General features: G+C 39.0%; 47 protein-coding genes, 2 tRNA genes and 1 pseudogene (1 of these 50 running past the window's edge). 4 read left to right on the top strand and 46 right to left on the bottom strand.

The window, feature by feature from the left end:
* The 3 genes from thrS to uvrB all read right to left on the bottom strand — a co-directional run.
* On the bottom strand, window positions 1–365 hold the beginning of the coding sequence (gene thrS / locus ABD744_RS01015; protein WP_344794534.1) for a threonine--tRNA ligase. The gene continues 1,555 nt to the left of window position 1, outside the view; 365 of the gene's 1,920 nt are visible here — the first part of the coding sequence; the start codon lies at window positions 363–365; its stop codon lies off the left edge, out of view.
* Between the two features lie 161 nt (window positions 366–526).
* A tRNA-Val gene (locus tag ABD744_RS01010) sits at window positions 527–603 on the bottom strand.
* 100 nt (window positions 604–703) lie between these two features.
* The gene (gene uvrB, locus ABD744_RS01005) at window positions 704–2,746 is read right to left on the bottom strand and encodes an excinuclease ABC subunit UvrB (protein WP_344794532.1); all 2,043 of its coding nucleotides are present in this window, start codon (window positions 2,744–2,746) and stop codon (window positions 704–706) included.
* A 132-nt stretch (window positions 2,747–2,878) separates the two neighbouring features.
* On the opposite strand from uvrB, the gene ABD744_RS01000 reads away from it, so the two are divergent.
* Together ABD744_RS01000 and ABD744_RS00995 are read left to right on the top strand one after the other, a co-directional pair.
* Window positions 2,879–4,069 (top strand): pyridoxal phosphate-dependent aminotransferase, encoded by a 1,191-nt coding sequence (locus ABD744_RS01000; RefSeq protein WP_344794530.1) that lies wholly within the window; start codon window positions 2,879–2,881, stop codon window positions 4,067–4,069.
* Between the two features lie 292 nt (window positions 4,070–4,361).
* On the top strand, window positions 4,362–4,682 hold the full coding sequence (locus ABD744_RS00995) for an H-NS histone family protein (protein ID WP_344794528.1): 321 nt from the start codon (window positions 4,362–4,364) through the stop codon (window positions 4,680–4,682).
* 74 nt (window positions 4,683–4,756) lie between these two features.
* Here the strand turns inward: ABD744_RS00995 and secF are convergent, their stop codons facing one another.
* The 7 genes from secF to ABD744_RS00960 form a co-directional block, all read right to left on the bottom strand.
* On the bottom strand, window positions 4,757–5,713 hold the full coding sequence (gene secF, locus ABD744_RS00990) for a protein translocase subunit SecF (RefSeq protein ID WP_344794526.1): 957 nt from the start codon (window positions 5,711–5,713) through the stop codon (window positions 4,757–4,759).
* A gap of 3 nt (window positions 5,714–5,716) precedes the next feature.
* Complete coding sequence (gene secD, locus ABD744_RS00985; RefSeq protein WP_344794524.1) at window positions 5,717–7,576, bottom strand: protein translocase subunit SecD; 1,860 nt, start codon at window positions 7,574–7,576, stop codon at window positions 5,717–5,719.
* A 133-nt stretch (window positions 7,577–7,709) separates the two neighbouring features.
* Window positions 7,710–8,051, bottom strand: coding sequence for a preprotein translocase subunit YajC (yajC, locus tag ABD744_RS00980; RefSeq protein WP_425562105.1), 342 nt, complete (start codon window positions 8,049–8,051; stop codon window positions 7,710–7,712).
* Window positions 8,052–8,095: 44 nt separating this feature from the next.
* The gene (gene tgt, locus ABD744_RS00975) at window positions 8,096–9,223 is read right to left on the bottom strand and encodes a tRNA guanosine(34) transglycosylase Tgt (protein ID WP_344794522.1); all 1,128 of its coding nucleotides are present in this window, start codon (window positions 9,221–9,223) and stop codon (window positions 8,096–8,098) included.
* 86 nt (window positions 9,224–9,309) lie between these two features.
* Window positions 9,310–10,356, bottom strand: coding sequence for a tRNA preQ1(34) S-adenosylmethionine ribosyltransferase-isomerase QueA (queA, locus tag ABD744_RS00970; RefSeq protein WP_344794520.1), 1,047 nt, complete (start codon window positions 10,354–10,356; stop codon window positions 9,310–9,312).
* A 110-nt stretch (window positions 10,357–10,466) separates the two neighbouring features.
* Window positions 10,467–10,553, bottom strand: a tRNA-Leu gene (locus ABD744_RS00965).
* Between the two features lie 144 nt (window positions 10,554–10,697).
* Window positions 10,698–11,864 (bottom strand): nucleotide sugar dehydrogenase, encoded by a 1,167-nt coding sequence (locus tag ABD744_RS00960; protein ID WP_344794518.1) that lies wholly within the window; start codon window positions 11,862–11,864, stop codon window positions 10,698–10,700.
* A 221-nt stretch (window positions 11,865–12,085) separates the two neighbouring features.
* Between ABD744_RS00960 and wecA the strand changes: the two genes are divergently transcribed.
* Window positions 12,086–13,123, top strand: a complete 1,038-nt coding sequence (gene wecA, locus ABD744_RS00955) for a UDP-N-acetylglucosamine--undecaprenyl-phosphate N-acetylglucosaminephosphotransferase (protein WP_344794516.1) — start codon at window positions 12,086–12,088, stop codon at window positions 13,121–13,123.
* Window positions 13,124–13,470: 347 nt separating this feature from the next.
* On the opposite strand, the gene ABD744_RS00950 is transcribed toward wecA, so the two are convergent.
* Window positions 13,471–13,620 carry a hypothetical protein gene (locus ABD744_RS00950; protein ID WP_344794514.1) on the bottom strand — a complete coding sequence of 50 codons (150 nt, stop codon included), beginning with the start codon at window positions 13,618–13,620 and terminating at the stop codon, window positions 13,471–13,473.
* A 361-nt stretch (window positions 13,621–13,981) separates the two neighbouring features.
* Between ABD744_RS00950 and ABD744_RS00945 the strand changes: the two are divergent.
* Window positions 13,982–15,016 (top strand): annotated as a pseudogene (locus tag ABD744_RS00945) (IS481 family transposase).
* A 90-nt stretch (window positions 15,017–15,106) separates the two neighbouring features.
* Here ABD744_RS00945 and rfbD read toward each other — a convergent pair.
* The 35 genes from rfbD to ABD744_RS00770 all read right to left on the bottom strand — a co-directional run.
* Complete coding sequence (rfbD, locus tag ABD744_RS00940; RefSeq protein ID WP_344794512.1) at window positions 15,107–15,985, bottom strand: dTDP-4-dehydrorhamnose reductase; 879 nt, start codon at window positions 15,983–15,985, stop codon at window positions 15,107–15,109.
* Between the two features lie 69 nt (window positions 15,986–16,054).
* Window positions 16,055–17,119 (bottom strand): dTDP-glucose 4,6-dehydratase, encoded by a 1,065-nt coding sequence (rfbB, locus tag ABD744_RS00935; RefSeq protein ID WP_344794510.1) that lies wholly within the window; start codon window positions 17,117–17,119, stop codon window positions 16,055–16,057.
* A gap of 19 nt (window positions 17,120–17,138) precedes the next feature.
* Window positions 17,139–17,687 (bottom strand): dTDP-4-dehydrorhamnose 3,5-epimerase, encoded by a 549-nt coding sequence (gene rfbC, locus ABD744_RS00930; protein ID WP_344794508.1) that lies wholly within the window; start codon window positions 17,685–17,687, stop codon window positions 17,139–17,141.
* Window positions 17,687–18,562, bottom strand: coding sequence for a glucose-1-phosphate thymidylyltransferase RfbA (gene rfbA, locus ABD744_RS00925; protein WP_344794505.1), 876 nt, complete (start codon window positions 18,560–18,562; stop codon window positions 17,687–17,689). The genes rfbC and rfbA overlap by 1 nt, the downstream gene beginning before the upstream one ends.
* A 53-nt stretch (window positions 18,563–18,615) precedes the next feature.
* Window positions 18,616–19,845, bottom strand: coding sequence for a glycosyltransferase (locus ABD744_RS00920; protein ID WP_344794503.1), 1,230 nt, complete (start codon window positions 19,843–19,845; stop codon window positions 18,616–18,618).
* On the bottom strand, window positions 19,832–20,575 hold the full coding sequence (locus ABD744_RS00915) for a hypothetical protein (protein WP_344794501.1): 744 nt from the start codon (window positions 20,573–20,575) through the stop codon (window positions 19,832–19,834). The genes ABD744_RS00920 and ABD744_RS00915 overlap by 14 nt, the downstream gene beginning before the upstream one ends.
* A 4-nt stretch (window positions 20,576–20,579) precedes the next feature.
* Entirely contained in the window at window positions 20,580–21,662 is a 1,083-nt protein-coding gene (locus tag ABD744_RS00910) for a hypothetical protein (RefSeq protein ID WP_344794499.1), read from the bottom strand.
* A 3-nt stretch (window positions 21,663–21,665) separates the two neighbouring features.
* Window positions 21,666–22,136, bottom strand: coding sequence for an acyltransferase (locus tag ABD744_RS00905; RefSeq protein WP_344794497.1), 471 nt, complete (start codon window positions 22,134–22,136; stop codon window positions 21,666–21,668).
* Between the two features lie 37 nt (window positions 22,137–22,173).
* Window positions 22,174–23,226 (bottom strand): NAD-dependent epimerase/dehydratase family protein, encoded by a 1,053-nt coding sequence (locus tag ABD744_RS00900; protein ID WP_344794495.1) that lies wholly within the window; start codon window positions 23,224–23,226, stop codon window positions 22,174–22,176.
* The gene (locus ABD744_RS00895; protein WP_344794493.1) at window positions 23,227–24,165 is read right to left on the bottom strand and encodes a glycosyltransferase family 2 protein; all 939 of its coding nucleotides are present in this window, start codon (window positions 24,163–24,165) and stop codon (window positions 23,227–23,229) included.
* A complete protein-coding gene (locus ABD744_RS00890; RefSeq protein WP_344794491.1) occupies window positions 24,158–25,807 on the bottom strand; it encodes an ATP-binding cassette domain-containing protein in 1,650 nt (549 codons plus the stop codon). The genes ABD744_RS00895 and ABD744_RS00890 overlap by 8 nt, the downstream gene beginning before the upstream one ends.
* Complete coding sequence (locus ABD744_RS00885; protein ID WP_344794489.1) at window positions 25,800–27,293, bottom strand: capsular polysaccharide export protein, LipB/KpsS family; 1,494 nt, start codon at window positions 27,291–27,293, stop codon at window positions 25,800–25,802. Before ABD744_RS00885 ends, ABD744_RS00890 begins: the two co-directional genes overlap by 8 nt.
* Window positions 27,290–28,987, bottom strand: a complete 1,698-nt coding sequence (locus ABD744_RS00880; protein ID WP_344794487.1) for a hypothetical protein — start codon at window positions 28,985–28,987, stop codon at window positions 27,290–27,292. Before ABD744_RS00880 ends, ABD744_RS00885 begins: the two co-directional genes overlap by 4 nt.
* Window positions 28,980–29,690 (bottom strand): acylneuraminate cytidylyltransferase family protein, encoded by a 711-nt coding sequence (locus ABD744_RS00875; RefSeq protein ID WP_344794485.1) that lies wholly within the window; start codon window positions 29,688–29,690, stop codon window positions 28,980–28,982. Before ABD744_RS00875 ends, ABD744_RS00880 begins: the two co-directional genes overlap by 8 nt.
* The gene (gene neuC / locus ABD744_RS00870) at window positions 29,687–30,829 is read right to left on the bottom strand and encodes a UDP-N-acetylglucosamine 2-epimerase (protein ID WP_344794483.1); all 1,143 of its coding nucleotides are present in this window, start codon (window positions 30,827–30,829) and stop codon (window positions 29,687–29,689) included. Before neuC (ABD744_RS00870) ends, ABD744_RS00875 begins: the two co-directional genes overlap by 4 nt.
* On the bottom strand, window positions 30,822–31,814 hold the full coding sequence (locus ABD744_RS00865; RefSeq protein ID WP_344794481.1) for an N-acetylneuraminate synthase family protein: 993 nt from the start codon (window positions 31,812–31,814) through the stop codon (window positions 30,822–30,824). The genes neuC (ABD744_RS00870) and ABD744_RS00865 overlap by 8 nt, the downstream gene beginning before the upstream one ends.
* Window positions 31,814–32,506 carry an acylneuraminate cytidylyltransferase family protein gene (locus tag ABD744_RS00860; RefSeq protein ID WP_344794479.1) on the bottom strand — a complete coding sequence of 231 codons (693 nt, stop codon included), beginning with the start codon at window positions 32,504–32,506 and terminating at the stop codon, window positions 31,814–31,816. Before ABD744_RS00860 ends, ABD744_RS00865 begins: the two co-directional genes overlap by 1 nt.
* Window positions 32,496–33,281 carry a hypothetical protein gene (locus ABD744_RS00855; RefSeq protein ID WP_344794477.1) on the bottom strand — a complete coding sequence of 262 codons (786 nt, stop codon included), beginning with the start codon at window positions 33,279–33,281 and terminating at the stop codon, window positions 32,496–32,498. The genes ABD744_RS00860 and ABD744_RS00855 overlap by 11 nt, the downstream gene beginning before the upstream one ends.
* Window positions 33,265–34,533 (bottom strand): nucleotide sugar dehydrogenase, encoded by a 1,269-nt coding sequence (locus ABD744_RS00850; RefSeq protein WP_344794475.1) that lies wholly within the window; start codon window positions 34,531–34,533, stop codon window positions 33,265–33,267. Before ABD744_RS00850 ends, ABD744_RS00855 begins: the two co-directional genes overlap by 17 nt.
* A 902-nt stretch (window positions 34,534–35,435) precedes the next feature.
* Complete coding sequence (locus ABD744_RS00845) at window positions 35,436–36,497, bottom strand: nucleotidyltransferase family protein (RefSeq protein ID WP_344794473.1); 1,062 nt, start codon at window positions 36,495–36,497, stop codon at window positions 35,436–35,438.
* A gap of 332 nt (window positions 36,498–36,829) precedes the next feature.
* Window positions 36,830–37,480, bottom strand: a complete 651-nt coding sequence (locus ABD744_RS00840) for an acetyltransferase (RefSeq protein WP_344794471.1) — start codon at window positions 37,478–37,480, stop codon at window positions 36,830–36,832.
* Complete coding sequence (gene neuB / locus ABD744_RS00835; RefSeq protein ID WP_344794469.1) at window positions 37,473–38,546, bottom strand: N-acetylneuraminate synthase; 1,074 nt, start codon at window positions 38,544–38,546, stop codon at window positions 37,473–37,475. The genes ABD744_RS00840 and neuB overlap by 8 nt, the downstream gene beginning before the upstream one ends.
* A 7-nt stretch (window positions 38,547–38,553) precedes the next feature.
* Window positions 38,554–39,720, bottom strand: coding sequence for a UDP-N-acetylglucosamine 2-epimerase (gene neuC, locus ABD744_RS00830; protein WP_344794466.1), 1,167 nt, complete (start codon window positions 39,718–39,720; stop codon window positions 38,554–38,556).
* Complete coding sequence (locus ABD744_RS00825) at window positions 39,717–40,868, bottom strand: LegC family aminotransferase (protein WP_344794464.1); 1,152 nt, start codon at window positions 40,866–40,868, stop codon at window positions 39,717–39,719. Before ABD744_RS00825 ends, neuC (ABD744_RS00830) begins: the two co-directional genes overlap by 4 nt.
* Before the next feature lie 26 nt (window positions 40,869–40,894).
* Complete coding sequence (locus ABD744_RS00820; RefSeq protein ID WP_344794462.1) at window positions 40,895–42,085, bottom strand: UDP-N-acetylglucosamine 4,6-dehydratase; 1,191 nt, start codon at window positions 42,083–42,085, stop codon at window positions 40,895–40,897.
* A 16-nt stretch (window positions 42,086–42,101) separates the two neighbouring features.
* Window positions 42,102–44,195, bottom strand: a complete 2,094-nt coding sequence (locus tag ABD744_RS00815; protein ID WP_344794460.1) for a YjbH domain-containing protein — start codon at window positions 44,193–44,195, stop codon at window positions 42,102–42,104.
* A gap of 24 nt (window positions 44,196–44,219) precedes the next feature.
* Window positions 44,220–45,215: a Wzz/FepE/Etk N-terminal domain-containing protein gene (locus ABD744_RS00810; protein WP_344794458.1), complete on the bottom strand. Its 996-nt coding sequence runs from the start codon at window positions 45,213–45,215 to the stop codon at window positions 44,220–44,222.
* Window positions 45,208–48,273 (bottom strand): SLBB domain-containing protein, encoded by a 3,066-nt coding sequence (locus tag ABD744_RS00805; RefSeq protein ID WP_344794456.1) that lies wholly within the window; start codon window positions 48,271–48,273, stop codon window positions 45,208–45,210. The genes ABD744_RS00810 and ABD744_RS00805 overlap by 8 nt, the downstream gene beginning before the upstream one ends.
* 386 nt (window positions 48,274–48,659) lie before the next feature.
* On the bottom strand, window positions 48,660–49,784 hold the full coding sequence (locus ABD744_RS00800) for a MalM family protein (protein WP_344794454.1): 1,125 nt from the start codon (window positions 49,782–49,784) through the stop codon (window positions 48,660–48,662).
* Between the two features lie 3 nt (window positions 49,785–49,787).
* The gene (locus ABD744_RS00795; RefSeq protein WP_344794452.1) at window positions 49,788–52,913 is read right to left on the bottom strand and encodes a choice-of-anchor U domain-containing protein; all 3,126 of its coding nucleotides are present in this window, start codon (window positions 52,911–52,913) and stop codon (window positions 49,788–49,790) included.
* Between the two features lie 9 nt (window positions 52,914–52,922).
* A complete protein-coding gene (locus tag ABD744_RS00790) occupies window positions 52,923–54,530 on the bottom strand; it encodes an OmpP1/FadL family transporter (protein WP_344794450.1) in 1,608 nt (535 codons plus the stop codon).
* Between the two features lie 40 nt (window positions 54,531–54,570).
* Window positions 54,571–55,665: a transporter gene (locus ABD744_RS00785; RefSeq protein ID WP_344794448.1), complete on the bottom strand. Its 1,095-nt coding sequence runs from the start codon at window positions 55,663–55,665 to the stop codon at window positions 54,571–54,573.
* Window positions 55,666–55,693: 28 nt separating this feature from the next.
* Complete coding sequence (locus tag ABD744_RS00780) at window positions 55,694–56,617, bottom strand: C39 family peptidase (protein ID WP_344794446.1); 924 nt, start codon at window positions 56,615–56,617, stop codon at window positions 55,694–55,696.
* 100 nt (window positions 56,618–56,717) lie between these two features.
* Window positions 56,718–57,230, bottom strand: a complete 513-nt coding sequence (locus ABD744_RS00775; protein WP_344794444.1) for a hypothetical protein — start codon at window positions 57,228–57,230, stop codon at window positions 56,718–56,720.
* A 136-nt stretch (window positions 57,231–57,366) separates the two neighbouring features.
* Window positions 57,367–57,671 (bottom strand): hypothetical protein (locus tag ABD744_RS00770; protein ID WP_344794442.1); only part of this gene is annotated, 305 nt, incomplete at its 5' end.

Here is a 57,671-nt window from a genome sequence, read left to right as displayed (position 1 = left end):
TTTTCAAGCGCAGCCATATCTTCTGGCGTAAAAGGCGCATCTGTTTCGATATCGTAATAAAAACCATCTTCAATAACAGGACCAATCGCCATCTTCACGTCCGGGCGAAGCTGCTTAATAGCATGACCAATCAAGTGAGCACAAGAATGACGAATAATTTCCACGCCCTCTTCATTCTTAGCTGTAATAATTGCAAGATCCGCATCATCAGAGATTAATTCACATGCGTCTTGTAGCTCACCATTAACACGACCAGCAATGGTTGCCTTGGCCAAACCAGGACCAATGTCCTCAGCCACTTGCATAATAGTTACAGCTTGATCAAAAGTACGCTGACTTCCGTCAGGAAGAGTAATAACAGGCATTATTTGTCCTCTCAGTGGTGGCCCCTACCAAAGGCCACATGATGTATGTAAAGAATTGATATATAAAAATAAGCAAGCAATGCTAAGAGTGCAGCAAACAGGTGTCAACCGAAAGATTAAAGTAAACGAAGATAAATAAGGACAACCGAGCATTGGGAAATTGGTAGTCCCGACCAGATTCGAACTGGTGACCTCTACCATGTCAAGGTAGCGCTCTAACCAACTGAGCTACGGGACTCCAAGCTCAACCACCAAAGAAAGTGATTGATAAGATGAGCACGGCATTATATGGAGATTTTTGATAAAAGCAACATCAAAACAACAAATTGCATTATTTTTTATTCCACAATCAATTCTTGTTTCAAGCGCACTATTTCATCACGCATTTTTGCTGCCTTTTCAAATTCGAGATTTTTGGCCGCTTTATACATTTCATCTTCTATTCGCACCAATTCCTTTTGTATTTCTGCAGGTGTCATGTGCTTAGGCTCAGAATCATACGCTGCTGCCTCTTCAGCAACTTTTCGTGATCGCTGCTTACCCTTTCCGCCAGGGACAGCGCCCTCCATAATGTCAGTAACAGATTTATTCAGCCCTTTCGGTGTAATTCCGTTTTCTTCATTAAAGGCTTCCTGCTTCGCTCTACGTCGCTGAGTCTCCCCAATCGCCCTTTCCATGGAGCCAGTAGTTCGATCCGCATACAAAATAGCTTTGCCATTTACATTTCGAGCCGCACGCCCAATGGTCTGGATCAGCGAGCGATCGGATCGTAAAAAACCCTCTTTATCTGCATCCAGGATTGCAACCAAGGACACCTCTGGCATATCAAGACCCTCTCTGAGCAAGTTGATTCCAACTAACACATCAAACTCACCCAGCCTTAAATCCCGAATAATCTCAACCCGCTCTACCGTATCAATATCCGAGTGCAGATAACGAACTCTAACCCCGTGATCCATCAAGTAGTCCGTCAAGTCTTCAGCCATTCGTTTGGTCAGCACCGTCGCCAAAACCCGCTCATCTTTTTGCACCGTCTTACGAATCTCCGACAACAAATCATCCACCTGCGTCGTTGCCGGACGTATTTCAATCTCGGGATCAAGCAAGCCGGTTGGTCTTACCACTTGCTCAACAATTTGAGAGGCGTGCTCCTCTTCATACTTGGAAGGCGTTGCAGAAACAAAAATCATTTGAGGCGCAATCTTTTCCCATTCATCAAAGCGCATCGGACGATTATCCAAAGCAGAAGGCAGTCGAAATCCATATTCAACCAGGGTTTCTTTTCGACTTCGATCCCCTTTATACATAGCGCCCAATTGCGGAACCGTCACATGAGACTCATCAATAAAAAGAACCGCTTCCGGCGGAATATAATCAAATAAAGTCGGAGGAGCATTCCCCGCCTCCCTTCCGGATAAATAGCGGGAGTAGTTTTCAATGCCAGTGCAATAACCCAACTCTTGCATCATTTCTAAATCATAACGCGTGCGTTGCTCAAGTCGCTGCGCCTCAACCAACTTATTATTATCCTTTAAATACTGAAGCCTTTCTTCCAACTCAACTTTAATATCTTCAATAGCGTCTAATATTTTTTCTCTTGGAGTAACGTAGTGGGTTTTCGGATAAACCGTAACTCGTGGAACCTTATTTAAAACCTCTCCCGTTAAAGGATCAAATATGCTCAGCTGTTCAATTTCATCATCAAATAATTCAATTCTTACGGCTTCTTTTTCTGATTCCGCTGGAAACACATCAATAACGTCCCCACGCACCCGATAAGTAGCTCTTCGAAAGTCAGCATCATTACGAGTATATTGAAGCTCTGCCAACCGTCGAATTATCTTCCGCTGATCTATTTGATCCCCTCGCACCAAATGCAACATCATCCCTAAATACGAATTAGGATCACCCAAACCATAAATCGAAGAAACAGTTGCAACAATAATGCAGTCTTTACGTTCCAATAACGCTTTCGTGGCAGATAACCGCATTTGCTCAATATGCTCATTTACCGAAGCATCTTTATCAATAAACGTATCCGAACTTGGAACATACGCCTCTGGTTGATAATAATCATAATAAGAAACAAAATATTCAACCGAGTTATTCGGGAAGAACTCTTTAAATTCGCCATACAACTGAGCTGCCAGTGTTTTATTGTGCGCCAAAACAATGGCCGGTCGCTGTAGCTCACCGATGACATTCGCCATTGTGAAGGTTTTACCAGAGCCAGTTACCCCCAGAAGCGTTTGATGCACCAGCCCGGACTGGACACCTTCAACCAGGGATTTTATCGCCTGCGGCTGATCACCTGCCGGCTGATACTTAGAAAAAACCTCTAAAGGCTTAACTTTTGGGGATAATTGGACGATTTCAGACATAGACTTCTATTCACGGTTAGGCAATTTTACTGTATTATTCTGCGGGTTTATCTGCGATGTGGCAATATTAAAACTGCCAAATGCCACTTCTGCATAGCATTCATACACTCGGCCTTTCAAGAGGATTTAAGATTGGACGTACAACTGTCTGACCGCGTACAACAAATCAAGCCTTCACCAACGCTTGCTGTCACTAACCGTGCTGCAGAATTACGAGCAGAAGGTAAAGACATTATCGGCCTTGGTGCCGGCGAGCCTGATTTCGACACACCGGATCACATTAAACAGGCTGCCATTACTGCACTACAAAATGGTTACACTAAATATACGGCGGTAGACGGCACCCCCTCTTTGAAACAAGCGATTATTAAAAAGTTCCAAAGAGACAACAATCTTTCGTATGAACCAAATCAGATTTTAGTTTCCTGTGGTGGCAAGCAAAGCTTTTTCAACCTGGCTTTAGCTCTACTTAACAAGGGCGACGAAGTCATTATTCCTGCGCCTTACTGGGTTTCCTACCCTGACATGGTCACTATGGCAGAAGGCACACCTGTTGCAATCGAAACAACCATTGAGTCTCGTTTCAAAATAACGCCGCAACAGCTAGAAGCAGCCATTACAGACAAAACCAGATTATTTGTTATTAACAGCCCATCAAATCCTTCGGGGGTGGCGTATACTAAAGCCGAATTTAAAGCTTTGGCAGATGTATTACTTAAACACCCTAATATCTTAATTGCCACCGATGACATGTATGAACACATCATGTGGAACGAAGAAGGGTTTAATAACATTCTGGATGTTTGCCCTGAATTATATGACCGCACGATCGTATTAAATGGCGTATCTAAAGCATACTCCATGACAGGCTGGCGCATTGGTTATGCCGGAGGCCCGGCAAAGCTCATCGGCGCAATGAAGAAGATTCAGTCTCAAAGCACATCTAATCCAACCTCAATCGCGCAATACGCTGCCGAAGCTGCAATTAATGGCGATCAGGAGTGCGTTGCACAAATGGTCACCGAGTTTAAGAAACGTCACGACTATATGGTCAGCGCCTTAAACGACATTAAAGGCATTCACTGCATTCCAGGCGACGGTACTTTCTACGTATTCCCAAGCGCCCAGGAAATCATAACTAAATCAGATAAGTTCAATAACGACCTCGACTTTGCTGAATACCTACTCAATGAAGCAGGCGTAGCAGTCGTTCCTGGCTCAGCATTTGGTAGCCCTGGCAACATGCGCTTGTCGTTTGCCACCAGCATGGAAGTACTTGAAGACGCCGTCAGCCGAATCAAAAAAGCAATTGAAGCACTTTAATTCGCACCTCACATCCTAAAAACGAGCCCTTGGGCTCGTTTTTTACCTAAACATACCTTTCTCTTTTCAATACTTAATATTTTCTAGCCCAGATCAATATCCAAGCTAAACTGAATTAGTTTCCATTCAAAGCATAATAAATTCCCGCCCTGACAATATAAAATGAAACTTCTAACAATTAATTTGTAAAGAAGTCTAAAGACAACCATATAAAAGCCACATATATTCGCATTATTTTTTTGATTAGCTATAATCACAAAACAAACTAAAACACCAAAGGTTATTAAAAAACATGTCCATTAACTTTAATGATTATAGTCTTGAAGATCTAAAAGCCTTACAAAACGATTTAGAAAAAACCATTAAAGATAAGGCAAAGGAAGCTAAGAAAACGGCGCTGCAACAAATTCACAACATTGCTAATGAGCACGGTTTGGATTTAGATGATGTCCTGGACGGACTCAAAAACCCATCAAAGAAAAAATCCAAAGTTGCGCCTAAATACCAGAATCCAGATAACTCAGCTGAGACATGGACAGGTCGCGGCAGAAAACCGAAGTGGGTAGAAAAGGCACTAAACTCAGGAAAGAGCTTAGACGATATCAGTATTTAATTTAGCGATATTTAAATACTAAAAAAGGGGCTTTAGAAAATCTAAAGCCCCTTTTTCATTCTTACAAAAACTTATTAACGAAAATCCTCAGGTCTAGGCTCTTCATAATCACCTTCGATTTCACCCTCTTCCGTTTCCGGTTTAGGCGGCGGAATCATATCCTCTCTGGTAATATTCTGAGCAAGCAACATAGTACCCGCAACATAAACAGAAGAGTAGGTACCAATAACCACACCCACCAGCAAAGCTAATGAGAACCCTTCCAGGCTTGTTCCACCAAAAATATACAGCGCCAACAGCACCAGCAAGGTAGTTAAAGAGGTCATCAATGTACGACCCAGAGTTTCATTCAAAGACTGGTTAATTATGTCGATCGACGAATCAATCCGGACAATTCTGAAATTCTCTCGAATACGATCCGAAACTACAATCGTATCGTTCAACGAATAACCAATAACCGCCAAAATCGCTCCTAGCACAGTTAAGTCAAAATCAAGTTGAAGCAGCGAGAAAAACCCAAGAACAATAATCACATCATGAGCCAACGCAAAGACAGCACCGACAGAGAACTTATATTGGAAACGAACAGCAACGTACGCCATCACAACCAACAGAGCAAACAGCATACCTAAGCCACCTCGCTCCCTAAGCTCCTCTCCTACCTGAGGCCCTACGTACTCAGTTCGCCGTAAAACGATATGAGAATCCGAGCCAGACTCAAGCGCCTCAAGAACCTCTTCTCCTAGCCCAGGCTTATCACTTTGCATACGAATCAAAACATCATTCGGCTTACCAAAGGTCTGAACTACAACGTTTTTATATTCGGCCGCATCCAACTGCTTACGAATATCCGACAACTCCGGTACGGTGTCATACTCAACCTCAATTAATGTCCCCCCAGTAAAATCAAGGCCAAACTTAAGACCATTAATTGATAGCGAGGCAATAGAGCCTATTAATAGAATAAGGGAAATAAGCGTCGCAAATTTGCGTCGCCCCATAAAGTCGATTTGGATATCAGATAATGCCATGGCTTATACGCCTCCTATCGACAAAGTTTTAATATTTCTTCCGCCATAAATTAAGTTAATGACGCCTCGAGTCAGCATAATCGCTGTAAACATAGAAGTGGTAATACCCACCATAAGAGTGACGGCAAACCCTTTAACAGGGCCGGTACCAACCGCAAACAAAATCACAGCAACAATCAAGGTCGTTAAGTTTGCATCAAAAATAGTGACAAATGCTCGCTCGTAACCCGCATGAATTGCAGATTGTGGAGGCGCGCCATTTTTTAATTCCTCTCGTATGCGAGAAAAAATCAACACATTAGCATCAACCGCCATACCGACAGTCAAAACAATACCGGCAATGCCCGGAAGTGTTAACGTAGCTGACATCAAAGACATGACCGCAACCAAGATGACCAGATTCAAGATCAACGCCATGTTAGCAACCACACCAAAGACTCGATAGAAAAGAATCATAAAGACAAGGACAAGCGCCAAACCAATCTGTACTGACGTCACACCAAGATCAATATTCTCTTGGCCCAAGCTCGGCCCTACAGTTCTTTCTTCTACAAAATAAATAGGCGCGGCTAGCGAACCAGCTCTTAATAGAAGTGATAAATTTGAAGCTTCCTGAGGGCTGTCCAAACCAGTAATACGGAAACTGTTACCTAACGGACTTTGAATCGTAGCAAGACTAATAATGCCCTGCTGAGAGTACTTATGACGCTCTTCAACGATTTCACCATCGACAATTTTATTAACCTTTCTTGTTTTGTGCTCAATAAAGATCACCGCCATCTTGCGACCCACAGCTTTACGAGTCACACGATGCATTAACTTACCACCACTCGCATCCAAAGAAATATTCACCTGCGGCAAACCATTTTCATCAAAGCCAAGAGAAGCCGTTGAAACACTTTGCCCAGTTAAAATAATATCTTTTTCAATATTAGCGCGACGGTTAGGGTTATCCCTAAAACTAAACGACTGGCGTTGAGTGATAGAAGCATCAGGTAAAGCCTCTAAACGAAATTGCAACTCCGCAGTAGAACCCAACACTTCTTTAGCAGCGGCCGTATCCTGCACACCCGGCAACTGAACAACAATTCGATCCTGACCCTGACGCTGAACCAATGGCTCAGCTACACCTAGTTCGTTCACTCGATTTCGCAACGTCGTTAAGTTTTGACTGATTGCATAATCTTTAATTTCTTTAACTTTCGCATCCGTCAAAGACAAATTGAGGTAGAAGTATTGATCATCTTCTTTTTCGGTAGCGACAAAGTCCTGATATTCTTTTCTTAAGAAGTCACGACCGGCTTCTCGATCAACGTCTTTACGAAAGGTCAGCTCGAGATCATTGCCTTTCAGTTCAACACGGCGATACCTAATATCTTCTGTGCGAAGTAAACGCTTGACCTCACCCGCATAAACCTCCATTCGCTGAGTAATGGCTTTCTCCATATCCACTTCCAGTAAGAAATGAACGCCACCACGCAAGTCCAACCCTAACTTCATTGGATTTGCACCCAGAGAAGACAACCACTCAGGTGTCGTAGGAGCCATGTTTAAGGCAACCGTAAAGTCCTGACCCAAAACACCTTCAATTAATGGCTTAGCCTTGATCTGATCCGAACCAGACTTGAATCGAAACAATGCCTTTTGGTCTTCGCTTTCCTCTTTAAGAACCTCAATATCTGCTTTCGCCAACACATCGCGAATTTCAGTTAATTTTGAAGCACTTAAAGCACCGCTACTTCTCGTTTCCGAGATTTGAACCGCTGGGTCTTCAGGGTACATATTAGGCGCGGCGTAAATACAGCCAACAACCACAACCGCTAATATGACCAGATATTTCCATAAGGGATATCGATTTAGCATTTTCGTGCCTTACTTTCATCCTGAATGAGAGCACGAACGCCCTCAATCTAAATACAACAACGACTGGATAAATCCAGCCGTGTCAGTTTATTGTTATTGAAGTTTGCTTAGTTAATAACAACCCACAACAAACCTACTTAACGGACTTAATGGTGCCTTTTGGAAGAACTGCAGTGATTGCAACCTTCTGAACTTTAATTTCAGTACCTTCAGCAATATCCAAAGCCACATAATCATCAGTTACCGCAGTAATCTTACCAAGCATGCCACCACTTGTAGCGACCTCGTCACCCTTGCCAAGGTTGCCAATCAACTCACGATGCTCTTTTGCTCTTTTAGACTGAGGGCGCCACAAAAGAAAATAAAAGATAAGAACAAAGCCACCCAACATTACCAACTGACCAATAGCGCTTGGGCCTGCAGGTGCCGCCGCTGCGCCGGCATCCGCTACTGCTTGAGAGATAAAAAAGCTCACTGATTAACTCCTAATTTAAATAAATTTAATAATCGTTTGAAATCTTAACTTTCTTTATTTTCCAACGAAGGCACTTCCATACCCCGCTTTTGATAAAACTCTTCAATAAACTGCTCGAATGAGCCTTCTTCAAGCGCACTACGAATACCAGCCATAAGTCGCTGATAATACCTTAAATTGTGTATTGTGTTTAGCTGCGCGCCCAGCATTTCCTGACATTTATCAAGATGATGTAAATACGCTCTCGAAAAATTCTGGCAGGTATAACAATCACATTCACTGTCCAGCGTACTTGTATCATGACGGTGCTTAGCATTTCGAATCTTAATAACACCTTCCGTCGTAAACAGATGACCGTTTCGGGCATTGCGAGTTGGCATAACGCAATCAAACATATCTACCCCACGTCGAACACCCTCCACCAGGTCTTCAGGCTTACCAACCCCCATCAAATACCTTGGCTTATCCTCTGGCATTTTATGCGCTAAATATGACAAAACCTTCATCATTTCATCTTTAGGCTCACCAACCGACAGACCACCAATTGCATAGCCATCAAAGCCAATGTTTGTCAGCCCTTCCAGTGATACATCGCGCAAGTGCTCATACATCCCCCCCTGAATAATCCCAAACAGAGCGGAAGGGTTATCTCCATGCGCATCTTTACTGCGCTTCGCCCAACGCATAGATAACTCCATCGATTCTTTCGCCTGTTCTTCCGTCGCAGGGTAAGGCGTGCACTCATCAAAAATCATAACAACATCAGAACCCAGCTCCCGCTGAACTTCCATAGAGCGCTCTGGCGTCAACTCGACCTTACTTCCATTAATCGGCGATTTAAAAGTCACACCCTCTTCAGTAATTTTCCGCATTTCCCCCAAACTAAAAACCTGGAAGCCGCCAGAATCCGTCAGAATAGGTTTATCCCACTGAATAAAATCATGAAGCGTGCCGTGCTCTTTCACCACTTCCGTACCTGGACGCAACATCAAATGAAAAGTATTACCTAAAATGATATCTGCACCTATCTCCTCGATATCACGAGGAAGCATCCCCTTCACTGTGCCGTATGTCCCAACAGGCATAAACGCCGGCGTCTCCACCGAACCACGAGGAAAATCCAATCTTCCCCTACGGGCTTTACCTTCTGTATTGCTCACAGAAAAAGACATAAAACACTTTCGAGACACAATGACTCCATTTAATTTTGATGTTTATAGTTAATTGTGATGATTTAGAAAATTACAAGGCACACACGTCACTTTTGACGCATTAAGAACATCGCATCGCCATAACTAAAAAAACGGTATCGCTCTTTTACCGCCTCATCGTAAGCAAACATTATATTTTCATAACCGGCGAATGCAGAAACCAACATAATCAAAGTCGATTCAGGCAGATGGAAATTAGTCACCATGGCATCCACCAAGTTCCACTGGTAACCCGGATAGATAAAAATATCCGTCTCACCAAAATAAGGTGCGATCTGTGAGTTTGGTAAAGTGCTTTTCCAACAAGCCGATTCAAGACTTCTCACGGATGTAGTGCCAACCGCAATCACCCTGCCACCCCGAGCCTTGCAGTCGATCACTTGCTGACACAAAACCTCATCAACTTCAATGTATTCGGAATGCATGACATGATCATCAACATGATCAACCTTAACGGGCTGAAACGTTCCCGCCCCCACATGAAGCGTCACATAACCGAACTCGACCCCCTTATCAGACAACTTTTCTAATAAATCCTGATCAAAGTGCAGCCCTGCCGTCGGCGCTGCAACAGCACCTGGTTTTTCAGCATAGACAGTCTGATACCTTTCACGATCCTCTAACTGATCTTCTCGCTCCATATAAGGAGGCAAAGGCATATGACCTAACGCTTCCAAAGCATCGAGAACACTCACCCCTTGATCGTCGAATTGAAGCTTAAAAAGAGCACCTTCACGACCAGTCACTTCAATCCACTGCTGACCCTCTAATAATATCCTTGCACCTGCTTTTGGTGAGCGATTGGATCTGACATGCGCCAACACATTCCGATCATCAATAACACGCTCCACCAAAACCTCAATCTTTCCTCCGGACTCTTTTTGACCAAACAAGCGAGCAGGTATTACTTTGGTATTATTAAATACCAATAAATCACCAGGATTTAACAGCTGCTCTATATCAGTAAAATTTCCATGAACACACTGACCACTTTCAGTATCCAACTGAAGCAAACGAGAAGCACTTCTTTGTTTAAGCGGCTGACTGGCGATTAACTCTTTGGGTAAATCAAAATGAAACTTCGAAACTTCCATAGACAGGACTACAAGCAGAAATAAAATTGACGCAATTCTAACGACAAAGACAAGAAATCTCTAGAGGATTTATAAAAGAAATTTTTAAGAAGGAGAACTAAGATTTAGAATGGTACCAGTGGGCGGACTCGAACCGCCACTCCCGTGAAGGAATCGGATTTTGAATCCGACGTGTCTACCAATTTCACCACACTGGCACTATAAAAACAGAAGCTTTGAATCTATTCCGTTGAAGAGTGAGACGCATTATACGTACAGAATCCCACTCGTCAACTGTTTTTATTGGTTTTTTTATAAAACTTAAATTCACCCAACCTTTAGGACAGAGTTACACCTCGATATCAATCTGCGTTAAAGATATCTCTGGTATAAACCTTCTCCTCGACATCACTTAACTCGTCAACCATTCGATTTGAAACAATCACATCAGACTTTGCTTTAAATTCTTCAAGGTCTCGGATTACTTTCGAACGGAAGAACTCAGACTCCTTAAGCACTGGCTCATACACAACGACCTCAACACCTTTTGCCTTTATGCGCTTCATGATACCTTGTACCGCAGAAGCTCTGAAATTATCTGAGCCCGACTTCATGATCAGCCTATATATACCCACAGTATGCGGATTTCTCTTCAGGATAGATTCAGCAATAAAGTCCTTTCTTGTTCTATTAGCATCCACAATTGCCCCGATAATCTCATTTGGCACATTGTTATAATTAGCACGTAACTGCTTAGTATCCTTAGGCAAGCAATAACCACCATATCCAAACGACGGATTATTATAGTGCCCTCCAATTCTCGGGTCTAAACTAACACCTTCAATGATTTGCCTAGAGTTTAAGCCGTGCATTTCAGCATATGTATCCAACTCATTAAAGTAAGAGACCCTTAAGGCAAGATAAGTATTAGAAAACAATTTAACAGCTTCTGCTTCTGTTGAATCTACAAACAACATAGGTACATTTTTTTTCAACGCCCCTTCCTGTAAGAGCCCTGCAAAAATCTTAGCTCGCTCACTCTGCTCACCAACAATTATTCTTGAAGGATGCAAATTATCATAAAGCGCCTGACCTTCACGTAAAAACTCAGGAGAAAAAAGAATATTATCAACACCAAACTTTTCTTTTACAGAAGCGGTATAACCAACAGGAACCGTAGATTTAATCACCATCGTCGCAGAAGGGTTGATTTCTAAAACATCCGAGATGACAGCCTCTACAGACTTGGTATTGAAGTAATTAGTATCAGGGTCATAGTCCGTTGGGGTTGCTATAATTACGAAATCTGCATCAAGATAGGCTTTTTCCTTATCCGTTGTTGCGAGTAAGTCCAACTCTTTATTCTGAAGGTAATCTTCAATTTCAGAGTCCACAATAGGAGACTTCTTACTATTTAATAAATCAACTTTCTCCGAAACCAGATCAATAGCAACTACTCGATTTTTTTGAGCCAACAAAACTGCATTCGAAAGACCAACGTAACCTATACCTGCAACCGCAATTTTCATATGTAAAACTCTATTAAAAAATATATATACTTTATAAATGATATTAAACTATCCTAAGAACTGAAGTAACATACACTTAAGATATTGTGACAACAAGCCCACAGACACAAGCTGCACATGTCTAATATTGCACCGAAGGAAAACAGCTACAATTTTTTACAAACAGATGCCCTGCTGCTACTATGTCCTTTTTATAACATTGAAATCTTCAAGGAAATGAAGTGAGCCCCTCAGTAGTTCCTTTCTTCGCATTTTTGATTACCTGCTTTTTCATAATTATATATAAACCATTTGCCGAGAAAGTCGGCCTAATCGACACCCCCAACCAACGAAAACACCATAAGGGAAAGATTCCTCTAATTGGTGGAATAAGTATTTTTTCAGCTTATTTAGTAGTGAGTTTTTTCTCTATAGAGCCTTCTCACACAAACACTATTTTTTTAATATGTTCATGTATTATGGTTGCTCTAGGCGCCTTAGACGACTTCAAAGACCTTTCATTCAAGTTCCGACTTGTCGTACAAGCGACCATAGCCTTAATTATGGTCTACGGCGCAGACGTAAAGATCGATACCCTTGGAAACTTATTTGACTCTGGAGAAGTTGAGTTGGGCAAGATCGCACCTTTCTTTACAATAGTTGCAGTTATTGGATGCATCAATGCATTCAATATGATGGATGGCATTGACGGCCTATGTAGCGGCGTCACTATTATCACTCTACTTTCTATAATTATTTATAACGATAGCATTCCTCTCACTATTGCAGTCCCAGCAGTCATCTCTTGTCTATTAGCCTATATGCTATTCAACTTACAACCATTTAGAATACGAGTTCCAAAGGTATTCATGGGAGATGCTGGCAGCATGTTTATTGGTTTCATGGTTGTCTGGCTGCTCGCTGAAACCACACAAGGAAGCTCCAATACACCACCAGTAATGGCCATTTGGATAATAGCAATACCACTAATGGACATGGGGGCAATTATGATACGTCGACTAAAAAAAGGGCAATCACCATTTAAGCCCGACAGAAACCATTTACATCACATAATAATGAGAGCCGGTTTTACAGCCACAGAAGCATTGGTGCTAATTTTAATACTAGCAAGTATGATTTCTCTATTAGGATATGTACTACTAAAGAACGAGATGAGTGAGTGGAATTTAATGCTGTTCTGGTTAACCCTTTTTGGAATTTATACAATAGGAATAAATCATGCTTGGGGGCTAAGCAAAGTAATTAAAAAATTTAAATAACTCATAGCGAGCCAGTAGAAAAATGATATAACTACCTTATTAGATGGAGTTTATGGCTCGTTTACTATTTCAAGACGCTGTTTAGAGAATTACCGAGCAGTGAAAGTCTGGACGACTTTGAGCTATTACTGCCTTGAAATATTGAGCTTGACCACGTCAACCTTAGCCGAAAGTTCAAAACCAGATGCGGTTTGTTGGACACTTACGGTAAAAACATCAGATTTAACTCAAAACTAATTCAACACCGCTGCCAAGTTTAAGAGTGATGCGCCAGATTAGGTCTGTGGTACTACCGGCAAGGGGACTTAAATCCAGAAAAGCCGGCTCTGCTGACACGTATTGATTGTTCAATAAACGCTGCCGCCATTTACAAAAGTAGGCGTATTGAATATTTTTTGTTTGCAAAATTGAAGACCGGACAAGTCGGGTGCAGAGAAATCGTTAATAATGGCTTGCCATTGTTCGGGTGTACGACGGATGTAGTTAGAATTGCTCATGGTGGTCTCAAATTTCACTAAAGAATGTAGACCAAAGATTAACGCGCAGGTATTTGGTTTAGAATAACGCTCCAAAATGAACGCCTTCCACGATGAAGCCGAGCTGAGTGTTCATGATAAATCAGAACGGGTGTTCACGTTGCGCCAGAATGGGTGTTCATGATCATGATGTCCGGAATATACGTGAAGTGAGGTTTAGGCGATGAAGACGGCCTGAAGTGAACACTTACAGTTTAGCAGCGTCTATCTATCTATATTAGTTCAGACTCAATCTGACACCTCTTCTTGAAAAAGAGAGGGTTACCGACTTTGATTGAAGGTGACGAAACCTGAAAATCAAAATACACAAGAGGTAACCCTCATGCTTCATACTAACGATAAAATCGTTAAACACAAAGTTGGCTTGTTAAATTTAGCTGACGAACTCGGGAACATTTCTAAAGCTTGTAAGATGATGGGCGTGTCGAGAGATACGTTTTATCGTTACAAGGAAGCGGTTTATGAAGGTGGCGTTGAATCGCTTCTTGATCAAAATCGACGAGTACCAAACCTTAAGAACCGAGTTGATCAGGTTGTTGAATCTGCGGTGATTCAATATGCGATTGATGAACCTGCTCATGGCCAAGTTCGGGTATCCAATGAACTTCGTAAGAAAGGTATCTTCGTCTCACCGAGTGGTGTGAGGTCTGTCTGGCTTCGTCACGATTTAGCTAATTTTAAACTGCGATTGAAAGCCTTGTAGGCCAAAATCGCTAAAGAAGGCTTGATACTTACGGAATCGCAAGTACAGACATTAGAACGTAAGAAACTGGATAATGAAGTTTGTGGCGAGGTTGATACAGCTCACCCAGGTTATCTGGGGTCACAAGATACATTCTATGCTGGGACGTTCAAAGGGGTTGGAAGAATCTATCAGCAAACCTACGTTGATACTTATGCGAAAGCAGCTCACTGCAAGCTGTACACGACGAAAACGCCGATTACAGCAGCGGATTTACTCAATGATCGAGTGTTGCCATTCTATACGTTAGAACAGCTTCCAATACTCCGTATTCTCACAGATCGTGGAACAGAATACTGTGGTAAAGCTGATAGCCATGACTTCCGGTTATATATCGCGGTAAACGACATTGAGCACACCAGAACGCAAGCTCGACATCCACAAACTAACGGTATCTGTGAGCGCTTTCATAAGACAATCTTGCAGGAGTTTTATCAGCCTGCGCTACGTCGGAAGATTTATGGATCAATAGATGAACTTCAAACTGACCTGGACGAATGGCGGGATTATTACAATAATGAACGAACTCATCAGGGGAAACGCTGCTGTGGCAGAACTCCGATGGAGACATTGCAAGATGGGAAACGAATCTGGCAGGAAAAGTTCATAAACTGAATCTGACCTGACAGACACCTTCTGAAAAATCGGTAACGGTCAGATCAAGTCTGAACTACTACAATCTATGTGAGCACAGGTAGAGGCTATCTACTGCACAAAGTCAGTCTCTTGAAAGCTACTTCTTTCGAAGCAACGCTTCAAGTTATCTATCCAGTGAACACTTTTTAATACATTATTTGAAGAATTACTATTTAATAGACTAAATACGGGTCTTTTAGCTGGTGTCGGGTATTGAGCTGATGCTATTGGGTTTATTGGTATTTTTTTACTTAGAAGTCCCTGTTCGTAACCCAACTCCTGTATAGCAACAGCAAAATCATACCAAGAAGCAACCCCTAGATCACTCCAATGGTAAATCATTCGCAGATCACCCTCCTTCACTAGAGCCACAATAAACTCAGCCAACCCCCTAGCATATGTGGGGCATCCAATTTGATCAACAACCACACCTAACTCTTCTTTTTCTTCCAATAGTCGAAGCATGGTCTTCACAAAATTATTACCGTACGATGAATACACCCAAGAGGTACGAATAATAGCTGAGTTTTCTGGATATATAGACCGAACTGCATTCTCACCAGCCAGTTTTGAAGCACCATATACTCCAGCCGGATCTGCGTCATCATCTGGAATGTAGGCAGTATTTGTACTGCCATTAAATACAAAATCCGTCGATACATGTATAAAACGTGTATTTAATTGCTTTGCGACCGACGCCAGATCAGCTACCGCCTTTTCATTCAACGCATACGCTGCTTTCACATCAGACTCAGCCTTATCTACAGCAGTATAAGCAGAAGCATTTACAATTACATCTGGCTTAACACGAGCGACATGCATCTGAATCGAGTCTTTAGAAAAAATATCAAAATCATCACGACCTAAAGAGATAACGTCATCATCAATATCGAGATTTATTAATTCGCTCGCTAACTGGCCACTCTTTCCAATAACTAAAATTTTCATAAATTTAATATATCTACTTAAAGATGTGGCCTAACGCCCCAATAAAATTTTGTAATTGCAAATGAAATACTAGCTGTTGCCTAAACGCTCTCGCTGGTAACTACCATCCTGAACATTTCGGCACCAATCTAAATTTTCCAAATACCACTCAATAGTCTTCTTAATACCCGACTGAAAAGTCTCTTCTGGCCTCCAACCAAGCTCTTTATTTATTTTGCTCGCATTAATTGCATAGCGTAGATCATGACCTGGCCTATCCGTCACATAAGTGATTAATTCAGCAAAGTCTGAAATACCCTTTGGCTTATCCGCCACCAACTCATTTAAGTGACTACAAATTGTTTTCACTACTTCAATGTTTTGTTTTTCGTTAAAGCCACCAACGTTATAAGTCTCACCTATTCTACCTTCAGATACAACTCTATAAAGTGCTTTGACATGATCCTCCACAAACAACCAGTCACGCACTTGCTTGCCGTCACCATATATTGGTAACGACTTTCCTTCCAATGCATTTAAGATCATTAACGGAATTAACTTTTCAGGAAAGTGATAAGGTCCATAATTATTTGAGCAGTTAGACACAACAACAGGTAGATTAAATGTTCTGTACCATGCCCTAACTAAATGATCAGATGAAGCTTTGGAGGCTGAGTAGGGAGAACTTGGCTCATAAGAAGTCTCCTCTGTGAATAAGCCTACCTCTCCCAAATCACCATACACTTCATCAGTCGAAATATGATGAAAACGAAAATTTGCTTTTTTATTCTCATCCAAAGAGCTGTAATAACCTCTAGCGGCCTCTAACAGCTCATATGTACCCACAATGTTAGTTGTAATAAACTCACCAGGCCCATCAATTGAACGATCTACATGACTTTCAGCTGCTAAATGCATAATATAGTCAGGCTGATATTTTTCGAACAGCTTAGTAACCAAAGTCCGATCACAAATATCGCCCCGTTCAAATGAATACCTTGAATCACTATCAATACTCTTTAATGATTCTTGATTACCCGCATAAGTTAATTTATCAAAATTGATTACTGTGTTACCTGTATCGTTAATCAAATAACGCACAAGAGCCGAACCAATAAAGCCAGCCCCTCCAGTAATAAAAATAGTTTTGTTCATAATTACCTAAGCATTCTGTTTATATAAAAAAAGTAGCTCTTTCAAATACCACGCCTGCTTCATCTTTCGCAGATAGCTTCGGTGACTCACCTTCTTTAATAGGCCACTTTACACCAACTTTCTGATCATTCCAAAGTAAGCTTTCCTCAAATTCTGGAGAGTAATAGTCTGTACATTTATATACAAACTCTGCAAAATCACTCGTCACATAAAAACCATGAGCAAAACCAGCTGGCACCCATAATTGACGCTTGTTTTCAGCTGAAAGATATTCACCCACCCACTTTCCAAAGGTTGGACTAGACTCTCGCATATCAACAGCAACATCAAACACTTCTCCCGAAGTAACGCGCACTAGTTTACCCTGTGCATTTTGAGTCTGATAATGTAAACCACGTAAAATCCCATGAATAGATTTACTATGGTTATCTTGGACAAACTTGACCGGTGCAACAGATTCATAAAACCAATCATCTCTAAACGTCTCCATAAAGAAACCACGCACATCACCAAAAACCTCTGGCTCCAATACTTTTACATCCGTAATATCAGTATCTATAATCTTCATTAATAAACTTTCTCATCTATTAATTTTAACAAATATTTACCATAACCACTTTTAATCAATGGTTTTGCTATTGCCTTTAAGCTCTTATCAGAAATCCAACCATTCCGATATGCAATTTCCTCTGGACAGTTAATCTTCAACCCTTGACGTTTTTCAACAGTAGAAATAAATTGCGCTGCAGCCAATAAGTCATCATGAGTACCAGTATCTAACCAAGCAGTACCTCGCCCCATAATCTCAACGTTAAGCTCGCCAGCTTTTAAATACGCATCAATAATATCAGTAATTTCTAGTTCACCACGAGCTGAAGGCTTAACGCCTCTGGCAATATCAACAACTTTATCATCAAAGAAATATAAACCCGGTACGGCATAATTAGATTTTGGTATCTCAGGCTTCTCTTCAATTGAAATAGCTTTATTATTTACATCAAACTCAACCACACCATATGCTGTTGGATTAGCAACATGATACCCAAATATAGTACCACCATACGAACGGTTAGCAGCTCTCTGAAGCAATTTCATTAGGTCGTGTCCATAAAATAAGTTATCACCTAATACTAGAGCAGCTCCACTACCATGAAGAAAGTCTTCAGCTAATATAAAACTTTGAGCTAATCCGTCTGGTGAAGGCTGCTTAATATACGATAAATCAATACCAAACTTTGAACCATCCCCCAACAAAGATTTAAAGCGAGGCAGCTCTTCCGGTGTTGAAATAATTAAGATTTCCTGAATCCCTGCCTGCATTAACGTCGCTAACGGATAATAAATCATCGGCTTATCATAAACAGGCATTAATTGCTTACTAACAACCTGAGTTAGTGGATACAAACGACTACCTGTACCCCCTGCTAATATAATTCCTTTCACAAAAACTTACCTCAACAAGAACGTAACACCAATAACAGCAAAAAAAGAAAGCACTAGGGCTTCCGCTTTCTAAACATCATTTCATATCCTGAAAGCTGTCCTTCCCAACTATACAAAGTTCTCACAAGCTTAAAAGCTTCTCTTCTGTACTTTAAAAATGCCTCTTCCTCACTTAAAAGACTTTCAATCGCATTTACGAAATCTTGACTGGTATTAGCACCTAAATAATGAACCCCTTCAGTGGCTTCTATTCCCTCTATTCCACTTTTAGTGGTTACAACGGGACAACCAAGTGCAAAATAGTTAAGAACCTTATTTTGCACTCCTGCCCCAAAAGTCATAGGACACAACCCAATATAACGGTTTATAGATATCTCTTTAAAATCATCTACTATACCAGTCCAAACCACCTTATCATGCTCACCTAAACTCTGCCTAAAGGACTGAGGGTATTTGCCTACCAACAAAACCTCACTCACAAGTCCAGGTTTTATTTTTGGCAATATTGAGTATAATATTTCCTTCACCATAGACTGATTTTGAGCTGAAAACATATTCCCAATAAATAATAAATTAACTTTATCAGTAAGCTCTTCCTCACTCAACTCACCATATGGAAACATTTCAAAATCGACACCATTGCCATAAATAAAAGTACGACTATATACAGATTTAGTCGTAGAATGGTCACAAATAAACTGCCTATCAACTTGAGAAATAAATGAAGAATTACATCCTCGCGTTAAAGCATTAATTTCTGCTTTTAACAGCTTAGGCCCTTCCCACTTAAAGACAATATTTTTGAGTGACGAGAAAGAGTCTTTCCATGAAATTCTCAAATAATTCATAGAAATTGCATCCGTCAACTCGTAAACAACACCTTCCTTTTTAGAAACATCAACTAAATCTACTGTTCTAATTAAGTGCATCAATACATAATCTGATGCATCAACTTCAGCCTGAGCTGCCTTTTTAAATTTCTTTGAGTGGTAAAAATTAGTTTGAAATGATCTCCCCATTAGAAGTGATAAAATACCTCTATACATACAGCCAATTATAGATATAGGAGCGTGTACCAATTTAACCCCTACAAGTGGAAAATCTTCTGTATCAATAGCCCCACTGTGATAACCGTATACAACAGTCACATCAAAAAATTGCTCCAAATATTCTATAATTTTATATATTCTTAAGGAGTCTCCACCAGTAATTGGCCAAATTGGCCTACAAGTAATAACAGTTAACTTTTTTTTATCAATAACTTTTTCTTCAATCATGGTCATTTACAATCTTATATTTCAGATATTGATTTAATCGTGAAAAAATCTTTATAGCTCGTAAATAAAAGAGATCTAATATATCCATTAGCAGAAATAACCGAGACATATCTTTTAATTTAATACCGATATCCGATAGCCTCGATTGTATCAACAGCTCTTGACTGATAGCGTATCTTTTCCGTAAAAATGTCGATTCAGAAATATTTTTATAAGGAGATGCACCATCCCAACCAGCGAAAAGACTTTTAGGGTAAAGCCAACCTATGATCGCTGACTGAATTTCTTGACTAATATCACCATTAAAATCAAAATCAAAAAATTTCGTACAGGGAAGCTTAACCTCGATCTCCTGATCATAGTCAATTCTAAACAACCATGTTGTGAAGTACCTGATTATATTACCTTCAGAACATTTAAAATTACGCTCAATTCCTAATACAGTTTTTTTCTCATAAGGCTTGAGAATTAGAATCAAAAACATAACCCAGAAAGATAAGAAAAAGTGCTTTTTAAGCGCAGTGTCATTTAAAAATAAAACTGAATACACTGGTAAATTTAAAGCTTTCAATTGGCTCAGCCCAGACTCATAACCTCCAAATTCAAATGACCTATTATTTTCTTCGATCCGATTATCAATTGAAACATAACGATTCTTAAATAAAAACCGACCAAGACTATTAAATGCCTTTACCCTTATCGACGAACCATAGTAAACAAATACAACACTTTTCAAAACATCACCTATAGAATAAACGAAGCTTTCCATATGGCAAACAAGCTACATAAAACATAAAAAACCAGATCCATGAAAATGTTAAAGGCTGTAAAGAAAATATCAACACAACTATTATAAGCGAATGAAGCAATTTAAACTCAAAAGCCCTTTGCACTAATTTAGCAAACAGAAAAACAATAACTGGAGTAAAGAATACACCATAAGCTAACCAAAGCTTCAACAATCCATTTGAAATCCCTCTGCCCTGTAAAACCATACTTTGTCCATTAACATCAACTACAAAATCAAAGTAAACTGGACTAACATTCCCTCCAATAAACAAATAATAAGGAAGCTCATTAAACACGTAAATTATGTCGTAAAATCGCAATAGCGTTGAAGCCCCATAATTGACATAATCAGTATATAAAACAATATAGAAAGTGAAAACACAAAGTAAAACTAAGACAAAAGGCCTTACCAAGTATTTAGTAATGAATAATAAAACCCCACCTAAAGAAAGACTTGATACCACCCCAAACAATGGAATAAAGTAAAATTTGTAGCCATTCTTGCGCATTAGCCAATATATACCAAGGCAAAACAATGCAAATATTCCGGCCTCGGAAAACACACCCTGTGCCCTATAAAAGGGTAAAAAACCACTCCCTGCCTGGGACGGAAATATAGGAATTGTAAATATTTCAACAGATCTAATATTCAATGGATCAAAGAACTGTAGAAAAAAACCAAGTAATGACACAACTAAAAGAATACAAATAATAATTGAGTTTAGACGCAGACTACTTCCCAACACCACACTAAAAATAGGCATCAAAGTAAAAGAAATAATAAACCTAGAAAGTGATACTGAACCATCAAGACCATGCAAACCTAATTTATATCCTATAAAAAAAAGCACGCAAACTATAGAAATAAAACAAGCATATAACTTTGGAATATAAAATTCTTTATACCAAATTACACAAAAAATCGAAACTATAGCAGCAATCGCTATTAAATATGCTTGGTTGATTACGTTTTTATTTACCACCAAATCTGAAAGGATAAGAAGATAAAAGACGAATAAAATAAGTAGCCTCATAACTTAATTTATTTTTCGTACGGGGCAACCTACATACACCCCTGAGCAATAAACACCAGGCCTTACTACAGAATTAGCACCTACATATACATCATCCCCTAATACTGCACCCGGTAATATTGTTGCCCCCTTACCTATGAAACATCTTTTGCCAATTCGGGTTGTGGAATGTGTTAAATCCATAAACTTAGGCGCCTTGCCAGGAGTAAGGTTATGGTCAACATCACCTATATATACCGAACTAGATATCATAGAACCGCTCCCGATAGTTAAATTTCCCATAAAAACAACATGAACCAATTGCTCGATTGAAACATCATCCTCAATAACCAAAAGGGGTTCAATATTTGAAGTAATGGACTCCAATCTCCCTAAGGCACCTATGGAAACTCGCTCGCCAAGTATGATATTATTCCCGGAAAACTGAATTGGCCTAATCACATAGCTTTTACTTCCGCACTTTTTAGCTCTCAACTTAGTGACCAGAGCCCAATATAATCTACTAATAAAGTTAATGACTTTGTACATATTCACAAAATTTAGACAATGTATGAGCAAGAGGCGTTGGTTTATATTCAGGAACTAATAAATTTAACTCTAATATACTAGCAACCCCTCTTCGACAGTCCCCTTCTCTAAATTGTTTAGTTGTTTTTACATCTCCTTTCCCTACTTCTTTCTTCAATAAGTTAGCTATTTCTAGCAACTGAGTTTCTTTACCGACACCAATATCTAAAATAGGTAAACTATTTTTATTTCGACTTAATCGTTCCAAAATAAAAGCTACATCATCCACATCTATAAAATCGCGAGTAATTTTACCATCTTCAAACACAGAAACATTACCTCCACTTGATAACGTTTTATGAAACCAACACAGAAGCCCTGTATAAGGATTAAACATCGACTGTCCAACACCAATAACATTCTGCAACCTAACTATGATGCAATTCACAAATTTGTTTCTAACTACAGACTGAAAAACGTTTTCTTGGTAGAGTTTTGAAGTACCGTAAAAAGATATAGGCAAGGTAGGCATAGAATAGGAGTGCGGTACAAAAACATTATTTGGATCACCTTCCCAATTATATTCAAAAACACCTTTTTGCAAGTTATCTAAAGTTCGATTTTCGGACAAAGTTACCTGTCCACTTTTATCCCTAAAGCATCCATTTCCATATACAGCTCGACTAGACGTCAGAATAAATTGCAATGGAAAGTTGATTTCATTAAGGAAATTCGCCAACCTAGTATGCTTAGAAACGTTTTCATTCAAATAGTAATCCAAGCGTTCATTAGAATCAGCTGTACCAGTCTGAGAAACCAAGTTATAAATAATATCTGGTTTATTTTTAGATATTAAGTTTAATACATTTTGACTCACAAAATCATCGACAATAACATTAATCCCTGACAGCTCATCATAATCTGCTAAATTTTTTTCGTTATGAATCAACTTATCAAATATATCGACTACTACAACTTCGTCACCCAAACTACGATGATGCACAGCTAGTCGCCTGCCAATAAAGCCAGCTCCACCAAGCACGTATACTTTATTCATTTATATTTCCTTAATGAACTTATTTAATAAATAGCTTCTTTTATTTGGTAAATTTCTAGCGTTTTTGATTTTCCTGAGCTTGATTGTTTTAATTCTTTCAGTGACTGGTTTTATACAATCCAAGCCTTTAATAAATATAATCGATAGAAACAGAATATTCAGAACTTTAGAAATAATATTTTGTTGACCGGAGTATCTTCTATACAACAAGAACAAATTTGAGATTCTCAAAACCTTCACAAAATCACTTTCTTTAGCAGTAGACCCACCGCGAACATGTCTGCCAAGTGCTTCTTTACAAAAATGCGCTTTAGAATTTATAAACCTTAACCGTCTGGATAAATCATAATCTTCATAATATGCGAATAAATCTTGGTCGTAAAACTCACCATCTGATAAAGCAATTTGATCTAGGCTAGTTCGCCTGTATAAAGCTGCAGCACAACATGTTCCGTCTACTAACTGACTCTGCAGTTCTTGACTAGTAATATCTTTACCATAGGCTCGATCTATTCCAACAACCTCTGAAAAGAACTCAACACCAGCCGAATCAATGACTTGATCATTTGATTCAGATACCAATAACCCCTGACATTCTGAGATATTGGAATCACTCTCCATCTGTTCAACTAGTTTTTCTATATAATTCTGTGATAAATAAACGTCAGCATTCAGGACGAGTGTATAGTAAGTTCCACAAGCAACTATACCAAGATTATTAGCTTTAGCTGCTCCCAAATTAGTACCAGTACAAAGAACCTCTACTTGCCCCTCATATATCTTATTTATTCTTTCAGCAACCCCATCTGAAGGTGTATTATCTATAACGACCACCTTAGTATTAACAGTTTGTTTAAATACATGCTCTAAGCAATTGAAAATATAGTCTGCACTGTTATAGTTGATAATCACCACACCAACTTTATCTTTATTATACACTTACTATCTCCTGATAATCTCTCATGGCAGTTTTACGATGAGATATTTCGACTAATATCAAATCAGGAAAGTTACGCCTTATTTGATTAAGGACTTCATGCTCTTGCTCGATTGAAATAGCCCCTAGAGTCTCATCAAGTACAAGGATATCCGGATAAAGCATTAACTCCTTTATAATACAGATCCGTCTCCATTGACCACCTGATAATTGAGGGTTCTTTTGATTCACAAGTGTTTCAAAGTCCCTTGTTAACTCTTCCAACCCAAACAGCTCCATAAGCGTTTGAAGCTGAGTCATTTTGGACTCTGTATCTTCCTGCATGTTAAATCCATTATAAATACTGCCACCGGAAAATCTTGGCTCCTGTTGTACATAACCGCATCTTAGTCCGAAATCAGTTAACATATTTTCAGAAGACCATATAGGATTATCTCCGAACAGCATGGCATTAACTAGAGTACTCTTTCCACTCCCAGAAGGTCCGATTACTTTAAACCACTGTCCCCTTCTAAAGATGATTTTCTTTGTTTCTTTTTCATCTGATTTAGTAAGGCTTATAGGCAAATCAGAGTTAAATTCAAATTCAAGCTTATTAGTTAAAGATTCATTTTTACTAAATTTATATCTCTTCAACTCATGGATAAAATCACTAAAAGTCAAGTATTGCGGCCATGAAGATAATAATTTTGCGAAATTAAAATGAATGGCATTTAGATAGGGAAAAGCTCTTAACACCCCTAAACCAACCATGGCTAGCGTAGCAGCTGCTTCTGTGGCATCTGTTCCTTCAATCGAAACAAATACAGATACTAAAATTCCTAAAAAGATAAATAGCTCAATAAGATATTTTGGCAATAGGTTATAGAAGTTAATAGAAGTGACACTATTAAAATAATTTGCGTCATTTTCAAGTGCCTTTTCCAAAGTTTTTTTATGCACCGGAGCATAGCTTTTCTGAAGGCAGCGCTGAGCTGAAGTTTTTACTAAATCCAACAAACCATCAACTCTATCCTGAATGCTTTCATCCAAGGGTTCAGACATGATCTTAACTTTTCTATTAATCGGTTTGTATACAAAAACTATTGAAAGCCCCCCTGCAATTAATGCAATTCCAACTATAATCACATTTGCTGCGGAAATCATAACAATAAGGCCAGTAGCAACCATTACTGAAACAAGTAAATTAGCTACAGGTATTATGACGGAAAAAGTTATGGACTGAATTCTTTGCAATTGGGATATAGAAGAATCTTCTCCTAAATCTCGCCAAAAATAAGGAGAGACTTCAGAGACTGAGTTATAAAGCTCTTTCGATAGCCTTAAAGCCTCAAAAGCAGCACCTGAAGTAGTCATTCGTAAGACAAATACCCTAAGAAAAGTAAGTAATACATAACTTACCAATAGAATTATTCCAGAAGCTAATACAATATTAACATCATTCAAATAGAGTGTTTCCAAAAGTACCGCCATAAACTCGTTACCATCATCACTATTTTGCAAGAGGTTAAAAAAGCTAACTAAGGAATAAACAGTGAAGACCTCAGCAAGACTGAGTATTAACCCAAAACAGCACAAAAGAATTATATAGCGACTTGAAACTAGGTCAGTTTTAATAAGTGTAGTAATTACATTCTTAATCATTCGCTTTGCCCACAATTTTGCTTAATTGCTTATCACAAAACGGAACACCAGTTAATATTGAATCAACAAAACTATAAATATTATCCTCGTTTGACAATTTACCGCCTAACTTAGGCCAAGCTCGCCAATTTGAAAGGCCATATAGTGTATCAACCCAATTACACTTTTGCCCAAGGACATAAAGTAAGCTTGCTTCCGCAACAGACTGTTTATCGACAGTTTTTTTGACTTTTATATTATTAAGTAAAAAATCCAATTTCGTAAAGTACTCTTCTTTGGAAGAAATATAATGCCCGGTCATGACATTATGGTAGCTATTCGCAGCAGACAAGACTGGAATATTTTGAATCAGTGATTCTAGGCCAATTGTGCTGTTGCCATATACCACTAGACTAGTCTTTTTTAAAAGATCATATGAGCTTATATCATCATCAGCTTTAACAAAGACAACCTTATTTGAATTGATATATTCACTTAAAAGTTTTTCTATATTATCCGAAGATTTTTGCCAAGAATATCTTTCTGCAGGGTGCTGCCTAACTACAATTTTGGCAACATTATGATTTTCAACAACGTATTTAATACTAGACAAAAGCCAATCGCTACTACTACTAAATATCTTGTGAGTGCCTAATGCTGAAGCATCCCAAGAGCTGTTTAAAGGGAAAAGAATATCTATTTCATCACCCTCGTATTTGTGCTTTGAGTTTTGATAACAAAACCTGTCATTTCCATTAAAACGACTTTCAATCTCGTCACTAGCAAGATCAATTAATCTTTGCTTTACACCTTCATCCTCTAATAATATTTTATACTTATTAAACACAATTGGTAAATCATGTAATTTACATGCAGCCCCATTTACTGATGTTATAATACACTTTCCTGGTGCAGAATCAAAAGTAGACACTTTAGCATGGTCAGTTAGCAATGACTTCAATATTATCCCCGTTGGCCCAGTAACCCCACCACCATAAAACACTTTATCATAAGAGTTCACATCAAAAGCTAAGCTTTTGAACTCGACGTAAAATTTAGAAATCTGATCTGCCACCTCATCAATATCTTTTATATTGACATTCTGTTCACCTCGTTTAAGCCAAATGGCAGTATTTTTAGCGACATCATTTATATTATTGAGCTGTCCAGAATTAATCTCAACAGAATCTAGTTTCTTATAATTTGCAATATTCAATTTCAATATTCGCAAGCATATCCTTATAAAAAAAAACTCCACTCTACTATTGATTTTACTATCTGGATAGCCATACTTACTTAAAAATACCTCTACTCTCCCCCCTTTTGCTTGCAATAACTTAGCAATAATCATTGTAAAATATGGTACAGGAGAAAGGCGCCAAGGCGTAATAATAACCAAGATTTTTTTATCGCCATCATTTATTTGATTAAATCTCGAAGAAACTCGTAGTGTATTTATGCACATAAAAACACTACGCAGCACTGAAAGTAACAATTGTTTTATCATCTCGGCCCTACAAATTCTGTCTCTAACTCAATTCCATCTAATATTGTGGACAAACCCTTTAATTTTCCACTTTTCAATTCGTTGTCAGAGGGAATATCTAGCATTCTTCTAAAGTAAAAATAGTTTGCATACTTAAGAGCCTTTTCATATCTCGTAGATATTTCTTCATCACTTAAAATAGTATTAAGTGCTTCCCTATACTCTTGCGGAGTTGACACATCTGTACCATAGCCTTTGTTTCTTGAAAAACTCTCACCGACAACAATCAAATATTTTTTAAGCAATGCTATTTCTAAACCCATTTTTGTACCGTAGATTACGTTAACGTCAGATAATTGGGCTAGCGTATAACTATCTATATCACTAAACGGGGTTACAATTTTAAAGTTATCGGGATACTTCCCTTTTAATTCCCGATCCAATTCATCCTTTATAGGCTGTAAAGATGGATTTGCAGTCTTAACCTCTGCCGGATGAATCCGAACAATAAATAGAGTTTCAGGTGAGTTGCGAGCTATTTCTGCAGTATCAATTACCCATTCTACAACGCCATTATATGCATTTGATTCATACAGAATCTGCCCATCCCAAAGAACATTGGTATATAAAGTAACAATTTTATCAAACTTCTCAAATGAACAACTAAGCTCTTTTTCGATCTGCTGTAAATTGCTATTTGGATTTGGGTGATAAGATACATAGTCTACTGCATTACCATTATTTCTTTTTTGTGTTGCATAATTAATGACACGACTACGCTCCTCTTCTGTTAGTTGAATACCTTCCCATGAGGAATTAGATTCATTAACTAATGATTTGTGATATGTCTCTTGATGTGAACCAATTAGAGTATTTTTCCTAATTCCTCCACCTCCTAAAACAATAACAGGTATACCCAACTTGGTAGCAACTTTCGTTGGTATACCGTGAGTTAAATAAATACCATGAATAAGCACAACTCTATCTGGTTTGTTATCCGTGAATTCTTGATAATAAATATCTACAAGTTTCATAGCTGATTTAAGCATTTCTAAAAAAAGAGCTACGTTTCCTAATCTATGACTAACATCTCCCATAAAGGATGCACGCAAGGTTGAAGCAAAAGCTTCTTCTCCTACAGCAACCTCCCTATATTTAAATTCCCTTAATTCAGAAAATGAGCTCATACTTAGAAGCTCTGTTACTTCTTTAACAGCTCTCATGTGCTCGTTTGAGAGAACATATACCCCATTAAGACTACGCTGTTCTATACCTAACTTTTCGTAAGCTCTTTCTACATTACGGACACACTTTTGACCAAAGTCAGATCTAGCATTCAGAGTAACACCCCGTCGAAACTTAAAAGGCACATCTGAACTATTCTCGCCGCAGTCAGCATTAAATTCACAGCAACCTATCGCTTTACCACATATTAAAGAAGTAACCGAGTGACCTCTAGCAATTAGTGTCTTAATGAGTACAGGCTCTAGCTTCAGATAGTGCGTTCCCAAGCCATATCCAGTAACAAAGTTAATTTTAAGATTTTTCTCTGCTCTCTCCAGTTTGAATAACAAACCCTCCATGGAAGAATCTAGAACTGGAAGGGCTTGATTATTCTTTATTTTCTTTAACCAAAAAAACATCTCACTAAAAAAGGGGAGTAATAGCTTATATTTTTGATTCTTCAGTAATAAGAGTTTTAGCCTTTTAGTCATTATTTTTCTCTTGATTTATCTTAAAAATATACTCTGCCATATTAAAATCCAACTCAGTATCAATATCTATTGTACAATCTGCAGTACTTTTAAATGCTATGGCTTTACTCGTCAAAATTGAATCGGTGTTTAAACAAGAAAAGTGACTCAAAGGAGTAATATATATCTCTCCACTTAACTTGTACAACTTAGTACCATCCTGAGAGCGAACATTACTTTTAGAAATATCGATAGAGTTATCTTTGTCTAGTTGATATAAAAATTCTTGAGGCTCAGATAGCTCAGCAACAGACACCACTGATTGTAGACAACCATTATTTTCAAAAACATCTACCGCTGACATTAAATCATATAATTTTCTAAAAGGGCTAGTTGGTTGAAGATAAACAATCGCAGTGCCATTTTCTGATAAAATATCTTTACCTAATAAATGAAATACTACCTGGGCAGCAGAGCTTGTATCTCCTGCTGACTTTTCATCCCTCTCAACAAAAGATACGTTGGTATACTTGGTATCTTGTTCTAGAGACAACACTTCTTCGTCATCTGAAGATACAATAATACGATCGAATAGTTTCGACTCCATTGCAAATTCGATTGCAATTTCTACCAAGGAAGTATCTAAAAACGGTCTGATATTTTTTTTCTTGACTCTTTTACTTCCAGCTCTAGCTGGTATAACTGCAACATAACTAGGCTTCAATTCCCTGCCCCTATAAATGAACATATTTTATCAGAAATTTTTTTACCTGCATCTCCAGAGCCATAAGTATCTGAAGGTGTAACTGTTTTATTAATAACACTAGATAAATCAAATTCAGAAAACTCTTCTACACTGAGTTTTGCAACCACATTTTTTCCAATATCACGGTTACTTTGACGATCACCAACTAATATCGATTTCTTGCCAATAACCGATGCCTCCCGAATAAATGAAGAAGAATTACCAATGAGTATCTCTGCATTTTCTAAAACACAAATATAATCTTCTGCAGAAAAGTTTTTATAAAAGGATATATTTAACTCTGCATTCCGTTCTCGCATTTTTCTTACTTCTTTAGCAACACTATCAGAACCAGCATCAATATTTGGCCAAAGCACTACTATATGAGTGTCTTTTGATAAACGTTCAATCTTATTAAAAAACTTTTGAGCTATTTGCTCTACTTCATCGTAATTTTCTGTCTCAGGATGAAATACAACTAAGTAATAGGTTGAATCCCTCTTTTTAAGGTTACCAACAAAGCCATTAGAATTTAAAATTCGGTTAATATCTTTTTTTTCTCTTCGATATACTAAATCCATAGCAGGACAGCCATAGTTATCAATGAAACCACGAACAAAATAAGAAGACTGAAGTCTCTCGTATGCCATTTGAGTACAAGGGAAATGCAATTCAGATAAAGAGGATACAGAATTCCTAACCAAGTCATCTATATTTCCAGATACTTCACCGCCCTGAATATGGATAACGGGGACGTTTTGATATCGAGCAGCAATCGCTCCTGCAATCACCTCATATCTATCAGCGATAACAATTAAACACTTAATTTTAACGGTATCAATTAGCGGGGCAAGTTGACTTACTAACAGTCCAGTACTGACAGTTTGTGTCAATAACGTCTCTCCCTCAACATTATTGTATACTCGGTGTGTTATCACCTCTGAGTGTTCCTGTTCAAAATCCTTAACAGGCATACCAAATTTTTGTAATAAAAAACTGCTACAACAAAAAGCATGAAGCTCTATGTCAGTATTAAGAGCAAGATGTTCAATCACTGTTTTAGATCGAGCCCAATTTGCTCGATTAGCCATCAATATACCAACTTTATTATTATTCAAACTCACACCCCTTAACCACATGACCCACTTTCAAATTAGCACTGACTGTTTTTCCGATAAGAAGCATTACCTCGCTAGGTGATAGACCTTCACCACCAGGTTTAAATGTTTCCAGATCCTTTAATCTTAGTTTTGATCCACTGACCAAATCATTTCTAAGACGGACACTTCGGGTAAATACTTTTTTAGTATTATTTACACTTTCTAATATATTATCGGGTGTTTTCATTCTCGTTTCATAGAATGAATCGATACCTTGGGTTAGCAAGTCAATTTCTCTAATTTCTAGCGAAGATGCTGCATCAGGCGCAAACTGCCTTCTGTCCCAACAAACATGAAATTCTCCGATTTGAGCACCATAAGCAGCTGAAAATAACAATGGCCAAATACTACCTGAATGATCAGATAAACCAACTGAATGTACATTAAAGTTCTTAAGAACCTGTATTTGCCCTAAATCAACCGCATTTAGTGGAGTTGGATAAGCAGTTGTACAGTGTAGAAGAGAGATTTTATCTAAAGGTAAAGCCAGACACTCTATTGCCTGCTCTATTGCTACCATATCCCGAAAACCATTTGAAATAATTACGGGCTTCTTAGTTTCGGAAATATATTTAAGTAAAATTGGATTACCAGCATCTGCAGAACCAATTTTATAACGATCAACTCCTATAGATTCTAGCTGATCGACAGCTTCAAGACAAAACGGGGTACATAAAAATTTTTTTCCACGACTTTCAATTTCAATCTTTACATCCCTAAGGAATTCAATTGGAAGCTCCATTCGTTTCCAATAGCTCTGCCTAGTAGAATCTTGCCGACTAAAACTAACTCTAAACTTTTCTTTATCGCTGCTTTCTGAATCTGCTAGATGGTGTTGAAATTTAATAGTAGAAACATTAGTCTTTAATAATGCCTCAACCATTTTCTCTGCCTCCCCATGAGAGCCATCATGGATTTGACCTAACTCGGCAATTAACTCCACTACTCTTCGCTCCAAATTTTAATCGCTTCGTCAAGATCAATTGGCTCATCAATATTTGCAAACTGACCATTTAATATCAAACTTTTGGTAGGACTAGGTTGTAAGTTCTCGCATTGCATAACCGCTTCTAAGTTAAAAGCATATAGCTCACCAGAACGTATGTACGATGAAGTTAGAGACTGACGATTTATATTAGAAGTTTGACCAATAAATATAGCATCACCTGTACTATCTATAAAATACTGCTTGTTATAATGGTATTTATTAGGAACAGGCACCAATGATACAACACTATTATAATCCCCTGTTTTCATTATTTTTCTCGCTTCTGCTATATTGGGTCTTAAGCTAAAATGAGATGGTTCAATTAAAAAACATGAAGTACCCTTCGGATCAACTTTTCCAATATCAACCAGCTTAGACATTTCGTATATAACAACATCCTTGATGTGTGCCTCACCACTAGATAACTCTTCAGGCCTTAAGCCAAAATCTTTCAACCCTAGTCTCAAAGCTATCTCCATGTAGCACTGACTATCAGTTGAAACAATAATTTTCTCACGATCAAAATACTTCAATGTAGTTTCTATTGCATGTTGCAATAAAGGCTTACCACCAATATTTGCAATATTCTTATCTTTTACACCCTTGCTACCAGATCGAGCAGGAATAATCACCCATTCATCTTTCATAAATAGCCCAATACCCTGTACTTAAACTCGCATGAGGCCTTCTTAGTGAGCGATATTCTTCATTCTTACAGTGGTCGACTAACATATCATCTAATTGATAGAGGCTTTTTTTGACATCACCAAGTTCAGGTTCACTACTTAAAAGCTTATCAGCTTGAAAAATCATGTATCGAATAGCATCAAAAACATTTCCAGCCTCCTGATATTGAGTTTCAGAAAAACCCATAGATTGCATCATCCTTTTCAAAGACCAACGGGTTTGCCTAGCATAGTCATCGGGAGCTTGATGCTCCTCCCTAATATACGAGTCAAATACTGCTATTTTATTAATCGCATTAGAGTATTGAATAATTTCCGTCAAAGTTTTTTCAAAATCTGAACAATGATGTAACACGTTTGGGACTAATAATAGATCAGACTCAATAATTTGGCCTTCAAATTTAGGTTCATCACTTTCAATTACTACAGAGCTTTCAGACCTTACCATATACCGACAATAGTCATCCACCCAAGACTTCTGAAAACCAGATCTTTCATTTGCTGTTTCTGGGCGATAATCTATCACCTCTACAGTTTTTGAAAAGAGAGGTGAAAAAATACTATAACCATTATATATATAAGATCGTTCCAGTAACGCGATACTCGGATAATCCTTTAAATTTTCAATTAAATCAAACAACAAATTAAAGCTCTGTACTCGACCAACCTTAAAAATATCTTCCTTAATAAATTTCAAATATTCTTCTCTTTTAAAACCGCTATAATCTATAGTCACTATCTTCTCTCCCATATACAGACTTAAGATCAATAAAAACAGACTCTTCTTTCAGATTGACTTTAATATCTTTTGAATCCATATCTTTAAATCGTGCATGAGGAACAGCCAAGATTATAATATCGTAAAGCGCTTCTATTTCTACAAGATAATTAAGTTTTGAGCTTGCTTCGCTTTTGAAATCCTCTTGATCTATCAAGGGATCAAAAATATCGACATCAATGCCAAGTCGATTTATCTTATCAGCTAATTCTAGAGCCTTTGAGTTTCTTACATCATTACAATCTTCTTTAAAAGCCGCCCCATAAAATAGGCACCTAGCGTTGCGAAGATCAACGTTTTTACTTAAACATAATTCAATTACCTTATTAGAGATAAAGCTTATTATCCCCTCATTTACTTCTCTAGCAGCTTCAACAACAGATAAGCCAAAGTTATGAACGTTAGCCTTATGAATCAAATAGTATGGGTCCACTCCAATACAATGCCCTCCTACCAAACCAGGCTTAAATGGAAGAAAGTTCCATTTTGATTCAGCGGCTTGTATGACAGATGTAGTGTCAATTTCTAAACGCTCAAAGAGAATAGCCATTTCATTAATAAGGGCTATATTTACATCTCGCTGTGTATTTTCAAGTGCTTTTGCCGCTTCTGCCACTTTAATTGAGCTTGCACGATATAGACCTGCATCAACCACACTTTCATATAATGCTGCGACACGATCTAAAGTGACGCTATCAGATGCACTTACAATCTTTTTGATAGTTCTCAAAGTATTATTTTTATCACTAGGATTAATCCTCTCAGGACTATATCCAACACCAAAGTCCTCATTAAGAACTAGCCCACTTTCCTTTTCTAACAAAGGTACACACACTTCTTCTGTAGCCCCTGGGTAGACAGTAGACTCGTATACAACTATATTCCCCCTCTTAAGTTTTTTACTTATAGCTAGAGATGCGCTCTCTACATAATCTAAACTAGGACGTTTATCATCGGCCACTGGAGTCGGAACACAAACTATATAAAACTCAGAATCAGGTAAATTAGTTAACGAATCACTAAAACAGATGTTTGGTAAGTACTGTTTTTGATTCTCTGACAACTCCCCTGTAGGATCCTTTCCATCATTAATGCTTTGCACTTTCGATTTATTAGCATCACAACCAAACACTTCATAACTTTTAGATAATTCAACCGCAAGCGGCAAACCAACATAACCTAGGCCAATAACACAAACTTTGCTTTTCATTTTTGAACCTTATTTCTATAAAATTCTTTACACTTAGCTAGTTCAGCGAAAAAAGTTAAAATAAACATAAATTAATACTTTATTCCAAAATGGTTATCATGAGGAATCAACTAGTAAATGCAACACCATCAGAAAGTCAAACTTTTCAATCATAATAGACTTCCCTCGATTATTTAAGGCAAGCTCCTCTAACCTAAATAAATTTCAGTCCATCATTCATTACCAATCTAAAATAACTTCCTTTGAAGCATGCTGTCTTTGCAAACCATAAACACTGAAAATTCAGATGCCACACCCTAGAGGAGTATTCACAGGAATACAAATCATCGCTTCCTAGCTCTTTTTAACTTTATTATATTGGGCAAACTACTCCCCGTTATCAACGGTAATCGTTTTAAGAACTCTTATATGAAGCCAACATTACAATCACAGCGAAAGGTACACTGCTCAATGAGGCACTTTTAGTACCACAATTCAATATAAATTTCTCACAAGCAAACTAAAAAATTCATCAACAATTAAATTTCTCTTTAGTTCCCACTAGTAAAGTATCAACAACCAGTAACTTAGCCCCTCTCTTTATACTTAAGAACTACGAAAAACTAGACTCATTCTACTATTCTCGCTCTTCTACAGGCTACTCATAGCTCATTTTTATTGCAGTTACGGTAAACTTAAAATACAAACAAAGGAATATTAGTCTATTTCAGCACAAATACTACTCTTGATATCTTAATTCAAGCCCAACCTGAGAATTTTTAAAACCACCCATTATAAGAAGATGAATTTAACCTTCTATTCTTCTAATAAGTAAATACTTTAAACCAAGCAATAAACAAACTATATTTTTTAAATTCAACTAATAGGCACCAACATACTTTCTGGCAAACACCTTAGCTAGCTCATCGCTTTAAAAGAGTAAAGTCTCTTCTCGCCCTCTTAAAATCTTCCATACGACCAATATCTAACCAATAATCATAAAAAGGATATACTCTTACCTCCCCATGATTTTCAACTGTTTGTTCCAATAAAGAAGGTAAATCTATTTTTGTTGAACTAGACACTTTAGTTAGAATTTTTTTCGATAAAACATAAATACCTGCATTGACAGTGTAAGTTTCAACTGGCTTTTCTTTAAATCCATTAAGCTTACCTTCATTGCTTGAGACAACACCGTATGGTATTTGATAATCAAATTCTCTTACACACATGGTTGCTTCGGCGCCACTTCTATTATGAAAAGAGAGTAATTTCGAAAAATCCAACTGAGTAAGAATGTCTCCATTTATTAGTATTATCGGTGATTCCTCATATGCAGATTCCGGTAATAGGCTTAACGCACCACCAGTTCCCAACGGCTGATCTTCATGTAAATAAGTAATCTCAACTCCAAATTTTTCACCATTTCCAAAATAAGAGTGTATTTTCTCGGGAAGAAAATGAGTAGAAATAAAGAACTTCCAAAACCCTTGCTGTTTAAACTGCTCGATAAGTACTCTTAACATTGGATAATCATCAGCCAGTTCCAACATAGGTTTCGGGCATTCGTTAGTAAGCGGCCGTAGCCTTGTGCCAAAACCACCAGCCATTATAAACACAGGTGAATCTATGGATTCCTTAGTGTTTAAAGTGTTATGTAATGTTTCAACACCAACAACCTTACCATTATCCAGCAACGGAATAGAAAGAATATCATTATCATTCATCAACTTCACTAGATCTTCATTCGAAGCCGTAATATCCGCTGAAATTGGTGTTTTGACCATAACCTGGACAATACTCTCATCTAGACCAACACCAGAGAGGAGACCTCTTCTTATATCTCCATCAGTAACTACACCAAGCAAACGATCGTAGGAGTCTACAACAACGACAATTCGTAAAGCCTGATTCCCAAGCACTTCCAAAGCCGCCTTAATTGAGTCACTCGGCCTCATTAACACCTGTCTCCAACCATCTATCATCTTTTACCCCAATTTTTAGAATAATACCTGCAACGTTTTTACCTATTACAGGTTTTTCTTAATAAGTGGTCATAATTCACTAGCAACGTATTGCCATTCGCCACCATTGAAGCTATATAGATCACCCCAGGCACTAAATCCAATATTGTCGAACCGGTTAATATTTTTCTATAAATATCACAGTTACTTATTGCTACACTTATAAAACAGCTCTCAATATCGAACACTATATCTACAACACAATAGTTAATTTTCAATAGCGTTGAAGTACACCTTATAGCAACATAAAGGAATCAATCTTTCCCATTATTTCTCATGTAAATCACGAACAATTAAATAGATCTAGTTACTGCTCTCGCAGGATATGTAATTTGAAGTTCATCCAGCGAACTAACTACCGTAGTACCAGCCGTAACAATGGAGTTTTTAGCCAAGGAAATATTATGAATCACTGTAGCACCAGCCCCCACATACACAGCACTTTCACTTCGAACTCGACCACACAACGTTGCTCTTGGCGCTATATGGTTATATGCACCAATCTGGCAATCATGCTCAATAACAGCACTTGTGTTAATAATACTATGCGCACCAAGCACTGCTCCTGACTGGACAATAGCGCCTGGGAAAATTTGTACACCAGGGCCTACCTCTGCATAAGGAGATACGATCGCTTCATTTGCAATAACAGTTTCAAATTCATAATCCAACGCCAGATAGGTATCGTTGACTTGTTGTCTAAACTTTGAGCGCGGTATCATACCGATACCATTAACCAACCTTACGGTTTCTGGATCAAACTGTCTGATTTGATCGTCAGAAACCAAACGATTCATACCAGTAAAAACTTTCCTGTGACTAATTTCATCAGGTGACACAACTGCGAGAATCGTTCTATTTTGCCTTAACAAAATATCAGCAATAACTGCCGCATGACCTCCACCACCAATGATTACAATAGGCAATAAATCCGAATCACTCACCGATTAGATCTCCAACGCCATAGCTTTTGTTCGCCTTAGTAGACAGCAGTTCCCAGAACTTATAAGGTGACAGGCCTTCACCTGGTCGTTTAATTACAAGGTTTTCAGCGGTAAACAACTCGCCTGACTCGATAGGCTTCGCCGCTACAATACTTTTTCTAGCAACCGATTTGTTCTTTATTTCTGAAACAGTAGGTGCTTTTACACCAGAGCCTAAAGCTACCTCCACTTGACGAATAGCTAAAATCATTGCTTTTAACTCATTCGGTTCCAACGAAGCTTTATGATCTGGACCTTCCATGTTTTTATCAAGCGTAAAATGTTTCTCGATAAGCACAGCACCACGCGCTGCAGCAGCAATAGGAATTGTAATACCATCACTGTGATCCGAATAACCAGCTTGCAATTCAAACGCTTTTGCAAGAGTGTCCATCGCCCTCAAGTTTATTTCCTCGAAAGGTGCTGGGTATTCAGTTGTACAGTGCAAGATAGTCACTTTCTCTTTTAGTGCTTTCTGTCCTTGTTCTGAGGCATAAGCCTCCTGAAACTTGGCTACACTTGGTTCATCATTTTTAGATGCAATAAAACCAAAAGCTATCACACCTAGCGCCATTTCGATCTCTGCTAACGTTGCCATCCCAGTTGAAACGATCAAGTCACAGCCAGTACGTGCATGCTCCAGTACCAAAGGAGCGTTAGTAAGTTCACCTGAAGGTATCTTCAACCTAGTAAGACCAAGGTCATTAACAAGAAACACTAAGCTTTCCGAGTCAAAAGCCGTCGATAAAAATTGAATTCCCAAACTATTACAATGTTCTACAAGCTTGTGATGAGCCTTATGTGACAATTCCAATCGACTTAACATTGTCAGCTGAGACTCCTGCTTTTGAGTATTAGTCAGTTGATAATCAGCTTGTCTTGCAGACTCAGTTACCAGATTCTTAGCCTTAAAAGTCTGAAATTTCACAATGTCTGCCCCAGCCTGGTAGGCCGCATCCACCAATTCAAAGGCAAGTCTCTCATCACCATTATGATTTACACCTGCTTCAGCAATTATTAAGGTCATTAAACTGTCACTCTACAGTTTCAAAAGATAGGTCATAGAAAGATTTACATGGATCAAAATCTAAAGATTTTATTAACTTAATTATTTGAGAACTAACATCGCCCTGGCCATACGGATTTACAATCCTTTCATCTAAAGATTTATACTTACCCGATAAAGCTCGTTCAATTGCCTCTACTATAGAATGAAATTCAGCGTCAGCATGAAGAACACTTTTAGCGGCCAGTCTACCCTGCTGCCTCTGTCCAATATCAACTGTTGGCACACCAAAAGCAGGCACTTCAATTACACCACTTGAAGAATTACCTATCACTACCGCAGCAGATTGAATAGCACTCAAATAGCGTTGCTGCCCTAATGAAGCAATTGCCAAAACACGTAACGATGACGTTGCTGCATAGTCCTTAAGCATGGGGATAATACGTCTTCCACCGTCATCAGCATTAGGATAGGTCAAAATAACCTGATGATCAGGGTACTGATTTAAAGCATCCAATAAGGCCTGAAAACTTTCTTCTGGTGCCTCACTACCGAGTGTAACTGGATGATAAGTTACAACAAAATAGGGCTGACACAATTCAAACCCTAAAGACTTTGACAGCTCACTCACCGACATAAGCTTAGAACGCTTTAGATGATCCAGACCGATTGCACCAACATTATGAACACGTTCAGGGAGTTCACCCAACTGGATTACCCTCTGTCTATATTCTTCTGTTGAGGTACAGTGAAGGTAACTTAATTTAGTGATTGAATGACGAATGGCATCATCATAAGCACCTTCTGTAATTTCTCCACCGTGTAAATGAACAATAGGAATACGTAAAAGCATAGCAGTCTGAGCTGCAGCTAAAGCCTCAAAACGATCTCCCAGGATTACCAAAACATCAGGCTTTAATCGATCCAACGCATCAGTAAAGCCCAACACTCCAAGCCCCATACTTTTCGCTGTCCCAACAGCACTATTAGATGAGAGCAAGATCTCTATTTTCTCATCAATTTGAAAACCATCATTTTCAATTTGTGTATAGGTTTCACCAAACTCTGGTGACAAGTGCATCCCAGAAACCAATAATTGCAGTGTTAAATCTAAATCAGACTGAATATCCTTTAGAAGCCAGTAAAGCAAACCATATTCAGCTCTAGTACCTGTAAAAACTGCAACCTTCTTCATTTCAACAATGCTACCGGACTACTTGGCAAATTTACTAATCTTGACTCAAAAAATTCAGACTGGCTTAAATCACCACACAATGAGCTCTCAAACATCGGTAAGCGATTCATCAACTGCCAAATCGGACGCGTCATAACACCGGAATCGTTAGTGATTTTAAGAATTTCATCACGCGTATCAGTATCCGGACAAATTATTGTATTTAACCAATAGTTTGATCTGGCGTATTCCGGTTCAACAACAAACTTAAACTCAGAACCGTGAAAAAAACTTTGATATTGCTCTGCTAAATGACGCTTAGTCAATAAATAGCTATCCAATACTTCCATCTGCCCACAACCCAAAGCAGCATTCAGATTTGGCATACGATAGTTAAAACCAGGTTCATCATGATAGAACTCATAGGGATGAGGTACTTTCGCTGTAGTAGTAATATGTTTGGTATGTATACCATCATCTTCTGACTTGCAAAGAATAACGCCCCCACCACCGGTAGTGATAATCTTGTTACCATTAAAGCTTAGCGCACCAAACTCACCAACAGTGCCAGTATGCTTACCCCTGTAGAAGGAACCTAAACTTTCAGCGGCATCTTCAACAAGAATTAAATTCCATTTATTACAAACAGAAACTAATTCATCCAACTCAACCGGATGACCAAAAGTGTGCATAGGCACAACCGCTTTGATTCTTTGGTCTGTTTGCTTATGAAAACAACCTTCCTCAGTCACTTTGGCATTTTCTGTAAGGTAAGTATCCACAGCCTTAGGACACAATCCATAGCTGATAGGCGATACATCTACGAAAACAGGTTCTGCCCCCATGTGGTATAACGCATTACAAGTTGCCACAAATGTCAAAGCCTGAGTTATTACAAGATCACCACTCGCTACACCAGCCATATACAATGCAGAATGAAGTGCCGCAGTGCCATTCATTGTAGCAACTGCCTTTGCTGTACCGGTATAAGCCTCTATTTTATGTTCAAAATCATCAACGAATTTACCCACACTCGATACAAAGGTACTATCGAGGGTCTCCAATACATACTGTTTTTCATTGCCATCAAAGGCAGGCGCATGCAGAGGGATGAACCCATTGGTTTGATAGAGTTCACGAACGAACTGGTTTAACAAAGTAGCTACCATTTTTCTCTTATCTCCCTATTCAGCCCTTACATCTTGCTATCAAGATATTTGCCCGTTTCTTTATGGCCAAAGTCCGGAATCATTTTGAAGAAAAGATCAACAACCTGCTCTTTAGTCCATTGACACTTGTCTTTCATCTCAGTTATCCGTTGTTCGAACATAGCTAATAACTCAGTGTCGTATTCAGGTTCGTTCTTAATCACACCCAAGCTCTCAAAGCGCTCCATATCGAGTATTTCGTTATCAGTAAAGAATTCCTCAAAATCTTTTTCGCCAGTGGTATCACTAGAGGTGAACAAGCATGGCCATTTACCTTCTATTGGCAGAGTTCTGGCAAGCTCTCTCGCTTCATCTTCCGTTGAACATAGATGTGGCTCATAGCCTCGTTGCTTAAGATATTTAACTGCGATATCAGCAAAGGAAATTAGATGAAGGGCTTCGCTGAGTTTTGGAAAGAAGATATCTCTGTTCTCACCAAAGATACAAGACATCAAACATAACTCGCCTGATTCCTGAGGTGTTACGAAATAGCGCTTGATATCATTTGGCGCAACAATAGGCTGATTCTTTTGGATGCGCTGGTTAAAACCATGCAAGAGAGACCCATCAGAAAAAGCCACATTAGCAAAACGTGCAGTAGAAATAGCGATTTGTTCGCTTTTACGCATTAAAAACATTTCCATAATGCGCTTAGAAGCTCCCATCATATTTACGGGGTTAGCAGCTTTGTCGGTGGAAACACAAAAGTACTTCTTAGCACCTGCATCAATAGATTGCTGAATGGTCTTATCCGTATTAAAGACATTCACATCAATCATTCGCATAAGGGTAAACGGGTCTTTTTCGCTCCGAACGTGCTTTAGCGCAGATAGATTCAGAACATAATCATATTGACCATCAGCTTTAATAAAAGCATCATACTCTAATGAACCAATATCTAAAGCGAAGGTCTGAAAGTCACCATCTATGTAACCAAAAGAGCTACGAATATCACGAACAAGCTCAACCATGTTATTCTCGCTGATATCCACAACATGAAGCTTTTTAGGGTTACGCTTAAAGATCTCCTTTGTTACAGCCTGCCCTATCGAACCGGCACCACCAAGTACTAAAAACTTCGACTCAGAAACAATTCGGTTGAGTTCTTTCTTATTCTGATTAATATCATCTAAAAATAATTCTTTATCACGACCAATGAAGCCCAAAATACTCAACATAACTATCTATACCAAACTAATTCGAAATTAAGCTATAAAGCTGATTACCCATAATCAGCTTCTGACCGCCATCTCTTGTAATAGGGCGCCAAGAAGCAGTTAAACTTTCTTTACGGGATTCAACAAAGAAAAGATCCAACGGAAACTTAATGTAAATCCCTTTATCAAAACTTCCCTCGCCAAAATCTTCAGAGGAGACATCAGTAAACGTAGTCCAACCACCCATAACAACGCCTGTTTTGAACTTCCTGCTCAAATCAATTGTTGTCCCAACATCGCCAGCCAGATATCGACCTGCACTAACTTTTGCTAAAGTATTACTAATAGGCATATCATAGTACACAGATAAATGGCCTGTTACCACAGTATAATCTCTAAACTCAAACAACTGATTATAGTCTCGCTGCTTTACGTAATTTGCATCAATTCCCATTGCCAAACGATTACTCACTGACCTGTATAAAAGCTCACCACCAACTCCACCATACATACTTTCAAATAAACCACCGGAAATACGTGCAAAAGTTGTTTTACTGGGCTTCCATATATAATCGCTTTGCATGCGCTTGATACCTGTAGAACCCTCTTCTGCGTACTTAGCCACATCTGAGCGTACATGAGGTAATACCGACTCTGACACAACCTCAAGCTCATCATAATTATTCAGAACATCAATACCCATAACGTTATTTAAAGACCAATTATCATTAAACTGGATATCTGCGGCCAATTTAACCCACAACTGATAAATAACAAATGCTTCCGGAGCACCAAAACTTGGAGAAAACACAGGCCTTATTCGCCAATCAAAAGAAGGGTACTCAACTAATTTATTTACTCCCTCTTCGTAGCCTATAGGAGCATTGCCTTTCTTCATAAATGAAGATTCAAAACCTACTTGAGAATCATTCACTACTGCCTTCTCAAATGGCCCAGTATAGACAACAACTTGGTTAGTATTTAGATTGGCTTCTTGATTAATATAACGGACACTTGATAACGTCGAAGGCAGTTCGTTTATCAAAACTCTTGTTACCCTACCTACTGCTTCAGCCTGATCTCGATATTTGGATTGTTTCGCGTAAATAGTAACTTCAGTATCAGTGCTTTTTAAGGCTGACATATTCACCTTCTCCTTAAGCAAACGATCTCTCAAACCGAACGCTTCCTCATCTAAACTCAATACATCTTTCACAGATCTTAAGTCAGGAGACTTTTGAAGAATACTTTCTGGTTTCTTATCAAACTTAGGCATTAATGCCTCTTCAGAACCAAAATTCATCCCCAGCTGAATACCAGCCATTACCGTATCGCCACGCTCCAAGCCCAACTGAACGGAAAATAAATCATTTATACGATAACCTGCACCAACATTAATTGGGTATACTTGGTTGAAGTTATTATCTAAACCCTCACTCTGATAATCATTTCCATCAAACTCTACTTTTAAAACCCAATCACTTCCAGAAGGAGCGTATTCAACACCTCCAACAACTGAAACCTCTTCTCCAGAAAAATAATTACCAAAAGAAACATCTCCACCCTCGCCTGTTTCAGCGTTGCGATCTTTAAATCGATTACTTATTAAAGTGAATGGGTTTTTTATCCCTCCTCTGGCACCACCATTACCCCATGCTAAACCTAAGGTAAAATCCCAATTAAAGAATCGCTTAGACCCAAGAATATATTCTGTACTAAACAAACCTGTGCCAGCGAAGTCATGCATAGCAAGGGAGACTTCAGGAATCAGTTTAGACTCCTGAGATAAACGAACCTTTACATCAAAACCTCTGTCTTTATAACTTTGGTCTCCGGAAAATTCTTCATCATTGCTGTATTTACGATTAGTTATAGCTGTATATCGAACCGTTCCCTCTAACCAAGATAACACCTGGGCCGAAATAGACGTCCGATTATAAGGAGAGACATGCGAGAAGTTAACATGAAAGTCACCATCAGGTGCATGACGAGCAGTTGGTACCTGCAGGAGACCAACTCCCCCCAAGTCAGAATGAGAGTACCTAACCGGATCATCCAGAAGCCCCTCCTCTCTGGAATGACCTTTCTGAAAAACTAACATCAAAATAATAATTAATATGAAGACCTTCATTATAAAACATTCATTAGATAAACTTTATCTTTGAGCATTGTTCTCAGCTCTTCTTTTAGCAAAAAAGCAACTAACTAAAACCCAAAGCACTCCGAGCATGCCCCCCAATAAAGTACCTACAATGCAAATCAATGCCCTCTTCGGCTCCGACTTCTCAAGAGGTATAACAGCCGGATCAATCGTTCTAAATGCATATTCATCACGGACTTCTGCAAGCATGATTGTTTTTCCATGAGCCTCTATTAATCCATAGAAGATAGCCTGCATATCAACGAGACTAACCTCTTGAATCTTCTGCCGTATAAACTGAATGCTCTTTTTCGCTTCATCAACATCCCGCATCTTCAGGTGATGATTTATCTTTTCAACCAACAAAGTAACCCAGTTTTGAGTTTGTTCAGGTATATACCACTCAACAGAGATAGTTAACATACCTGTTACTTTATCTCTCTCTACACTTAAAATACCTGAAAACTTTTTATATATCTCCCAATCTGTTGGTTCTTTAGTATAAGGAGGTTTCTCTTCACGTACCCATTCATTTTTTTCTTCATTATAAATCTCAGGATCAAGTAAAACTTCCTTAGAAAAACGTACTGGCCGCAAAGCGAAAAGAGGAATCAACAAGTCATTATCTCTAACAAACTGAGTGATAAACTCCCTAGATTTAAGGATAGCTATTGCTTCTTCTGTTTTCCCCGAACTCCCAGCCCCTAAATCAACACCAGCTATAGAGGCCAACCCACCAAACTGTCCAGCCAAAGAAGCCCCCCCCCCCCCATTCGAAGAAGATTCTGCAGGGGCTAGTAACGCCTCACTTTTATACAAGTCAGGCTTAGATAACGCATAAAGAACGGAACAAACTGCAAATATGACCGTAATAAAAATAACCTTTAGTTTTTGAGACCAAATTGCATGAAACAACTCAATCAAATCAATCTCATCTGACTCTCCATCACTATAAACATTTAAATTATCAGAGAGCTGAGGTGATATAGGTTTATTCATTTTTTTAGTCATCCGATAATGTTGCCAACGATGCGGCCGTTATTGCCAACTTAGAGGCAATATCTGTAACACTTTGGGTCAATAGCAACCAATTAATAGGTCTTGCATCTCTTGGTACAATGATCGTTGACCCTGGAGGGATGTTTGTAGGTTTATAATTCCACCAAGACGCCTGTAAACTTCTTGCACTGCCATTTGGCAGAACAATAAATACACGATCATCATCAGCAGATTCACTGTATCCACCTGACTGGTCTAAATAGTCAATAGCTTCAAGCTCTGGATCAAACAATAATGTTCCTGGATTCAGTACTTGACCCACGACAGAAACAGTTCTTGTTCGTTTTGGCATATACAAGGTATCACCAACCTCCAACTTTATATCAAGTTCAGGTCTTACTTCTAATATAGATGGGTCAGCTTCTACAACAATGCGCCCTAATGCCTCCGTTTCTTCAAGATCTTTTGTTAACCCTTGAAGCATTGCAATACCATCAGCACCACCTGCAGACTGGAAAGTTCCACTTGCAATTGCAGTAAACATCGCACTATTTAGTTCTTCAGCAGCCCTCTTGAAAGCCTTTTGTTCAACCTTACGCGTGCCCTCTCTAGTAAACACAGCCCCATAAGGATACGCGTCCTTAGTTAGCCCTCCTGCACGAGAGATCACTTCTGAAAGGGTTTCACCTTTTCGAAAGCTATAAACCCCCGGATAAGTAAACTCACCCACCAGTTTTATCACCCCTTTTTCGATCTGAGTCTGCTTAGGCCGTACACTTACAATATCACCTGGGTTCGCCTGATAAGAATTAGTTAACAGATTCAACTCTTGAAATATTTTAGCGTTAGTTTCTTCCCTTCTAATACTTGCAATTTCGACATGAGCTAAGTCACCATCTTGAGTGATGCCCCCCAAAGCTTCAATCAAAAAGCCGGCATCTACTGACTCCGAAAGCGGATAAAGTCCAGGCTCCCTTGACTCCCCTTGAACAGCAACCACATACTCCATTAACAACGGTAATAAATAGGGAAATTCATTAAAAATAGACGGACATTTCATCACATTTTTCAAGGATATTTGTTCTGCTGTAGCCTGCGTAGCAATCGCTCTCTTAATTCGAGCCCCCCCTTCACTATTTATGACCTCGGCTAATTTAATCAAGCCCCTGCATAACCCAGAAATAGTTCCCTCTTGAACTTCTGTAACAACCTCAGCTCCTGAAATATTTTGAGCCAGTTGAGCCTGCTTAAACTTATCCTCTAGAGACATGCCTTGTTTTAATAACGCATCTGTCTGCTCTTGAAGTTGCCTTGTAACAAGAACACCTTCTTCCTTTAATCGTATAGACGAAGGCTCTTTGCCTTTTAAAACATCATGAATATCTGCAGAAGACAAATAATCTATATGCCCTTCATCAAAAAAGAACACACGATCTCCCGCCTGAAGCCTTACGTCATCAGAATTAACCAACACTCGGTAAGGTAAAAATGTTTTAAAAGTGCGGTTTTTAGTCTGAGGATCAATCCGTTCTATCACACCAAATAAATTATAAGGTTCAGAGTCGTTTCTCTGATACCCCTTAGCTATTTGAAAAAGGTCTGAAAGCTTCATCCCTTTCAAAAATGGATATACGCCTGGATTTGTCACAGCACCTTGAATTTCAACAAGCTTAGGTAATTCAAAAGCACTTGACTGATACTTCAATTCATCTGTAATAGACTTTAATTGCTTTGATCGACTGGAGCTTAAAGACAGAACAGTCAGCTCATCACGAGGTTTAACTAGAATATTCTGAGGCGAGTCACGATTAAGAATAATAGGAATCAAATTAACGGAAAGAAATTCTATTGTTCTATCTTCAGGGTCAACGCGTTTCATTAGAACATAGCGTAAATCGACCTGATCTTGAAAGATAGACATATCCCCTAAAAGATCAGAAAGGCGCATTCCATTAAACCATTGGTATTTACGCTCACGTTTCACATGCCCTTTGACCGAAACAACCTTTTCAAAGTGATTAACGACTGAATAAGCCATCAGTTTATCGCCAGATTGAATAGCCAACTTTAAGTTTTTATCTAACGAAATATCAAGATCTAGCAACACGTGCTGGGCTTTATCGTTAATCCTCTGAACTTGCACATAACTTTCATCCGCAGTTGGCTTCAAGCCCCCAGCCAACTGAATTACATCACCAATGGTTCTTTCTTGTTTGATTTCATAAATTGCAGGGCGATTAACTTCACCATCAACAGAGACAGTTGCCCCAACAGGAGGAATAAACACCGCATCACCTGGAAGCAGCTTTAAATCTTTAGACGTATCTCCCTTCAGAAGAAAATCGTACAGGTCAAACTCAGTAACTACTTCACCTGAACGCTTTAACTGAATATTGCGTAGCGATCCACTTTTCTTAACCCCACCACTGACTAAAATGGCATGAGAAATACTTGATAAGGCACTAACAGTGTAAGAACCAGGCTTCCATGCATCTCCTAACACGAAGATACGCATTGAGCGCAATTCCCCCATAGTAACGACAGCAGTAACACCAATTTTTTGATTTTTAATACGAGAGTAAATGACCTCCCTAGCATCTTTAAATTCCAGTCCCCCCACATATACGAGGCCTAGATCAGGAATATTAATTCCGCCATCCCTATGGACTACCAATGAATGTTGCGCACTAACTTTACCAAACAAGGTCAATTCAAATTTATCACCAGGACCAACAATATAATCCTGAGGGACAGGAATATCTGTTACTGGAGCAAAGGTTGTAGGTGAAGAAGCAAACAAGTCATAACCAAAACGAATTAGCTTTTCTGTAGCCACCGAAGTTTTTGATACATCTCGAGAATTAAAAATTTCAGGTTGAACCAGAGCTTCATTTTTATTAACCGAAGCTCCATTTTGCTGAAGCATTTTTATCGCCTGTGCTTGCTGGTCACTAGGCAAAGTACTTATGACAGACTGATACTGACTTGGTATGGCTGCTTGTGCCGAATTGATTAGAAAAAAAACTAGAAACGTAGATACAATGAAACCAAATAATTGGCGAAGAGGCATAACCTTCAATCCCTGATAATAAATTCTTTCCTAAACGACACAACCAAAAGCTGAGTCAAACGATTTAGCACACCAATTTACACTGTTTTCTCTTGGTCTTTCAATCATGTTTGTAAACTTTCTTAACTTTTTCACATTTTGACTGAAAAACACCCAAATACTGCTCCGAAACACAATTATTTAGGCACAATACCCCCTAGTATTAACCAATTCATCTTCAGGAACATTAAGAAATTATGAACAATTACATTGCTTAAGCTGCTGTGATATCAGTGCTTTCTTCAGCAGTATTCGTCAGCTAACTACACCTGCCGCACAATGATTAACTCAGCTCAAAAGGGATATGCCTAAACTCTTTCCACTGAATCGTACAACTAACAACATATTTAAAAAATCAAGCTCACCTCAACACTACCCAATTTTGAATAGGCTAATTTTGATATTCCTGTCACCTCTTTTTCTTCTCTAGTCAAACGATTAAAGTCTTCCTCTGAAGAAAAAATAATTACATAACGCTCTTTATAAGACGATTTAATCTGTATCCGTCCTTCAAGGTAAGCAAGACGCCTCCAGGTCTCTGGGTGATACTCAATAACAGAGTCAGTTACGTACCTGGTCGGCTCTTTATTTTCATCTAGAAACAATAAAACCGGATATAGAATGCCTTTATCAGAAAAGCTTTTAATTTTTAAGCCATAAGTAATATCTGAGATTGGCAGACTCACAGCCACATAATAACTCTCGCCTGTTGGAAAACGATAACTGGGGGACAAGTCATTCAATTTTTCAGAAACGGAATTGTCAGGCGTTAATGAATAAAAGTCTGCGTCTTGTAGCTGCGCGCAACAGACATCTTTCAACCTAGAAACCTTATCTTTATTATGTGAAACAACAGACTCTTCAGAAGCTTTCATATAAGGCACGAGTTCACCTAAGCCTCCTCCATTAGCATTTTCAGAAGCATCAAAAACAAACTCTTTCCGGTCGGTGTAGTCAATAACACCTCTTGACGCAGGAGAAATTCCGGCAGGCTGATATTCTGAAGATAACAGCCTTCCTGTAGGATCTACCCAAGTATAATAAGGTTTTTCCCCTCCATCTCGAACAAAACCTTTTCTAGCCAACTCATCCGCATCAACAAAATCGGATGCAAGCTCACCGCCATTAATAACAACTTGATTTAGATCGACACTTTGAGGCCTCGAGGCATACTCCGTATTATTAGTACGACCATCAGCCTCAATCCATGTGTAGTATTTTCTTTTTTCTTCTTTGGGGGCTTTTGGGTTCACCTGAAGACCAACCTCAGCAATACGCTTATCTTCAGATACAAAGTCAGATAAAGATAGCTCCTTGTAGTGCTCCAGCTCTACATAAGAAACAGCTTCACTTTTCATAAAGCTGTTTCTTAAATCACCATTTTGGTCAATCCACGTATAATACTCACCTGCGTGTACATTAACGGCAAACAGTACAAAAAAAGCAGCAAGCGCGAATCGGTTACAAGACATAAGCTACTTTACTCTTAATCTCTTAAACCTAGCCAGCATTATAAGAGACAGTAACATTATAATACCTATGGACCCGGCTTCCTTTTTAGATGGTATAGGCCGGCCGCCATCACCCACTTCGGTTTCATCTAAAGTAAATGTTCCCAAACCACCCGGGTCTTTAATATAACCATCTACAAGGCCATCATCATCATTTGGGCCACCATCTGTAATCTTCAATAATAAACAGTCATCATCCTTACGCGCTCGTTTATTAAGAGAAATATAGCTAGGAGAATCAACACCTGGGCAAATTCCATTTACACTTCGAGCAGAAGAGTAGAAATCACCGTTCTCCGTTGAAAATTCAACCCACTTATTTCTTTTAATTTTGTAATAGGTTGACCGGTTCTTCATAGGCTCATCCAACTGTATCACAACAGAGACTTGATCACCTGGCTTAGCTAAACCTCCAATTTCAAAACTTAGAACCTGCTCAACACCTCTTGAGTCCTCATTAACAATTCCATGTTTTTTCTCATAAGCCTCTAAAGAGGCGACTGCATCATCGCCAAAAATAAGCTCTTCATCATCAACAACAGAGTCATCGATATCCAAATACACAGACAAACCCAGTTCAGTTAAAACTTTCGTGTGTCCCTCTGAGTTAATAACTAAATTTGTAAGAGGTGTTTCCCCTTCATAAACATCAGGAACACCATCAAAATCAGCATCTGCAATTAAGCCATTACCATTGCTATTATTCAGAATATCAATCTGCATACTTCTCTTCACTGGCAGCTGCGTCAAATCTCCCTTCTTGTAAACACCAACAATTATTGGATAAACGCCTTCACTAACACTTGTAGGGTTAATTCTAAGGATATTACCAGCAGCATTGGTGTTAATAACAAAGTCCGTCGTCTCTGACCAGTTAATTTCATAGTCCGTATTCTCAGTTAAATCAATAGGTTGCCCGAGAACCTCTAATTGAACCTCAACTTCAATTATTCCCTGATCATCTATAAATTTACGAGTTTGAACGCCTGATTGAGAGGCTTTAAGCACAACCTGAGGAACCAATAATTCAGGATCAGCCACCCATTCCAGCGCTAAACGGGCAACAGCATTCTCTGCTGCGTTCTCCACTGCTTTAAATGATACTTCAACATTTGTCCCCTCAACCAAACCAATTTCAGAAGCATTTACTGAACTACAAGCAACAAGTTCAGAGTCAGAAAATACAACCTGAACAACCACATCTTCTTCAACTTCTTCTTGATGCTCAAGCGTATCTTCAGCGGTCTCACCCTCCGGCTCGATAGTTATAATTGGCTGTGTTAACCCAGCGCCAGGTTGTGTTAATCCATCACTAGGGTTATCTAGCTCATCTTTTACCTCTGATATAAGCAGGTCAACCGCAACAGGATAACTAAATGCCTCGCCATTCAACTGAATACATAAGTCAAAAGCATCTTCTGTAATAAGCTGCTTAGCTCTTGGAAACTCCACTCTTGGTTTTACGTGCACCTTTTGCTCATGCACAGCTTTATTTCCAAATTCATCTGTACTCTCCCAAATAACAGTATGTACACCCGGAGGAAAGTTATTGGATTTATAGTTTGTTTGAATAACATCAACACTTGCGTTGTCAGCACCATCTACAGCACTTGCCTTACCCAAAGACTCAATTGCCGTTAGAACACCTGTTGAGTCAACTCGCCTTGTTGATAATTTCGAACGAGCAATGACAGGAGCATAATCATCTTGGGTCGGGTCAGTACCAGCCGAATACTCTTGTTTATTACTAACACCATCGCTGTCATTATCAAGGGCGCTATCACTTGCATCTCTTTCAGATAAGAAGTCATATTGATTTTCATAGGAATTGGGCAAGCCATCACCATCAATATCAGGGTCTATAGCATCAGCTTTACCATCGCCATCTAAATCTGCATGGTATGCTTGATCAAGAGGAAAGGCATCTTCACTATCATTATACCCATCTCCATCAGTATCCCAGACATCAGGTAACGTATTAGTATCAAACTCTTCAAGGTTTGTTAAGCCATCGCCATCTGGATCGTCTGAAGCATCTTCAGGGTTATATGAAGATAGAATATGGGGGTACAAATCTTCCAATATATTAACAATACCATCGCCATCAATATCACTATCTACCGCATCGGCCTTACCATCACCGTCAAAGTCAGCATGAAATTCAGGGTTTGTAGGAAATACATCTTCACTATCACTATATCCGTCGCCATCTGTATCGGCCTTTATCGGGCTGGTTCCAAGTTCAAACTCAGCTAAGTTTGTCAAACCATCCCCATCGACATCCTCCTCTGCATCCTGAGCCCCCTCAGAATTTGAGTTAGGATCTAGTCCATAGTAAAGCTCAAAGTGGTCAGGCATTAAATCGCCGTCAGTGTCTGACTCCCTGTTAACAGCAAAAAGGTTTTTAATGTAAATATCTTCTTCGATATCTACACGAGGGTTCTGATTAATTATTTCAAGGACAGAGATCATAGGAGAGCCGAACGAAGGTATCTTGTACTTGAATCTTTGCCACCCCTCAATCACCTCGCCCTTATTTTCCAACTGCCCAGAAAAACCATTAAAAGAGATTTGAAATTCATAAGGAGCTTTAATATCAAAATAAATGTCTCCTGCAACGGAAGGAGCCCACAATAGACTTAAATTAACCCTTGTTAGCCTAGACGCATGAAGCACCCTCTCGCCGTCAAGCTCATTTACACTCCAGGCATCCACAGTAGTTCGAGTAGATAACACATCATCAGGTAAAGACAGCAGATCACCGTCCAACTCAAACACATGATAAGGAGCCAATTCACGATGAGACTGATCATCATTAGGGTTTGTCTCTAAAATATATTCTGATAAATTACTGAAACCATCCCCGTCTAAATCATGATGAGCATCAAGAATCGTAGGGTCGAGTCCATTAGCAGACTCCCAGTCATCAGGAAGATAGTCTCCATCCTCATCCCCCGTGATTTCATAAACTACTTCATCAATTAAGACTCTTTCTGATAAATCAATGCTGACTCCCGAGGAGTAAACACCTGAAGACAGTAAAAATAAGAAGGCTGCAGATAAAGGCCTCATAGATTTATATTCGAACATAATCACACCCTAAAATTTCGTCCTGAATGACATACCCGCTAACACGAGCGTCAATTTAGTTTCTACGTCCAAACCTGCGTATGGGTTATATACCAAATTAGTGACACTCAATTCATTCAAACCGTCACTGGTATTAGCGGGAATGTATTCCTTAGACTGCATAAAAGTAAAATCGAAACTGAGTTCAGTATCCTTATCCCAGCTATACCCAATACCGGTACTGAACATATGCACATCACCCAAAGGCGCAAGAATGTTTCTCCGATGATCAGGAATGGAAGATTTACGAGGCTCATAGCCTAAGCGAGTACGTAAACGAGAAGTAATTCTATGCTCGAAACCTACCCCCCAGGACCAAACACTTTGATACTCAAGCGGGATTTTAATGCTTCTGGCACCTACGTTCGCACTTGATAAAATTTGACCGGCGCCGGTAATATCCAGGCTTCTATCAAACTCAACCACAAAAGCATCCCACTCATCATAATCTGCATAACCAACATCAAAGGTAAGAGTATGGTTGGGGGTCAGATCTAATTTTATCCCTGTCTGAATGTGTTTTGGATAGGTAAGATCCATTTTGGCATTACCGTAGTCCTTATCTACACCTCGCGGTAGGTTAAAAATTGCACCAGTAATCGCGCCAAATATAGAAGAGTTGAACGACTGCCAGAAGCCTGCAAAGTCATCAGTATAATCAAGAGTGTATTTTCCGCTCAAAGTCATCTTTGATTCACTTTGATAACCCAGTCCCCAAGAAAACCAATCTGTCGGTTCCCAAAGAACACCAAGGTTATATGTCGGAGATAGCCGCTCCTCCAACTCCAAAGTTAACTCACCTGCCGGCCTAAATGGCCCTACTCGCCCCCCACACAAAGTGATCAAAGGGGCCAAAGGGTCTGAACCACCGCCGCCTTCTTCACAGCCAAATGCATCCTGCAGGATATCTGCCATTGCCACCAAAATATTCGGCGTTCTCATGTCCTGCTGCAAATAAACAGACTGATAGGACATATTAAAAGAAGCGCCAAAAGAGAGTTCATCGTTGTATTTATAACCAATCGCAGGTGAAAAATACGTTACACGAGTCAATGCAACTTCCTCACCCTGAAAAGCGCCAGGGTCATTACCATCTCTTTTGTAACCAAAACCAAAAGGAACATAAACCCCATTACCAAATGAAAATTTTGAACCTGGCGGTTGAATGGAAATACCTGCACTTGGCAAGGCAGTCACAGGCAAGTTAGGAGATTGGTAACCAACTAGAGGTGCATATAAAGCAAGCTGATTTGTTAAACTTTTTGTATTGGCTACAGGGTCATCTTCTTCATCCAACCCCAAAATTTCATAATCAGCAGGCGCATCAAATTTAGCGCCCAACCTTAAATAGGCATTTGTGACACTTAATTCAAGCTGCCTTCCATCCAACTTAGTCAGACCTGCAGGGTTAAAATGAATGGATTCAACAACGCCTTCAGGGTTTGCAGTTACGGCATTTCCCAATGAACGGGCATGAGGACTGATTGTAAGGTTCGTACCCATCTGCCCATAACTTAATTTTGGGCACAAGAACGCAGTCACTACCAAAGGCAGCATATAGCTCAGCTTAGATTTCATTAAACTATCCAATCAATTATTTGTTATTTTTATAATCTGACTATTCTTCGCCGAAACTTTTTAATCCAGAAATATCCAGCGGCATACTAAAGCCTACAAGCATATCAGGAGAATCTTCCGTCAAGCCAAAGCCCGTATTCACATTAACAATAGTTGTTGGACTGACCCGAACTCCTAGCGCAAAACTCATTACCCCACTGAATTGTTCACCGAGCTCTGACTTATTATTATCCACAATAATACGTTGCTCAGGCTCATCATCAGTGCCTACCTCCACAACTCGGGTTGTGTCTTTAAAATCAAAGGTAGTTGCTTGTGTAAATGACCCTTGTACTGAGGCGGTAAGGCTCACATCATAAGAAAGCGAATAAGCAAAGCCTGCAGATACCGAATAAGAATCGCCAGGTTCAACCGCTTCTAAAATCCGGCTTCCTCTCACCTGCTGAAGATCTTCAACAGCAAAATTATGTGAGTAGTTTAAAGAACCAAACAAAACAACCGGGTCCAGAACTTTACTAACACTGCCGCCAAACCCCATAGAATAATAACCACTGCCGGTAGATAGCTCTTGATCCACAATAATATCGTAAGGGCTATCCCCGGTTGCAGTGCTGAAGGTTGCAAATAACGTCTTATTTAACTCTCCTGGCACCACGGACCAAGGCTGCCAACGGATACTGAAAGACATATCTCCCATACCATAAGACTCAAGGTCATTCTGGGTTTCAAACTTAGCAACCAGAGGGATAGTCACTGAAGCAGTAACGTTGTCTTTAACGCCATAATCAAAAGTAAATGCATTGGTAAATGTATGATTAGCAGAAGGAGACACATTCACCGAGCGCAACGAAGAGTTATCCACTTCCAGATCAATCGCCTGGTCACCAAAATAACTGAAGCTAAAGCTATAATTTAAAGACGTTCCGCCTTTCTTAAGAAGTGAATAATTGTTTTCTGCTGCCTGAAAAACCTCTTCAAGCGCTTTTTCTGCATCAGCATCACCTTCTTTTTTCGCAAGAGCTTCTCGAGCTGCTGACTTCGTCTCTTTTTTGTCCGCAGCTTCTGCCAACGGAGCATAGGCAGCTGAAACGCCTAACACAAAAGCCAAACCACAGCTTAGATTTTTAACACTCATAAGAAATTTCCCTGCTTCATTATTTTTTTTATTGACGCTTAAAGTGTAATCGACTCTTACCTTCTGGATTACGCTGATAATCTCTGGTCAGATTTTCCGCATCTGGAATTAAATTATTAATTTCTTCAACTTCATCCGCTGACAGGTCCGGGTCGAGATCGAATAAAATGGTGGATTGACCGGTTGCATCTGTCACAAGAACCGAATATGTCTGTACCTGCCCCATCGCAGTGGAAGCCCCATGCTCAACTGCAGTTGAAAATTGCGGTTCCTGATGAAAAGCAATGTGGTTGATGGTGGATTCATCAATATAGCGCAGATCTTCATCTTTAATTTCAAGCGCATCAATAGGCTCATACTCACCAGGAAATACAATAAAGACGACGTTTCGATCCCAAACTTCTTCAAAACGCTTCAAGGTAAAACTTAAATTCCCCAAAGAAGGATCAGCAATAAAAACACGGCTATCTACAACATCACGAATCACCACAAAATGCTTAAAGCCGGCGTATTCAATAGGCACAATCGCAGGGTGTTCCAGTTCAACGATATCATCAATACTGGCCTTAAACCCTCCGGCAGGATGCCCAAGAGCCGTAACCAAACGCTTCATGTCCAACAAGGAGAAGCCTTTTCTTTCTACAATTTTTTCTGTTTCACCGTACTCAAGCAAACCTTCCATTACATGCCTTTCCTGGAAGTTTCGACCCAAGTAGTAATCAAGTACGGTTGTCAAAGCCGCTGAACCACAACTGTAGTCATAGGCCTGTCGAACCATATTCTTAAAACGCATGGAGGATAGAGGCTGTACGTTAGTTTTATCTTGAAAGGAAGGAATATAAGCATTACCCGATTGTTCAAAATAAACCACATCGCGAGGCTTATCCTGAATATCAGTGACTTCGTAAACAGCAAAGAGGGCAACTAAAGAGCCTAGCAGCATTATAATCATATGAACGTTTCTTATTATTGTTACTGGTACAACCAATATAGACTGATTGTACCAATATTTGTATTAAGCGTTTCACATTTTATAACAGAAAAATACAAAATTAACTATTATCTGTAAAAACTGAAGGTATATTTGTTTCAGAAACTGTATTTTCTGTGTGGATTGTAATGATTTCTTCTTTCCTATCTTCACTCACTGGTATGAAGCGATACAAAGCAATATTGGCTGCATGCTCTAACTCGATTGACAACCCTTGAAGCTTCACTCCTTTAACTTCCATAAGAGTATACATAGCTACAGATGAAGCCCGAATCTCACCGTCTTTTGCTGTTTTTCTAAGCTGAGCTCTTAAATAACTTGCCTGATCAATTAAAGACATTTTTTTAACATCTTCGTTATCTTCAGGTAAATACAAAAAGCCCACATGACCGTCATTTTTAACAACAGCGGCAAATGGCACCACTTCCCTTTTTGCGTCAAGTTGGCTGGCAGAACCATTCAACGCATACTTAAATAAGTTATTTAAGTCAGCCTCAATCAACTCTTCTGAGTACTCCTTAGAAAAAGCAGACATTGAACAAAGTAAAATCGAAATCAGTGCGAGAACACGCATAAGTTAACCTCATGTTATTTTTATAGTTTGAAGAGTATACCGACAAGATTTTACAACCTCAACGTAACTTATAAAACAAACACCCACAAAAAAACCGCCCGAAGGCGGTTTTTTTTAACTCGGAGAGTCTTAGGTATTAGTGACCGTATACAGTCAAAGTTGTACCAGACACATCCAAGTTCTCTAGATGTACGTTACCGATTGAGCTAGTCACCAATCCAGCAAGTGCACCCGTTGCAGTTGAAGTACCGATCGCTACGTCCATATCGATATCAACGTTGAAACTGTTCACTGACAAGCTCAATGCATCAGACACGGCTACAGTCGTTGCTGTACCAGCAATGTCTGCTGGGCTTGCAAGGTTATACGCTGTATCCACGGTATCAACCGTCACGTCGAAATATGCAAAGCCACCCTGCGCAACACCTGCTGCACCCAATG

It is taken from the genome of Litoribacillus peritrichatus (assembly GCF_039537985.1).
Lineage (GTDB): Bacteria > Pseudomonadota > Gammaproteobacteria > Pseudomonadales > Litoribrevibacteraceae > Litoribacillus > Litoribacillus peritrichatus.
Note: the sequence above shows the minus strand (reverse complement) of the source record. Positions and strands in the feature narration are given on the sequence as shown.

Coding starts and splice junctions, on each gene's coding strand:
- uvrB (WP_344794532.1), bottom strand. CDS start 2,746: ATGTCTGAAATCGTCCAATTATCCCCAAAAGTTAAGCCTTTAGAGGTT.
- ABD744_RS00995 (WP_344794528.1), top strand. CDS start 4,362: ATGTCCATTAACTTTAATGATTATAGTCTTGAAGATCTAAAAGCCTTA.
- secF (WP_344794526.1), bottom strand. CDS start 5,713: ATGGCATTATCTGATATCCAAATCGACTTTATGGGGCGACGCAAATTT.
- secD (WP_344794524.1), bottom strand. CDS start 7,576: ATGCTAAATCGATATCCCTTATGGAAATATCTGGTCATATTAGCGGTT.
- tgt (WP_344794522.1), bottom strand. CDS start 9,223: ATGTCTTTTTCTGTGAGCAATACAGAAGGTAAAGCCCGTAGGGGAAGA.
- queA (WP_344794520.1), bottom strand. CDS start 10,356: ATGGAAGTTTCGAAGTTTCATTTTGATTTACCCAAAGAGTTAATCGCC.
- ABD744_RS00960 (WP_344794518.1), bottom strand. CDS start 11,864: ATGAAAATTGCGGTTGCAGGTATAGGTTACGTTGGTCTTTCGAATGCA.
- ABD744_RS00950 (WP_344794514.1), bottom strand. CDS start 13,620: ATGAGCAATTCTAACTACATCCGTCGTACACCCGAACAATGGCAAGCC.
- rfbD (WP_344794512.1), bottom strand. CDS start 15,985: ATGAAAATTTTAGTTATTGGAAAGAGTGGCCAGTTAGCGAGCGAATTA.
- rfbB (WP_344794510.1), bottom strand. CDS start 17,119: ATGAACAAAACTATTTTTATTACTGGAGGGGCTGGCTTTATTGGTTCG.
- rfbC (WP_344794508.1), bottom strand. CDS start 17,687: ATGAAGATTATAGATACTGATATTACGGATGTAAAAGTATTGGAGCCA.
- ABD744_RS00920 (WP_344794503.1), bottom strand. CDS start 19,845: ATGACCATGATTGAAGAAAAAGTTATTGATAAAAAAAAGTTAACTGTT.
- ABD744_RS00910 (WP_344794499.1), bottom strand. CDS start 21,662: ATGAGGCTACTTATTTTATTCGTCTTTTATCTTCTTATCCTTTCAGAT.
- ABD744_RS00900 (WP_344794495.1), bottom strand. CDS start 23,226: ATGAATAAAGTATACGTGCTTGGTGGAGCTGGCTTTATTGGCAGGCGA.
- ABD744_RS00890 (WP_344794491.1), bottom strand. CDS start 25,807: ATGATTAAGAATGTAATTACTACACTTATTAAAACTGACCTAGTTTCA.
- ABD744_RS00885 (WP_344794489.1), bottom strand. CDS start 27,293: ATGATAAAACAATTGTTACTTTCAGTGCTGCGTAGTGTTTTTATGTGC.
- ABD744_RS00880 (WP_344794487.1), bottom strand. CDS start 28,987: ATGACTAAAAGGCTAAAACTCTTATTACTGAAGAATCAAAAATATAAG.
- ABD744_RS00860 (WP_344794479.1), bottom strand. CDS start 32,506: ATGAAAGATGAATGGGTGATTATTCCTGCTCGATCTGGTAGCAAGGGT.
- ABD744_RS00850 (WP_344794475.1), bottom strand. CDS start 34,533: ATGAAAAGCAAAGTTTGTGTTATTGGCCTAGGTTATGTTGGTTTGCCG.
- ABD744_RS00845 (WP_344794473.1), bottom strand. CDS start 36,497: ATGATAGATGGTTGGAGACAGGTGTTAATGAGGCCGAGTGACTCAATT.
- neuB (WP_344794469.1), bottom strand. CDS start 38,546: ATGACCTTAATAATTGCTGAAGCAGGTGTAAATCATAATGGTGATGAG.
- neuC (WP_344794466.1), bottom strand. CDS start 39,720: ATGAAGAAGGTTGCAGTTTTTACAGGTACTAGAGCTGAATATGGTTTG.
- ABD744_RS00825 (WP_344794464.1), bottom strand. CDS start 40,868: ATGGTAGCTACTTTGTTAAACCAGTTCGTTCGTGAACTCTATCAAACC.
- ABD744_RS00820 (WP_344794462.1), bottom strand. CDS start 42,085: ATGTTGAGTATTTTGGGCTTCATTGGTCGTGATAAAGAATTATTTTTA.
- ABD744_RS00815 (WP_344794460.1), bottom strand. CDS start 44,195: ATGAAGGTCTTCATATTAATTATTATTTTGATGTTAGTTTTTCAGAAA.
- ABD744_RS00810 (WP_344794458.1), bottom strand. CDS start 45,215: ATGACTAAAAAAATGAATAAACCTATATCACCTCAGCTCTCTGATAAT.
- ABD744_RS00805 (WP_344794456.1), bottom strand. CDS start 48,273: ATGCCTCTTCGCCAATTATTTGGTTTCATTGTATCTACGTTTCTAGTT.
- ABD744_RS00800 (WP_344794454.1), bottom strand. CDS start 49,784: ATGTCTTGTAACCGATTCGCGCTTGCTGCTTTTTTTGTACTGTTTGCC.
- ABD744_RS00795 (WP_344794452.1), bottom strand. CDS start 52,913: ATGTTCGAATATAAATCTATGAGGCCTTTATCTGCAGCCTTCTTATTT.
- ABD744_RS00790 (WP_344794450.1), bottom strand. CDS start 54,530: ATGAAATCTAAGCTGAGCTATATGCTGCCTTTGGTAGTGACTGCGTTC.
- ABD744_RS00785 (WP_344794448.1), bottom strand. CDS start 55,665: ATGAGTGTTAAAAATCTAAGCTGTGGTTTGGCTTTTGTGTTAGGCGTT.
- ABD744_RS00780 (WP_344794446.1), bottom strand. CDS start 56,617: ATGATTATAATGCTGCTAGGCTCTTTAGTTGCCCTCTTTGCTGTTTAC.
- ABD744_RS00775 (WP_344794444.1), bottom strand. CDS start 57,230: ATGCGTGTTCTCGCACTGATTTCGATTTTACTTTGTTCAATGTCTGCT.